A 57,671-nucleotide genomic window follows, 5' to 3' on the forward strand; every position below is an offset into this window, starting at 1 on the left:
GTATCGCGGCATGACAAGAATGGGCTGGCGCTACTTCAGACCGCTAAAGTGTTACGAACTAACGACAGTGAGCGTTTTGGAGCGCCGACATCTGTGCCGGCAAGGTCGGGGATTCGCCGCAGGCGAAATGCCAGCGCCCCAACACGCGCCCTTTTTAACATTGAAAGCGGCTCATGTGGCGCTCGGATCGAGTTGGAAGTTTAAATGCGATTGCCCTGATTTCCGGGCGGGGGCTGGATGTAGCCAGTGATGGGATAGTTTGCGCACCGAACGCCATGGCGTTACGATAGTCGCCTGGTTGAGGCAGCACGGAGACCATCCCGCCATGAAATCTCATACGATGAACCGCCGTACTTTTCTTGCCGCCGCGGGCGCCGCCGGATTGGCCGCGGCCGCTTCACCATCGGACGGCGCGGCGCAATCCGCGCCCGTTCGCGCGGACTGGCCTCATTTCCTCGGGCCCGCGCGGACCGGGGTTTCGGCGGAGACGGGGCTGCTGAAGACCTGGCCGGAGGAAGGGCCGCCGGTGGTATGGCAGCGGGATATTGGCGAAGGCTATGGCGCGCCGGTGGTGGCGGAGGGGCGGCTGGTGAACTTCCACCGGATCGGCGACGAGGAAATCGTCGAGTGCGTGGATGCGCTGGATGGGGCCAAGTCGCTTTGGCAATACGGCTACCCGACGCGGTACGTGGATCAGTACGGTTACAACGGCGGGCCGCGTTCCTCCCCCGCGATCGCGGGCGGGCGCGTGTACACGTATGGCGCGGAGGGGGTTCTGACGTGCGTGGATTTTGCGACGGGCGCGCTGCGCTGGCAGCGCCCGGTGAACCGCGAGTTTAACGCGCCCCAGGGCTTCTTCGGCGCGGGCAGCGCGCCGGTGGTCGACGGCGGCCTGGTGTTCCTGAATACCGGCGGCCCCGACGGCGCGGGCGTGGCGGCGTTTGACGCGGATACGGGGGAGACGGCGTGGACAGCGAGCAACGACACCGCGAGCTACTCCACGCCCATTGTGGCGGCGCTCCACGGCGAGCGGCTGGCCATTTTCCACACGGGCGACGGCCTGCTGGTCGTGGAGGCGAAAACGGGGATGGAGCGCTACCGCTATCCGTTCCGCTCCGAACTGTACGAGTCGGCGATCGCGGCGACGCCGGTGCTCGTGGGCGATGTGGTGTTTCTCTCGGGCGCGTACCATATCGGGGCGGTGGCCCTGAAGCTTGCGCCGGGCGGCCTGGAGGTGGTCTGGCGCGACGAATTCGCGATGCAGAATCACTGGGCGACGAGCATTTACCACGAGGGGTATCTCTACGGCATGGACGGGCGCCACGAGCGGGGATCGAACCTGCGCTGCATTGAGTTTGCGACGGGAAAGGTGGTTTGGACGGCGGAAAAGGGGCTGGGCCGCGCGTCGTTCATCATGGTGGAGGGGCATCTGATTGCGGTGGGCGAGCGGGGCGATATCGCGCTGATCGAGGCGAGTCCGGAGGGCTACCGGGAGAAGGCGCGGGTGAAGGTGCTGTATTACCCGGTGTGGACGCCGCCTATACTGGCGCGGGGGCGGCTCTATGTGCGGAACGAGCGGAGCAAGCGGGCGATCAAGTGTCTCGACCTGCGGGCGGAGGCGTAGCGCGGGCCTGAATTCCGCCGATTTCGATTCCCCGGAAAGCGCCCGCCAATACTACCTCGGATAGAACGTGACAGAGGTCCATGAGGCGCCGGAGGCGGGCGTCTCGTCTGTCTCGCGATTCCATCTTCCGATCGGGCGCAAGCCCGCCAGGCGTACAACCACGCCACGGCGCCAGCATCTTACTACACAACGAAAAAACCGGGCCGCCGCGCCTATGTCCGCGGCGGCCCGGTGGCCTTGTCTCGTGGTATCGCCTACTTCTTCTTCGGGCGGTAGATGTGCGTGCTCGTGCCATAGACGGCGCCGGCGGCCTCCATCACCGTTTCGCTGAGTGTCGGGTGCGGGTGGATCGTCAGGTCGAGATCGCTCGCGAGCGCGCCCATCTCGATCGCCAGCGCGCCTTCCGCGATCATTTCACCCGCGCCCACGCCGACGATGCCCACGCCGAGCACCTGCTGCGTCTCGGGATCCGTGATGAGCTTGGTCAGGCCCTCGGTCCGGCCCACGGTCGTCGCCCGGCCCGACGCGGCCCACGGGAAGCGGGAGACGTGCACGGCGCGGCCCTGTTTCTTCGCGTCATCCTCGGTCAGGCCGCACCACGCGATTTCGGGATCGGTGAAGACCACCGCCGGAATCGCCTGGGGCTCGAAGGCCGCGTTGTGGCCCGCGATGACCTCCGCCGCCACGCGCCCCTCGGCGGAGGCCTTGTGCGCGAGCATCGCCCCGCCCACGATATCGCCGATCGCGAAGATGTTCGGCTCGGCGGTGCGCATCTGCGCGTCGACCTCGATGTAGCCCTGTTCGTTCACGACAACACCGGTGCTCTTGAGGCCCAGGCCGCTGGAATTCGGCTTGCGCCCGATGCTCACCAGCACCTTGTCATACACCCGGTTCGGTTTCTTGATGCCCTCGCCTTCGAGCACGACCTTGATGCCCGCCTTCTGCTCCTTCATCTCCGCGATCTTGGTGTTGAGCAGGATTTCCTTGAACTGCTTCTCCAGGCGATCGTGAAGCGGCTTCACCAGGTCGCGGTCCGCGCCCGGCAGCAGCCCGGGCATCATCTCCACGCACGTGACTTCCGAACCCAGCGCGGTGTACACCGTGCCGAGCTCCAGCCCGATGTAACCGCCGCCCACGAGGAGCAGGCTCTCCGGGATATCCTTCATCTTAAGGGCGCCCGTCGAATTCATGATCCGGTCGGACTCGATGAGCGGGCCGAAACGCGCCGGGCGCGATCCCGCCGCGATGATCGTGTATTCCGCGGCCAGCTTGACTTGCTTTCCGTCCTGCAGGGTGACGATGATTTCCCGCGGCCCGGCAAAGGTGCCCCGGCCGCGGATGTAGTTAATCTTGCGCGCTTTGCAGAGCTGCCCCAGGCCGCTGGTCATCTGGTGCACCACGCCCTCGGTCGCGGCGCGGACGCGGTCGAGGTCGATTTCGGGCTCGGCGAACTTCAGGCCGAAATGCGCCGATTCGCGGGCCTCGTTAATCACGCGTGCGACGTGCAGGAGCGCCTTCGACGGAATGCAACCGCGGTACAGGCAGGTGCCGCCCGGGTTTTCCTCGACGTCGATCAGGGTGACTTCCAGCCCCAGGTCTGCCGCCATGAACGCGGCCGCGTACCCGCCCGGGCCGCCGCCCAGCACGGCCACCTGTGTGCTCTGATTGCTGCTCATACGCTATCCTTCTCCCCGTGCGGGGCCATTTTCGTGTTGGTCCGCCGGCGCGCCCCCGATGCGGCGCACCCGGCGCGGGTTCCCGTCGTCTCAGGACTCGAGAATCAGTTTCCAGGGGTTTTCCAGCGCCTCGGCCACCCAGCGCATGAAGCGCGCGGCGTCCGCGCCGTCGATCAGGCGGTGGTCGTAGGAAAGGCTCAGCGGCAGCATGGTGCGCGGCACGAGCTGGCCATTCTGGAAGACGCCCTCGATCGAGGAGCGAGACACCCCGAGAATCGCCACTTCCGGCGCGTTGATGATCGGCGTGAATCCCGTGCCGCCGATGCCGCCGAGATTGCTGATGGTGAACGTCGTGCCGGACATGTCCTCCAGCGTGAGCTTCCGGTCGCGCGCCTTCTTGGCAAGCACCGGCAGCTCCAGCGCGAGTTCCTGGAGGCTCTTCCGGTCGACATCGCGCACCGCCGGCACCAGCAGGCCCGCCGGCGTATCCACCGCGATTCCGATGTGGTAGTACTGCTTCAGCACCACCTCTTCGCTTTCAAAATCCAGACTTGCATTGAACTTCGGAAAGCGGCGCAGCGCCTCGGTGATCACCTTCATCAGGAACACCGTCACCGTGAGGCTGCCTCCCTCCGCCTTGATGGCCGGCGCGTACTGCTGGCGGACCTGCTCCAGCGCCGTGATGTCCGCCTTCTCAAAATGCGTCACGTGCGGGATCGTGGTCCAGCAGTGTTCCATGTGCTCGGCGGTCTTCTTCCGGATCCCGCTCATCGCCTCGCGAACCACCGCGCCCCAGCGATCGTCCGAGCGCGCGCCGGAAAGCGCCGGCGGGCCCGTGCGAACCGGCACGGGCGCCCGGGACGCGTCGCCCGGCTCGGATTTTGCCGCCGGGGCTTCGGCGGAAGGCGCCCCGCCCGCCGCATAGGCTTCCACGTCCTGCGCGCTTACGCGGCCCGACGGATCCGAGGTCGGAACATCATCCAGTTGGACGCCGAGTTCGCGGGCGAGCTTGCGCACCGAGGGGGAGGCGAGCACCTTGCCCGAGGAGCGCTTCGCCGCGGGCGTCGCCGCCGGGGCGGCTTTGCGCGCGGCCGGCGCGGGCTTCGATTCTTCCTTTGGAGCGGGCTTGGATTCGGCCTTCGGCGCTTCCTTCTTTTCCGCCGCCGGAGCCTTCGCCGCCGCACCCTCGGTCCGGTCGGCGATCAGGATCACCTGGCCGACGGACACCTTGTCGCCCGGCTTGACCTTGATTTCCTTGATTGTGCCGCTGAAGGGAAGCGGGATCTCCGCGACGGCCTTGTCGGTCTCGATCTCGATGATGGGGCTGTTGGCCGACACCGATTCCCCCACGGAAGCCAGCACGCTGGCCACGGTGCCGGAGGTGACGCCCTCGCCAAGCTCGGGAAGTTTGAACTCTGTTGCCATGGATAGTTGTCCCTGAGTCGTGTTTCACGCCCGGCGGCGGCCCGTTCCGCGGCGCGGCCGGCGGCGTGGAAGAATCGTTCGCGGGCCCGATTCGCAACCCGCTCTCTCATTTTGTGCTGGATATGCCTCGCGCGGCCCGGTGGCGGCTACGCCCCGGAATCGCCTACGACGTCGCCGGATCGGGCTTCGTCGCGGATATCTTCAGTTCGGCCATCGCCTTCTTCACCACGTCGATCTTAATCTTGCCGTCGCGCGCGAGCGCCGAAAGCGTCGCCAGCACAATGTGGCGCGCGTCCACCTCAAAGTGGTCGCGCAGCGCGGCGCGCGATTCGCTGCGACCGAAACCATCCGTGCCCAGGCTCTCGATGCCCTGCGGCACCCACTTGGCCACGCCGTCCGGCAGGATTTTCATATAGTCGGACGCCGCCACGATCACGCCCGGCTCATTCGCGAGACACTTGGCGATGTGGGGCACGCGCGGTCGCGATCCGGGGTGCAGCCGGTTCCAACGCTCCGCCGCGAGACCGTCGCGCCGCAACTCGGTGTAGCTCGTGACGCTCCAGACATCCGCCGAAACCTTGTACTTCTCCAGCAGCTTCTGCGCCTTGAGCACTTCGTTCATGATCGCGCCGCTGCCGAGCAACTGCGCGTGGAGTTTGGTCTTATCCTTGAGATCGGAGGGCTTGAACTTGTACAGGCCCTTGAGAATGCCCTCGCGCACGCCCTTGCCTTTGGGCATCGCCGGCATCGGATACGGCTCATTCTCCACCGTCAGGTAGTAGAACACGCTTTCCTGCTTCTCGTACATCCGCCGGATGCCGTCCTGAACGATAATCGCCAGTTCGAACGCGAAGGCCGGATCGTAGCTGATCATGTTGGGCACCGTGCTGCCCAGGACGAGGCTGTGCCCGTCCTGGTGCTGGAGCCCCTCGCCGTTCAGCGTTGTGCGGCCCGCCGTACCGCCCACCAGGAAGCCCTTGGCGCGGATGTCGCCGGCGAGCCACACGAGGTCGCCGATGCGCTGCATGCCGAACATCGAGTAGTAGATGAAGAAGGGGATCGTGTTGATCGCGTGGGTGGCGTACGCCGTGCCCGCCGCGAGCAGCGAGCACATGGACCCCGCTTCGTTGATGCCCTCCTGCAGGATCTGGCCGTCCTTCGCCTCGCGGTAGTACAGCAGGTTGTCGGCGTCGACGGGCTCGTACAGCTGCCCCTTGGAGGAGTAAATGCCGACCTGGCGGAAGAGGCCGTCCATACCGAAGGTGCGCGCCTCGTCCGGGACGATCGGCACGATCAGCTTGCCCAGCGTCTTGTCGCGCAGGAGCTGGGAGAGAATGCGCACGAACACCATCGTCGTGGAGACCGCGCGATCGTTGCCCGAGAAGAATTCCTTGATCAGGTCGTCCGAGGGGGCCTTCAGCGGCTTTACCGTCACGTCCCGCCGGGGCAGGTAGCCGCCAAGCGCGCGGCGGCGCTCCTGGAGATACTGCATCTCGGGGCTGTCTTCGGCCGGCTTGTAAAACGGCGCGTAGGCGATTTCCTCGTCCGTGATCGGGATGCCGAAGTTGCCCCGGAACTCGCGGAGTTCATCCTCGTTGAGCTTTTTCTGCTGGTGGGTGATGTTCTTGCCTTCACCCGCTTCGCCCAGGCCGTAGCCCTTCACGGTCTTTGCCAGGATTACCGTCGGGCGGCCTTCGGTCTCCACCGCCTTCTTGTACGCGGCGTACACCTTAATCGGATCGTGTCCCCCGCGCTTGATCCGGCGGAGCTGTTCATCGGTCAGCGTGTCGAGCAGCGGCTCAAGCTCGGGATCGCGCTCGAGGAACCAGGTGCGAATATAATCGCCGGTCTCGACGGTAAATTTCTGGTAGGATCCGTCGACCGCGTTCTCCAGCACCTGGATCAGCCGCCCCCCGAGATCCGACGCAAAAATCGGGTCCCACTCGCTGCCCCAGATCACCTTGATCACGTTCCAGCCCGCGCCGCGGAAAATGCGCTCCAGCTCCTGGATGATCTTCCCGTTGCCGCGCACCGGCCCGTCGAGCCGCTGGAGGTTGCAGTTGATCACGAAAATCAGGTTATCGAGCTGCTCGCGCACCGCCAGCCCGATGGCCCCGAGCGTCTCGGGCTCGTCGCACTCGCCGTCGCCCAGGAACGCCCACACGTGCCCGCCGTTGTCCGGCTTCAGGCCGCGGTGCTCGAGGTAGCGGTTAAAACGCGCCTGGTAGATGGCCATGATCGGGCCCAGCCCCATCGACACGGTCGGAAACTGCCAGAAATCCGGCATGAGCCACGGGTGCGGGTAGGAGGAAAGGCCGCCGCCCTTGGCCAGTTCGCGGCGGAAGTTGTTCAGATGCTTCTCGGAAAGGCGCCCCTCCACGTAGGCGCGGGCGTACATCCCGGGAGAGGCGTGTCCCTGAAAATAGATTTGGTCGCCCCCGTGGTCTTCCGTGCGCCCGTGGAAAAAGTGATTGAATCCCACTTCATACAGCGACGCGGAGGAGGCATACGTCGAAATGTGCCCCCCGATGCCGTCGCTCTCGCGGTTCGCGCGAACAACCATGGACATGGCGTTCCACCGGATGGTGGATTTGATAAGCCGTTCGAGTTCCCGATCCCCCGGGTACTCGGGCTCCTCGTCGGCCGGAATCGTGTTTATATACGGCGTATTTGCGGTAAAGGGCAGGCGAACGCCCCGCTCGTATGCCCGGTCCGAAAGCTTGTCGAGCAATTCCCGACCGACATGCACGTCGGTCTCGTCCAACAGCGCGTCCAGGGCGTCCAGCCACTCCTGGGCTACTTGTTCATCCAGAGATCCGTGTTCCATACTCACTGGCGCCGGCTATCCTTTCCGCTTCGATGCGCCCGCGCCCGCGCGGGCACACTACGGCCCGCGTCGCCAGGCAGGGAAGCGCATCATGCTGCTGGCCCGGCACGATCCAGGCCAACGCGTATTGTATGCCACGCACGCGCCGGGCTTCAAGGCCACTGCGCGCGCCCGAGGCTCCGGCTACGCGCCCGACGCGCCCGATTCCCGCTGCCGCGAGAGGAATTGGCGCACAAAATCCGTGGCGGGCGCCTCCAGAATCTCGCGGGGCGACCCGATCTGGTGGCAGACGCCATCCTTCATCACCGCGATGCGGTCCGCCAGCTCGATCGCTTCTTCCTGGTCGTGTGTAACATAGATAGCCGTGATGCCAAGCTTTTTCTGGATTTCCGCAAGTTGCGCGCGCGTGGCGTAGCGCAGTTCCGCGTCCAGATTGCTCAGCGGCTCGTCGAGCAGCAGGATTTCCGGGTGGACCGCGAGCGCCCGCGCAAGCGCCACGCGCTGCTGTTGGCCGCCGCTTAACTCCGTGACCCAGCGGCGCTCCAAACGCTCCAGCTGCACCAGCGCGAGGGACGCGCGCACGCGCTCGGGGATCAGGGTCTTGTCCATGCGCTGCGCGCGAAGCCCGAACGCGACGTTCTCAAACACGTTCATGTGGGGAAAAAGCGCGTAACTCTGGAAGACCATCGCGGCCTTCCGGCGCTCGGGCGGCTCGTGGGTGACGTCACGCCCGCCGAAGTAAATCGCGCCGGAATCCAGCTCTTCGAGCCCCGCGATGCTCCGCAGGGTCGTCGTTTTCCCGCATCCCGAAGGCCCGAGCAACGCGAAGAACTCGCCCTGCGCGATCTCGCAGGAAAAATCCCGCACGCCGCCGCCCTCGGCGAAGACCCGCGTGACCCTTTCGAGGCGAACGCTGCTCATGGGGCCTCAAAGATCTCCCTCTTCCACCGCTCGCACCAGGCGTTTTCTTTTTCCGCGAACGCGGCCCAGTCGATCTCCATGGCGCCGATCCGCTGCGCCACGAGCTTCGGCGGCAGCGCCGCGGCGTCTATATCGTTCCGGGCCGGGAGCTTGGCGTATTCCGCGGCCTGATGCACGAGCGCTTCCTTCGTGGTCACGAAGTCATAGAACTTCCGCGCCCACTCGGGATTCGGGCCACCCTTGACCAGCGCGATGCCGTCCGTCAGCACGGGCGTGTCCGGCGGGATGTAATAATCGAAGGGAAACCCGTTTCGCACCGCCTGCATCACGATATCCGGCATCAGCCAGATGCTGATCTGGCCCGGATTCTTCTTGATATGGTCGAAGAGCAGCGCGGGGTTGCCCAGGTATTGCCCCGTCTGCCCGTGAAAGTCGCGCAGCCATTCAATCCCGGCGTCTTCCGCGCCCGCGCGGTGGATCATCGCGCAGATAAAGGTGCGCATCGTGCCCGATTCAAGCGGGCGGCGCAAACTGATCTTGCCCCGCCACGCTTCGTCGAGCAGCCCGTCCCACGTGCGCGGCATGTCCGCCGCCGTGTAGTGGCGATCGTTAAAGAGGATCGCGAGTGGGGACAGGTACGTGGCGTGCCACCGTCCCTCGGAATCCTTGTATTCCGGCGACAGCGCATCCGCCCATTCCGGCGTGTATGGCGCAAGCAGGCCCTCGTCCGCGGCCTGCATGAACATGGTCGAGGGCGCGCCCCACCAGATGTCGCACTGCGGGCGGTTGCGCTCGGCCAGGAGCCGGCTGTGCACCTCCTTGGCGCCCATATCGACCATGTGGACATCAACGCCGGGGTGCGCCGCCTCGAACAGGACCTCGTAATCCCCCAGCATTTCGGCGCCGTGGGGGCTGTAGACGACGATGACATTGGAGGGCCCGCATCCCGCCAGGAGCAGGACGCCCATCCAGATCGCGTGTTTCATTGAAATGACTCCCAGCAGGGTAAGGTGGCGCGGGATCAGGCCGGGATCGGGAGGCCGGGAACGGACGCAAGCGCCTCCGGGGTCGCGGGGATCCTGGGGACATCGTCCGCGCTGGCCGCCAGGCCGCCCAACTCCTTCAGGCCGCTGCCCGACACTATACAACAGACACGCGTGTTCTTGTCCAACCCCGGCAGCGCGCCAGGCGCCGCTATCGCGCTTGCGGAGGCGATTTCGCAGAATAGTCCCTCCGTCTGCGCGAGTTGGGTCTGGGCGGCGCCCATTGCCGCGTCGGTCACGGCAATCGCCGCGCCGCCGGTCTCCCGGATCGCCGGCAGGGCCGTGTGGCCATCGAAAAGGATGTCGTCCGCGATGGCCCCGGCGATGGTGTCCGGATGCGGCCACGGGTGCGCCAGGTGGGTATTGAAGTCCCATCCGGCGTCGATCGCCTGCACCAGCGGCTGGCAACCCGCCGCCTGAACCCCGGCCAGGCGCGGCAGCTCGCGCACGAGCCCCATGGCCCGCAGGTCAAGCAGGCCGCGCCATATCCCGCCCAGCAGCCCGCCGCCGCCGACCGGCGCGACGATCCAGTCGGGCAGATCGCCGCGATACTGCTGGTATAGTTCGTAGGCGATGGTCTTGGCGCCCTCCACGTTCCACGGTTCGTAGATCCCGGCGGTGGACAGGTGATACCACCCGTACCGCTGGCAGGCCCCGATGCAAAGCTGGAAGACCGCCGCCGGAGAAGGGTCCTCGACCGCGATCACGGTGGCCCCGTAACACCGCGCCTGGGCCATCTTGGCCGGCGCCGCCTGCCCGTGCATAAACAGCACCGCGCGCATCCCCGCCCGGGCCGCATAGGCCGCCGCAGCGGCCGCAACGTTTCCGGACGATACCGCCGCGACCGTCTGAATTCCCTTGCTGCGCGCCCAGTTCAACCCGACCGCGACCTGCCGGTCCTTGAAGGATCCGGCGGGATTCGCCATCTCGTTCTTCAACCCGATCTCCCCCGCGCCAATCGCCGCCGCGAGGGCCGTTGCGCCCACGAGCGGCGTCGCGCCCTCGCCCAGGCTGACGGCCGCGTGGTCCCGGGGCAGCGGAAGCAACTCCCGGAAGTCCCAGAGGCCGCGGGCGGGCCGTTCGAGGTAGCCTGGGCGCAGGTACACCCGCGGGCGCAACGCCAGCGGCGACGCGCATGCCGGGCAGCGCGCGGGGCCATCTATGGGGGCGGTCCGGCCACAGGTGTAACAGGCGAACTCGAAGCGGTCACATAGTTCTTGCAAGGCGAGGGCGTGTCCCGAAAACAGGGAACGGGCGCCCCGGCTCCAGACCGGGGCGCCCGCTCGCGACGAAAGACTGTACGTCTTGATCGGTCCGGACTAGAAGAGCCAGCCGAAGAAGAAACCGAAAATGTTGATTACGAGCTCAAAAACCCACCGGAACACGTTTCCAATAAACTCAAAAATGAACATTGTCTTCTCCTTTAACTGTTTCGTCAGACGAATACGGCGCGGGTACACGCCAATGGCCCGCGCTCACTACTACAAAACCTGTATCTGTATGTTACATCTTTGAACCCCCCTGTTCAACCTCGATCAGGCGTGTATCCGCACACCCCTTGCGCGGTTGCCCCGCCATTCTCCACTCTGTTTGCGCGCCAACCCGTGGCGGTGGCCCGCGTGATCCCCGCAGCCGGCGCGAGAGCGCGAAAACTGGACTGCCTCCCGCCGAATTTGAAACAATAGGGTTCCGCTCCCGGCCCCGCATCGTCCCGCCCGGCGCCCTTGCGCGCCGCGGCCCTGCCGGGCCAATCCAGAACACTCCGCCGCGGCGCGGCCCGCGGCATGCCCCACAGGAGAGCAGCGCCCATGGCCACCAAAGAATTTCCCCTGACGCCCGAGCAGGTCCCCCACGTCGATACCGCCCACCGCAAGATCGTCACGCCGCTGCCGGCGCCGGATTCGGTCCCCACGCTGGAGCGCCTGCGCGCCATCGAGCCGCGCAGCATGGGCGGCCAGCCGCCCATACTCTGGGATCACGGCCACGGCGAGTATATCTGCGACGCCTACGGCAACCAGTGGATTGACTTTTCCAGCGGCGTGCTCGTCACCAACAGTGGCCACGGTCGGCCCGAGATCGGCGAGGCGATCGCCGCCATGGCGAAAAAGGGCCTCTATTTCGCCTACGCATTCCCGACCGAAGTGCGCGCGCGGCTTATCGAAGAAATCCAGTCGTACCTGCCCGCGCCCCTCAAGCGCGTCTTCCTCTTGACCACCGGCGCGGAGGCGACCGAATGCTGCATTAAGCTCGCCCGCACGAAGGGCATGCAGGCCGGCGGGAAGGAAAAGTCCGTCCTCGTATCCTTCACCCACGCTTTCCACGGCCGCACCATGGGCTCCCAGCTCGCGGGCGGCATTCCCGGCCTCAAGGCCTGGATGGGCGATCTCGACCCCCGCTTCGTGAATGTGCCCTTCCCCGACGGCTACCGCCAGCGGGACGTGGGCTTTCACGTCTTCGAGGAGTCCCTCGCCGCGCAGGGCGTCAAGCCGGAGAACGTCTGCGGCGTGATGAGCGAGACCTTCCAGGGCTGCAACGCCACGCTTATGCCCCCAGCCTACGCCCAGGCCCTGCGCGCGTGGTGCGATAAACACCAGGCCGTGCTCATTTTCGACGAGGTCCAGGCCGGCTTCGGGCGCGCGGGCAAGGCCTTCGGCTTCCAGCACCTCGGCGTGGTGCCCGACCTGGCGGCCTGCGGCAAGGGCATTTCCGGCGGCACGGCCCTTTCCGCGGTCGTCGGCACGGAAGAGCTCATGACCATGTACGGCCCGGGCGAAATGACCAGCACGCACTCGGCCAACGCGATCTCCGCGGCCGGCGCCCTGGCGAACCTCCAAGTCCTCCGGAAAGAAAAGCTCATCGAGCACACCGCGGCCATGGAGCCCGTCCTCAAGGAGGGCGCCGCCGCGATCGCCACCGCCTCCAACGGGCGCATCGGCGCGCACGACGCCGTCGGCCTGGTGTGCTCCCTGCAATTCCGCCAGGGAACGGAAGGAACCGACCCCGATCCCGACCTCGCCTGGCGGGTCGTCTACAACAGCTACAAGCGCGGCGTCATGCTCTTCGCCCCCGTCGGTGTCGGCGGCGGCGCCGTGAAGATCTGCCCCCCGCTCGTCATCAAGGAAGACGCGCTCCGGGAAGGGCTGGGGGTTGTGGAAGAGGTGGTGAAGGAACTGGTGTAAAACCTTCGAAGCGCCAAGATGCCTGTGCGCGCAATCCGGGACTTTGATGCATCCAAATCTGCACGATTTCCGCGTGAAGAACGACCCTCGCCTTTTCCAGGCGATCCGGCGTCACAACGGATATGCCGACAAATGGGAGCGCAGGCGGCCCGCCTGCACCGCACCAAAGGCGCGTCTTTACCGGGCGGTCGGCCCAGGTTCGCCGGCGGAATGTTTGAGTATGGGCGAAAAGCCCGTTTCACGTGGACTCCGCCGAGCGAAGACTAAATATGGCTCATCCGGTTTGAAGGTGCATCAGCAACGATGACCGAAAATTTGAGTTGATTGCTCGGTTCTCTTTTCCAGGCGACGATGCTAAGAGCGGATACGAGATTCCTTGAACCTTGTCTGTGGTACAGACGGTGTGTTCGGCAGCAGAACTGGATGCCAACGCACTCTTTCGGCCCGAAGGGCCAACGCAGTTTTCAGCCCTGGGCAACGCCCAGGGATTGAGCGGTGGGCTTCTTGTACGCCCTGAAAGGGCAGCGCAGTTGAACTTCAGGTAACACTTTAGCCGTATGAAGCACCCCCGGTGGGAGAGCATGTCTCGATCAAGAGAGCGTGAATCGAAGGATCGCGGACACTCCTGTCTGCGGCAGGAGGTGCGCAAGACTTCAGGTGATTGCTGCGCTTGTGTATAGACGCCGGTCCCGATTGGATTCCGGTTTTGGGGACGCCGGGAATCTATTCCAGGCCAGCCATGCCCGTTGAAAGCCGACGCAGGCGTTGCCGCAGGCAAGAATGCCCGCGATCCTTTAGCCGTGCTTCCTCGCAGAATTACCGGAGCGCTTGGAATTATACCTGCTCACTGCTTCATACGGCTAACGTATTACAACTTCAGAAACGCTGGACTGGCCTACCACTGCGCTGCCCTTTCAGGGCGGGGAAGGCGATGTCCCGGTATTCCCCGGGCGTTGCCCGGGGCTGGAAGCTGCACTGGCCCTTCGGGCCGAAAGACCAGTCGATACGATTTCAACAACAGAGGCCCCAACCGGCACACATTGGCGGTTTCGGACAATTCGGGCACGGAGAAACGCCGATGAATAATCCCGTACGCTCAAACCGGATGAACCCTAAGTGTCATCGGTCAACCAATAAAACGAACTGAACGGCTCCGCTATTTATATTCTTGCTTACCTCCTCGTGGCGGCAGGTCTGCACTCTGCAATCTCCCCTCTACTTTGGCAAGTAGCTCCACAACGCCTTCCCGCAAACTATCTTTATTTGGGAGAACCATTGCGGAAATGTTTGTGTGCGCATATCGAAGCAGATGAGACTCGTTGTTAAGCTCACTAAGACGAACTAACCAGTACGGAGGGGAGGGGTCCAATGCCAGGCCACTATCATTCGCCTTTTCCCAGGCCTTTACCAAATCGTGCCCGACGCACTTGGGACTCTTGATGTCCTTTTCCTTGTACTTCCCGGTCCACAATAAATAAGCCTTTAGCCCGATTTCCACCGCGAGCGCGGCAATATAAGCGATAGGTATTGAATTGTCCGGCTGCTTATCATGTAGGGTAATCAGTGCGCGTTCGAACATTTTTGCCCGGTGAAACATCGGCGCCGCCATACTTAATTCCGGGTCACCCGGGCCATCCCGGCGGTTGATTGAGATACCCCCGAGGGTTATGTTACCTGAACCAGATATCGGGGCTGCTTCTTCGCATCTCTTGCTGTGCTCGTCCAATGTATAAACCCTTTATCGTACACATTTTCATCGGTTAATTGTTTTCCCATGAGGATTATACGAAAGCGTCTTAGGTCAATTCGCCCCACAATGTGCTGGCCTCAAACAACTCTTGGGAATGGCCACTCTGTTGGGACCAAATACCAACCACCCGGCTACTCCCGCATCAGGAGCGGATCCAGCGGGCGCCGCCCACCCATTCTGGGAAACCATTACAGTCGCCGTTCCCGCCAGCACAATCGCTACGAACGTAGCGACCCGAAAGTATGCTCAATAAGCAAAGATCATTTTATGTGGACCGGGATTCTCCATCTGTATGCTATAGTTGCTGAAAAAGTGAGGGCCGCTATGAGCACGGAAGATCTTATCGACGAAGTCACCATGTTACCCGTCGAGGAGCGCCTGCGTATTGTCGACGCCTTGTTGAAGTCCATGAACACCCCGGATCCCGAGGTAGACAAGGCGTGGGCCAATGCTGCACAGCGCCGTTTAGAGGAATTGGACTCGGGGAAGGTGGAAGCTATCCCGGGGGAGGTTGTTATCGAGCAAGTTCGAACGCGATTCAATCACCCATGAACTTCAGCCGGTGCCCGGAAGCGGAAGTAGCGTTGGCCGCTACCCTGGCGTTCTACGCTGCTGCAGCCGGCCTCATCCCACCACCGGCTGCCCGCGCTTCAGGAGGGGCTCCAGCGGGCACCCGGCGCATTTGGGGTGGCTGTTGCAGAAATCCTTGCCCGTCCACACAATCAGCCCGTGGTATTCCTTGAAATACGCGACGTCGGCTTTCAGGTGCTCCTCAAACAGCCGCCGCAACGGCTCGTACCGGATGTCTCCCGGCGCCAGCCCGTGGCGGCTCAGGATCCGCCGGGTATACGCGTCCACCACGAACACGGGCTTTTCGCAGGCGTACAGCAGGATGTCGTCCGCCGTTTCCGGGCCGATGCCGTGCAGGGCGAGCAGTTCGGGGCGGAGCTCCGCAAGCGGGCGCTTCGCCATCCGCGCCACGCTCCCGCCGTAGTGCTCCACGAGATGCCGCGCAAAGCCGCGAACGCGCGCCGCCTTCTGCCGGAAATAGCCCGAAGGGCGCAACGCGGCCTCCAGCGCGTCCGGTTCCGCCGCGAGGATGGCGCGCGGCGTCAGTAGCCGCTCCCGCTTCAGGTTGGCGATGGCCTTCTCCACGTTGGTCCAGGCCGTGTTCTGCGTGAGTATGGCCCCGATGCAGATTTCGAAGGGCGTGTCCCCCGGCCACCAGTGTGTGGGCCCGTAATGGGCCGCCATCCGGTCGTAAAACAACCGCAGCGTATCGGAAGTTTTCTTCGCCATTGCGCCTGCTACCGCCTTTCGACACTGGACCTGCCCGCCGCCGGATGGTATCGTAGCGCGGTACGCAATTCAAACCGTTCCCGGGAGATGACCCATGCCTTCGAATCCTGTCCGCGCCCTGCTGCTTCTGCTGTCGCTTTGCCTGATTGCGCCCGCCGCACACGCCGCCGCACTGCACGCCGGCGCCTTTACAACCAGCATCACGCCGGATCAGCCGGTCGCGCTGGACGGCCAGATGACCACGCGCATCGCGCGCACGGTGGAGAGCGAGCTTCAGGCCAACGCGCTGGCGCTGGAATCGCGCGAGGGCGACGCTGTGATCGCGCAGGCCATCTTCGTAGCCTGCGACCTGGTCGCCATCCGCCAGGGCGTGCGCGAAGGCGTGCAGGCGCTCCTGGCCGATCGCATTCCCGATTTCGACAACACCCGCCTCATCCTCAGCGCCACCCACACGCACACCGGCCCGGTCACCGAGGAGGGCAAGTACGCGGTGGACGATCCCGAGGTCATGACGCCGACCGCCTATGTGGCCTTCCTGGTCGAGCGCGTGGCCGACGCCGCCGAGGCCGCGTGGAAGGCGCGCAGGCCCGCGCGGGCCGCCTGGGGCCAGGGCCACGCCGTGGTGGGCTACAACCGCCGTTCCTACTTTGCCGATGGCCACGCGCAGATGTATGGCGACCTGAGTGTCGATGGCTTTCGCGGCATCGAGGGCCCGGAGGACCACGCCGTGGAGGTGCTGTTCTTCTGGGACGACAACGACGCGCTTTTAGCCACCGCGGTGAACGTGGTGTGCCCCGCGCAGGAAGTGGAGAGCCGCAGCGCGGTCAATGCCGACTTCTGGCATCCCGTCCGCGAAGGCCTCAAGGAAAAACACGGACAGGAGCTCGTGGTCCTCGGCTGGACCGGCGCGGCGGGCGATATTTCCCCGCACATCCGCTACCGGCAGGCCGCCGAAGACCGCATGCGGAAGCTGCGCGGCCTCGACCGGCTCGACGAAATCGCGCGCCGCATCCTGATCGCGTGGGACGAGGCCCTGGCGGGCGCGGCGGGAGAAAAACAGGCCGATCTCGCCCTGGCGCACGACGTGAAGACCCTCGAACTCCCCGAGCGCATCGTGACTGCGGACGAGGTTGCGGAAGCAAAGGCCGAAATCGAGAAATGGTCGCAGGATCCGAAGTTCTCCCGCCGCGTGAAGTGGCATGAAAAGGTGCTGGAACGCTACGCGCGCCAGCAGGCCGGAAACATCCAGCCGTACATCACCCAGGTGCACACCCTGCGCCTCGGCGACGTCGCCATCGCCACCAACACCTTCGAGCTCTTCGCGCAATTCGGGATCCAGATGAAAGCCAAGAGTCCGGCGATGCACACCTTCCTCATCCAGCTCTGCGGCCCCGGAACCTACGTGCCCACGCCCCAGGCCGCCGCCGGCGGCGGCTACAGCGCGGTGGTCCAGAGCAACGCGGTCGGCCCGGAAGGCGGCCAGGTGCTCGTCGACGAGACCGTCGCCGCCCTCAAGGCCCTCTGGCCCCGGGAATAAGGGACACAGACATTCTTGTCTGTGAAACCTGGCCCTGAGCCCGCCGAAGGGCCCCCTTCACCCCGCCCCGAACATGCGCGCGGCGTTGTCGTAAAAGATGGCGCGCCGCTCCGTCTCGTCCAGCCCCAGAAAGCGCATAGCGAAACAAAGCGCCGCCAGGTTCTCGCAGGCCGCGAAGGTCGTCCGGTGCGCCGTGCCGCCCTGCCGCCGCACCATCTCGTCGGTGCACACGTGCCAGCTCATGCCCATGCGAATGTAGTTGCCGCGAAACGCCACCGCCGTGACCAGATCGGTTCCGAAGAGGATCTTCGCCCGGTCATAGTGCTTCAGTACGGTCAGGAACACGCCCGCGTCGCACACCGCCGAGGTGTCCATCCAGACATTATCGGCGCGCACCAGTGTGTCGACCATGCGCTGCGCGTTCGGCGGGATGAAGCAGCGCCCGCAATGGGCCAGAATGAACTGGCATCGGGGCCAGGCCACCGCGAGGCGCGCGATCTCCGATAGGTTCTCCGCATCGCCCATGCCGCGCGGCTTCGCCACGTGCAGCATCACCGCCAGTCCATAGCGATCCGCAAGCGCGAGCTGGGCTTCGGGGATCAGGTCGGTCACGCCGGCGTCGTTCATCGGCTTGCCCTCAACGAAGCACATGTACGGCTTAAGCACAGCCGGCCGGTATTGCTGGATATCGGCTTCCAGGCGTCCCGGGTCGTCCGATGGCCGCACAAGCCAGGCGAAGGGGTAGCCGGCGGGCGCGCACTGTGCCGCCACGGCGCGGTTCTCCTCGGCCATCCGCACGTCGATCGTGGGAAAGCCCATGACCATGCCGCGGACTTCAGCATCTGGGAGCAGCGTTTTCCACCACTGCTGGAGCCAGGGCAAATCGACGTTCCCGAGCAGGGGATCCAAGGCCAGCGGCATCGTCTCGGCAAGCCGCGGATGGCAGTCGTTCACGAGCAGGTGCGTATGCGCGTCGAAAATGCGCGCGGGAAGCCAGGGGCGAATCTCTTCTTCGTAGATCAGGCGGTCGTCATCGGTGAGCTGGACTTCGCGCATGGTCGCCTACTTCTCCACGCCGTCCGGCTTTACGACGGTCATACGGCAGCGCCCCTTTTCGCAGCTGATGATGTCGTAGTCGACCTCGTAGCCGTACTCGCGGATGAGCGGCGGATACAGCACCTGGCAGTGCTCGCAATACTTTTTGTACGGCTCAATGCGCCCCGACTGGTGCACCAGCTTCGCCGAGGGGCAGTCCTGCATGTCGATGATGAACATGTCGTCATACAGGGAAAGCTGATGCCGCCCCCCTTCCTCCGTGAGCGTGTGCGTCCAGTACCGGTGCATGCCCTTCAGGCCGTCCTGCTCGATGTATTCGCGCAGATTGCCCAGGAAATTGTCCGAGATGCCCTTCCAGAATTCATGCACCTTCGCCTCGCCGTCCTTCTCCTCCAGAAAGCGAAACAGCTCGCTGTAACACCAGATAAACTCGGTACACGAGACCATGGTCTTCCCTTTCTCCGGAACGCGGGCCGCATCGGGCCGGCGCAATCGCAATCATTATCACGCCTTCCAGAACCGCTGCACACACCGCCCGGCGGCCTGGTCGTACTCCACGGCGCTGCGGTAGCCCGCGCGCGAACAGATCGCCTCGTTCAGGATCCGTGTATGCTCGCAGAAATGCGGGTCAATCGCGTAGCCCTGCTGTTTCATGTGCGCGATCGCCGGGCACTCGCGCACCTCCAGCACCAGCGTCTCCCCCTCCTCTCGCAGCGTGTACTTCCCACCTTCCACGGTGAATACCCGGTCCCAGTGATCGCGCAGCGCGACCAGCCCCTCCACATCCAGGGCCTTCACCAGCGGCGCATAAACCGTGTCCGCCAGGCGCTCCAGGTACGCGCGGAGCCCGTCCAGGCCATAGTTCTCGACGACGAACTGGATGCCGTAGCTGAACGCGCCGTGAAAATCCTTGTGCACATTGGCCATGGAATTCGTTTTCCTCGTTTCCGGCCCGGCGGATCAGCCCGCCAGGGCGTAGTTGGCGCGCAGCGATTCGTCCACGGCGCAGTGCGCGCCCTTGAACACCATCAGCAGGCCGAGGCGAGGGTGCTCGCTCGTATTGGGCGCGCTGAAGTGGATCGTGTTGCAGTGGTGCGCCAGCGCGTCGCCCGGACGAAGCAACCCGGCCCACGCCCCCGCGGGATCCACCGGTTCGGCCAGGCCCATCGAGTTGCCCGCCACGCCCGAAGCCGCATGCGGCCGCGCGCCATCCAAATGGCTCCCGCGCAGGTAGGACACGGGCCCGTTCTCCGGCGTCACGGCGTCCACAGCGATCCAGACGGTCAGCGCGTCGGGGGGCGCCAGGCAGAAATAGGCGTTGTCCTGGTGCGGCGGCACGGCGGAGCCCACGCGCGCGGGTTTGTTGAACGATTCCACCGCCATGAGCACGGGATCGCCGTTCACCAGCCGCGCCACCAGCGCGAGGATCGATTCGCGCCGGGCGAGATCCGCAAACCAGGGATCATGCGCCTCCATGCGCCAGCAATTGCGCACGGAAACACCGTCGGCTTCGAAAACAACATCGTTCGGCGGCAGGCCGGGCACAAGCTCCGCCGCATAGCGCCGGATCTGGGTACGTATTTCCTCGATATCGGCCGCGTCGAACAGGCTTTCCACCTTGATCACACCGTCGGACGCGTATTCGGTCGCCAGGGCGTCAATGTTCATGATCCGCTGTCTCCAATGTCCTGCCAGGTCCCGGTCTCCAGGGAGCGCAGCGCCGCCAGGTTCACCCGGAGCGTCTGCGCGCCCTCGGCCAGCGTGCACAGCGGCGCCCCCGTCCCGTCGAGGGCGTCCAGAAACACGTTGGCGTTCGTAATATACCACGCGTCGCGGTCCGGCAGTTCATGCAGGGATTCCTCCCAGGGCCCCTCCACCTCGGTCATGATCCGGAGGCGCTTCTCGTGCAGTTCGAAGCGGACCGTGCCCTTCTCGCAGACCACGGTGATGCAGCTTTCGTTCGGGTGCTGGTACATGTTCATCGCGTAGCTCGCCATCACGTCGCCGTGCCGCGCCATCACGTGCACCGTGTCCTCCACCGTCACCCCGTCCAGGTGCTGGTGCTGCGCGTCCGCCGTCAGGCGCGTAATCGGGCCCAACAGCCACTCCGCCAGGTTCAGCGTGTGCGTAATCGAATCCTGGATCGCCCCGCCGCCCTGCTTTCGATCGGCGAAGTAGATATCGCGGTAGGCTGGCCGGTACGTCGGAAAGTGCTGTCCGCTCGTCATGTAAAGCTGAAGCGGCTTCCCGAAGCGCCCGCCGCTCAGGGCCGCTTTCATCGCCCGCGCGCCCGGGTGCGCCCGGTGGTTGTAGCTGACGGCGGCGATCAGTTTCTTCTCCGCCACCAGCCGTTCCAGCGCCGCGACGCCGTCCAGGGATGTCGAAAGCGGCTTTTCGATGAGGAGGTGGATGCCCGCCTCCGCCACCTGCGTTGCTATCGGTATGTGCGTGTGCGCCGGCGTCGCAATCAGCACGGCGTCCCAGGGGCGCGCCAGGGCGCTCGCAAGCTCCCCGAAGACTTCGGTGAGGTTGTAACGTTTGGCGATGGTCTGCCGGAGGTCGGGGTTGAGTTCGCAGATGCCTATTTCCGCGCGATCGGTGGCGAGAAAGCACCGCACGTGGCGCTCCCCAATGGATCCAACCCCGACCACGAGTATGCGGCGTTTTAAATCAAACATGGGACTTCAGTGCTCCATCTAACGCGAAAAGTGAATGCGAAATACGATCAATCGACACGCTCATCCCGGAACCGCTCACAATACCTGCCACTCCCCGGTCGCGGCGGATTTATAGGCCGCATCGAGGTGACGCTGGAGTTCCGCCGCGCCCCGGATCGTCAGGTGCGCCTCGGCCTTGCCGCCGATCGCCGCCAGAAAATTGTGGAGGCAGGCCACATGCGCGCGGAGCCAGCCGATGTTGCACGCCGGCGAGGGGAAGGCGCCGCCGGGATCGGGGTAACGGCTGACGGTTTCGATCTTCTTGAAGCCGCGGTCTCCGCCAAGGTCCCCGCCCTTGTCCCGCGCGTCGAAGACCTCCAGCCAGTTGGGGTCCATGAGGTTGAAGCGCATCGCGCCCTTCTCGCCGTGGATCTCCACGCGGAGCTCGTCGTTTGTGCCGGTCGCGATCTTCGTCGCCTCCACGCTGCCGAGCGCGCCATTCTTCGCGCGGACCAGCAGCAGCGCCAGGTCGTCCGTCTCCACCCGCGTCACTTCGCCCGTCTCCGGGTGGACGCGGCGCTCCACGGCGATGTGTGTCTCGCAGAAGACCTTCGCCGGCTCGCCCACGAGGTAATTCACCAGGTCCAGCACGTGGCTTCCGAGGTCATACAGCACGCCGCCACCGCCCATTTCCTTGTCCAGCTTCCATTTCAGCGGCTTGTCCGGGTCGGCCGAGCTTGCGTGCAGATAGACCGCCCGGAAGCTGTAGATCTTACCGAGAAAGTCCTCTTCCACCAGCTGTTTCGCCCGCATCGTGCAGGGGTAGAACCGGTATTGCAGCGCGACCTGCGTCACGATGTCCGGGCGGGAATTCACCAGCGCCGCCACCATGTCCTGGCAGTCTTCGTAGCTGCTACCGAGCGGCTTGTCGCAGTAGATGTGCTTTCCGGCTTCCGCCGCCTTGATCACCTGATCGCGGTGCAGGTTGTTCGGCGTGCACACGTGGATGATGTGAATATCGTCGCGGGAGAGCAGTTCATCGTAGCTGGTCGTCCCGAACTCGAAGCGCCCTTCCTTCACCGCCGCGTCCAGCGTCTCCGGACGCCGTACGCACACGCCCTTCAGCGCGTAGTTGATGGGCAGTTCACGGTAGAAGAAGGGAATCGTGTGATAGCCGAAGGTATGGGTCCTCCCCATGAACCCGTAGCCCACCACGCCAACGCCATAGGTCTTTTCCGTCATCCCATCAGTTCCTTCTGGGTCTCGCCGATGGCCTCGTCGATGATGTCGAGGCCCTTGAGCAGCGTGTCTTCATTCATGACGATCGGCGGGCTCATGCGGAGGATGTGTCCCGCCGGGATCCACGCCAGACCCTTCGCGAAGGCTTTCTGGTAGACCAGTTCGCCGGCCTTGTTGAAGGGCTCTTTTGTGCCGCGGTCCTTCACCAGCTCGATGCCCATGAGGCAGCCCTTCGCGCGGACGTCACCCACGATTTTGTGCTCTTCCTTCATCTTCGCCATGCGCTTGTTGGCGACGTCGCCGAGGTGCTGCGCGTGTTCGAGCAGGTTCTCTTCTTCGATGACCTCGGTGGAGGCGAGGGCGGCCGCGCAGGCCATCGGGTTGCCGCCGTAGCTGCTGGAGGCGGAGATCGCCTCGAAGGCCTCCTTGTAGGGCTCGCGCACGGCCACGCAGGTCACCGGGAAGCCGTTGCCGAAGCCCTTGCCCAGGGTGACGACGTCGGGCAGGGTGTCGTAGTGCTCCATGCAGAGCCACTTGCCGGTGCGGCCCCAGCTCGTGAGCACTTCGTCGGCCATGAGGAGAATGCCGAGTTCATCGCAGAGCTTGCGCACCTTGGGGAAAAAGTCGCCCGGCGGCATGATGGTGCCGCCCCAGCCCTGGATGGGTTCGAGCACGAAGCCCGCCACGTCGCCCACTGTGGCCTTGTCGAGGTATTCGCGGTAGAAGGTGATGTAGGCGTCCGTGTCGACGGTTCCGTCCGGTTTGGTCCACATCGGGCGGTAGAGGTCGGGGCGCGGCACCATGTGGGAACCCGGCGCGCGCACCGCGCCATACACGTGGGAGCGGATGTGGCCCAGCGAAACGGCGCCGTAGGTCTTGCCGTGGTAGTCGTAGAAGCAGGAGATGGTCTCGTTCTTCTTCGTGCCCGCGCGGAGCACGCGGATGCCCGCTTCGACCGCCGTCGTGCCGGAGTCGTAGAACTGGAAGCCGTTGAGGTCGCCCGGCAGGATCTCCGCGAGCTTCTCGACCAGCATGGTCTTGATGGGCGTGGTGAAGTCGTGCGCGTTCATCAGCTGCCCCGCGTACTTCGCGATGGCCTCGCTGATTTTGGGGTGGCAGTGGCCGAGCGTGGTGACGTAGATGCCCGACGAGAAGTCGATGTACTCGTTGCCGTCCACGTCGGTCATCATGCAGCCCTCGCCCGACTCAAACGCAACGGGGAAGAGCTTCACCTGGCCGCTGAGGCCCTTGAAGTACTTGCAGCAGCGCGCGTGGCAGTCCTTCGACACCGGGCCCGGCGGGGGCACGCTGATGTTGGGAAGATCCGCACAACGGGCATTCGCCCATTCGAGGGAAGTCTGGGTGGCTAACATTTTGCATTCTCCTTCAAAGTAGGACAGCCGTTCCGGCTGTCTTCGCGGCAACGCCAATGTAGGATAGCCGTCCCGGCTGTCCATGGACAGGCGGGACGCCTATCCTACTTTGACAGACCGGAAGCCTATCCTACATCAATACCCTTTGTCCCAGCGGGGACGGATGTCTTCGGCGATGCTTTCGGTCATCCACACGTCGGTCCGGAGCAGTTGGTGGATGGAAGTCGGCAGCTTCGGCGTCACGGGGCCGTGCAGGCACAGCCGCGACATCGTCCGCTGCCACGAGGCCTGGGAACCGTCGACGGTGATGCCGTGCAGATCGATGCGGTTCTTCGCGCCGATGACTTCGGCCGGTCCGATGGTCGCGGCCTTCGGCGGCACCGCGGTGAGATCGCCGCTCAGCCCGAAGCTGCCGTGGAGCGAGTTCTGGGCGATGGTGAACGGACTCAGCGTGCAGATGCGCGGGCCCATCTGCTTCCACTCCTCCAGGGGGGCGTCGAATTCCGGACAGTCCGGCTCCACAAAGGCGAGGTGCCCGGTCCAACCGGGCCCGCTGTAGCAATAATCCGCGCCGCCCATGTCGGCGATCATCTTACCGTAGTCGTTGATGTTCTTCGAGGTCGGGCCCTGGATTTGTTCGATGGGGGGGCGCAGTTTCGGATCGATGTTCGCATAGAAATGCGTCATCATCGAGTACATGAAGCCATATTCCCACGACGCGGGCGGGGTCTCGTCGTGTTCGTTGGCGTATTCGTCCATGTTGAACGTGTGCAGGTGGCTGCAATCGAGGCGGTTGATGTTGATCATCTCCGCCACCCACCGGTAGCCCGGCCACGGCTGCGGCGTAATAAGCACGCAGGTCCGGTTCTCGTCCCGCGCCTGTTTGATCTGCGCGTAGATGTGGAGCAGCCACCGGAGCTGCAACTCCGCATCGGGGATGACCTCGATTTTCAGATCGGGGTTCGGATGTTTCGTAATGTTCTCGCGCGTAATAGCGCGCACCCGCGCCACGGCCTCCTTGTCCCGGAAGGGCACGCAATCGGCGGGGCTGAATTCAAATGTGGACATGGCGTCCCTCTCCTAATCTATCTGTTCTCGTTACCACGGTCCTCCGTGGTAACGGGAGCAAGCTGTTTGCCTTCTGCCGTGCCCGTTGGTCACAGGGACAGCAGGGACTACAGTGACTTCAGGGACCTGTTGTCGCTGCTGTCGCTGAAGTCCCTGCACCCCCCCTCAGCGAGCGGCGGCCTGTTCAAAGTATCTTTTCCCCCCACCCAAACGGCCGCGGGGGTCAATGCCTCATCGTCGTTCCACAGCACAAGGTCGGCGCGCATGCCAGGCTCCAGGCGTCCGCGATCGGTCAAGCCCAGCACGTGCGCGGGGCTTGAGGTTCCCATCGCCCACACCTCCGCCTCGGGCTTCTCCACCCAGGCCAGCAGGTTCCGCATACCCTGGTTCATGGTGAGCGCGCTGCCCGCCAGCGCCCCGTAATACGGATGCGCGGGGTCCGCGATGCGCGGCGCATTGCCGGGTTTCACTTCCACCGGATAGCCCCAGGGCGTGTCGTACACGCCCGGGCCGAGCCCGGCGCCGAAGGAGGCGTCGGTGATCAGCGAGACGCGGGCGCAGCCCTTCGCGGCCAGCGCGGCCCGCACGGCCACCGGGTGGACGTGGATGCCGTCGCAGATGAAGTCGCACGTCGCATCCGGGTGGCCGAGTATCGCCTCCACCGCGCCCACGGGGCGTACGCCGGGGTCGGTCTCTTCCGGTACGGGAAACACATCATAGAAGTGCGTGGCGTGCCGCGCGCCGGCGTCGATTGCGGCCAGGGTCTGTTCCGCGCTTGCCCGCGTGTGTGTAATGAAGGGAACGATGCCCTCCGCGCGCAGGTGCTCGATCACGGGCAGAATACCGGGCACTTCCGGCGCCACCGACATCACCGAAACGCGGCCGCCGCACGCGGCGATCAATTCCTTCAACAGGCCCAGGTCGCCATCGCGCGTTTCGCAGGCCGCGCCCGTGATTGCGACGAAGGGGCCTTCCAGGTGCAGGCCGGGAATCGATACACAGTCCATGCCGGGCAGCGCGTCCGACAACTCCGGAAGCAGCGCCCACATCCGGCCGCCCAGGTTGGGCACGAGCGTCGGGATCACCGTCGTCGTGCCGTACCGACCGAGCAGGGCCGCCGCTTCGCGCAGTTCGCCGGCGCCCCGGTCGTAATTGAACCGGTGCATGCCGTGCGTGTGCATGTCGATCAGGCCCGGCGTCAGGCGGCGGCCTTCCGCGTCGAGCCGGTTGCCATTCAGGCTGTCGGGCGCGTCGTCGTCGCCAATTTCCGCGATGACGCCATCGGAAATCAGCAGCCAGCCGTGGAAAACCCGGTCTCCGGGGCAGATCAGCCGCGCGTTGTCAATCAGAAAGTCAGCCATGGCGCCTCGCGATCGTCCCGCGGGACTTGAGGTCTATCGTGCATTCAAACCGGAACACGTCGTGCCGGTAGTGTGTGATGAAGAGCCCCGCCGGATCGCCGCCCGACACGGTCACCACGTTCGTTTCCTTCAGAACAATCTCGTTCGCCTTGATGCGCAGCAGCCCGGCGACCGCCTTGTCCGCGCGCGCCGCCTCGATGGTCTGCGTGCAGTAGTCCAACTCGATGCGCTGCCGCCGCGCCCAGACCGCCAGAAAATCCATCGCTTCAAAATGCGATCGATCCAGGCGGTCCGCGTGGGCCGCCGCGATCAACACCCGGTCCGTCGCTATCGGCTCCCCGCGCAGACGGTCCACGCGCACCGCCTCACGAAGCGCCGTGCCCGGCTCGGCCCGGAGCGCGCGCGCCGCTTCCTCGCCCAGGGCCGTGTCGCGGAGCGATTCGAGGCGCCGCGAAATGTCGGGCGCGTGGGTCTGGATGCTCCCGAAGTAGTCCGTGGTCAACAGCGGGATCTTGCGCTCGGGATTCGACTTGATGAACGTGCCCACGCCCTGGTGGCGCTCCACGAGCTGTTCGTCTTCGAGGATTTCAAGGGCGCGACGTATCGTGATGCGCGACGTATCGAAGCGCGCGCACAACTCCCGCTCGGTGGGCAACTGGAGCCGCCCCTCCCAGGATCCCGAGAGAATCTGGTCGCGCAGGGTGGCGGCGACCCGGTTATAGGCGGTGTTGGACATGGTGTTTGGCGCGGGTCCCGGGGGTGGGCGTGATTGCACGTTGCTTACGGGAAAAGTATAATTGGTTATAACAACATATTCAAGCGCGGGTTGGGCCGATCGAGGCGGCTGGCCCGGCGCCCCACCGTTGTGAAAGGAATTCCGTGAGCCAGCCCCTGCACGCCGGCGCGGCGCAAATCGACATCACGCCCGCGAAGTCGCTCCATCTCTTTGGCTACCCCCACGTAAAGCGCAACAGCACCGGAACCCACGATCCCCTGCTCAGTTCCGCGATCTACCTGCGCAGCGGCGAAGAGCAACAGCTTTACATCGGGAACGACGTGATCTTTGTTCCGAAGGACCTCGCGGCGCGCGCGCGCCAGCGCCTGGAAGCCGGCACGGGGATACCCGCAAGCGCTATTTGCGTAACGGCGACCCACACCCATTCCGGCCCGGATACGGTGGCCTACGCCAGCAACGCGGACGACGAGACCGTGCCCCCGCCGGACCCGGAGTACCTCCGGCAGCTGGAGGATGGCATTGTCGCGGCGGGAGAGGCCGCGGTGGGGAACGCCGCCGAGGCGGAAATCGCGTTCGCCGAGGCCGATGGATCGTGTGTGGGTGGAAACCGGCGCGATCCCGATGGCCCGAGCATACCGGAGACGCCGGTCTGGCTTGTCCGCAACGCGGCGACCCAGGCCCCCATCGGGCTGATGCTGATCGTGTCCATGCACCCCACGGTGCTGCACGAGGACTCGACCGTCTACAGCGGCGATTTCCCCGGACTCGCGCGCAAGCGCCTCCAGGACGCGTGGCTGGGCGCGGACGTACCGGTCATCTACCACACCGGGGCCTGCGGCAACCAGAGCCCGCGCCACGTTGTGAAGGGGAACACACTGGCGGAGGCCGAACGCCTGGGGAACGCGCTTGCTGATAGCGTCATCGGCGCGATGGCTTCGCCCCGGTTCAGCACCGAACTCGCGCTGGGCCACGCGACCGCCGCCACCCGCCTGCCCTTGCGCGGCTTCCCGAGCGAGGCCCTCGCCGCAACCGCCCTGGACACCGCCGAGGCGCGTTACGCGGCGCTGAAAAAGTCCAAGCCGGGCAGCCCGGAAACGCGCACCGCGGAAGTAGACCTGTTTGGCGCGCAGGAAACCCTGACGCTGGCGAAGGCCGCGCACCGGGGGACCCTGACGCCCTTTGTGGAGTCCTGCATGCCCGCCGAGGTGCAATGCTTCCGCCTGGGGAAGCAGCGCATGGCGGCGTTTCCCGGCGAAATATTCGTGGAGTTTGTCCTGGGCCTGATGGGGGAATTCCCGGGGCTCTACGCCATCACCATGGCCAACGGCGAATTCCAGGGCTACCTCGTCACGGAGGAGGCGCTGGCGGAAGGCGGCTACGAAGCGAACAACGCCCTGTTCAAGAGCCCCGACGGCGGAAATCTCCTCATGGACCACGCCGCCGAATTGTTGTGTGAGCCCGCGCTGGAATTGTGATGGAAAACACCACACACACCACCTTGTGCCACGCGATCCGGCTACGCCGGTTCGTGTGCCTGGAGCACCAGGAGCCACGCGCCACCATCGGGACGCTCCCCACGAGCGATTTGATCCCGGGCTTGGAGAGCCACTTCCCATGACCCCCGATGGCGCGATCCTCGTCTTCGATCTTGGCACGACCAATTTCAAGGCTACACTCTTCGGCTTCGACGGGACGCTTCGCGCCCTGGCGCGCACGCCAACCCCGTTCCGGCACGCCCGCGCCCCGCACAGCGAAGTGCCGGTCGACGCCTTTGACGCCGCGCTGCTCGGTCTTGCCCGCGACCTCCGGCGGCAGGCCCCCGACGCCTGGGCCGCCGTACGCGCGGTCACCTGGTCCAGCCAGACGAACACCTTCGCGCTGCTGGACGCGGAAAACGCGCCGTTGACGCCCCTGGTGGTCTGGAATGATCGCCGCGCGGCCGACCACACCGCGCCCGTGGAGCAGCTTCAGGCGCTGCCGCGCTTCTACGAGACCACGGGCGTGCCCGGGATGTCCGCGGAGTTCATGGCCGCCAAGCTTCGGTGGTTTCAGGACCAGACCCCGGAACTCTGGGAGCGCGCCGCCCGAATTGCGCTGATCAGCGACTACTTCACCTGGCGCTTCACCGGCGAATTCATCACCGAGGCGGGCGCGGCGGGCCTCACCGGACTGTTCGATATCCACACGCTCGCGTGGTGGAAGCCGGCCCTGGATATCGTGGCCATCGACGCGGACATGCTCCCCCGGATCGCCCGCACGGGCGACCGCATCGGCGCCATCACACCCGAAGCGGCGGCCGCGTTCGACCTCCCGCATGACTGCGTTTTCGTCACCGGCTGCCTGGACCAGTACGCCGGAGCGATTGGCGCGGGCAACGTGGCCACCGGGGGCTTTTCGGAAACCACCGGCACGGTGCTGGCCACGGTTCGGTGCGCGGACGACTTCACCCCCGCGCCGGGGAGCGGCATATTCTGGGGGCCCGCCGCCGATGCTGGCCGTTACTACCAGATGCTTTTCGGCGACGTGTCCGGGAATCTGCTCGAAGCCTTCCGGAACGCGTTGCCGGATCGCCCGGATTTCGACGCGTTAACGGAAGCCGCCGCCGGAGCCGCCGACAGCCGCCTTGCGCTGCCGCACGGCCTGGATACCCCCGCGCTGCTTGCGTGTGTGCGCGGCTGGGCGGATAGCGAGTCCCGAGGCGATGCCGTCCGCGCCATTCTCCAGGGCGTCGCCGAGGCCCTGGCGGCACAGCTCGACGCCCTTTGCGGCGCGAATCGCCCGGCGGAGCTCCACAGCGTGGGCGGCGCTGCCCGCAGCCGCGTCTGGATGCAAATCAAGGCCATCACGCTCGGCATCCCCGTGCGCGCGGTGGCCTGCCCCGAACCGACCAGCCTCGGCGCGGCGCTGCTGGCCATGCGCGGCATTGACGGAACGCCGCTGGATGAATTGGCCGCGCGGTGCGTCGCGCTGGAATCTCCCGTGCAACCGGGCGGATAATGCCCCCGCCGCCATGCCCCCTTACCCCGCAGGAAACCCGACATGAGCCTCGTACCCGACCCGAACAACATCCGCCTCGCCATGCTCGGCATGGTCGAGGGCAACGGGCACCCCTTCAGCTGGTCCGCCATCGTCAACGGGCGCTACGACGCCGAGGCCATGGCGGAATGCGGCTACCCCGTGATCCCGCAATACCTCGGCGCGCAGCCGAAGGAGGCGCTCGGCATTCCCGGCGTCCAGGTCACGCACGTCTGGTGCGACGATCCCGACGACGCGCCGCGTGTCGGTCGCGCCTCCTGCATCCCCTTCATCCTGGAGCGCCCCGAAGACGCGATCGGCGTGGTCGACGCGGTCGTGGTGGCCACGGATATCGGACACGAGCATGTGGACCGCTGCCGCCCCTTCATCGAGGCGGGCATACCGATCTTCATTGACAAGCCCATGACCGACAACACGCCGGATCTACGCCAGTTCATCGCGTGGCGCGACGCCGGCTGCCCGTTCATGTCCACGAGCGCCATGCGCTACGGTAGGGAGTTTCGCGCGCTCGACAGCCGCCTCGGCGAAGTGGGGGACTGCCGCCTGATCACGGTGAGCATGGCCAAGTCGTGGGAGCGCTACGGCATTCACGCGCTGGAGGCCGTCTACCCCATGCTGCCCGCCGGCGGCTACCGCAGCGTGTCGCACCAGGGCGACGAAAACGCCAACTTCATGCTCATCGAACATGAATCGGGCGTGAAGGTTCTGCTCAACGTCATCAGCGACCTCTACGGCGCCTTTGGCCATGTGCAGGTGCTTGGCACGAAAGGCGCCCTGAGCACGAAATTCGAAGACACCTTCCACGCCTTCAAGACCCAGCTCGAAGCCTTCGTCCACTACCTCCGCACCGGCGCTTCCCCCGTGCCCTTCGAGCAAACCGTCGAGCAGATGAAGATCATCATCGCCGGCATCGAAAGCCGCGAGCGCGGCGGCGAGACCGTCCGTCTCGATCAGGCGCCGTAGCATGTTCGCCACCGCCGTCCCTGCTGACTCTGCCGTCTCTGTGACCCCCGACGCCACTCCCCGCACCTCCCCAACCACAAAGGACCCCGAATGACCACCCCGCACATGCGGCCCAGCCGCCTCCTGCGCAAGCTCCGCGCCGGCCAGATCGCCCACAGCCTCAAACTCAACCTGACCGACGGGCGCGCGGCGGAGATCGCCGGCCAGTGCGGCGCCGACGCGGTCTGGCTCGACCTGGAGCACGTCCCCAACAGCATCCACCACGTGGAAGAGCAGATCCGCGCCGCGAAAATCTACGACTGCGACGCGATCGTGCGCGTCGAGCGCGGGAGCTACAGCGATCTGATCCGCCCCTTCGAGATGGATGCCACCGCCATCATGGTCCCGCATGTCATGAGCGCGGAAGACGCCCGCGACATCGCCTGGCGCACGCGCTTCCACCCGATCGGGCGCCGCCCGCTCGATGGCGGCAACGCGGACGGCGCGTATTGCGCAATTCCGGTGGCGGAGTACATCGCGCAGGCGAACCGCGAGCGCATGGTCATCGTTCAGATCGAGGATCCCGAGGCCATGGATGAATTGGAGGGCATTTCGGCGGTCGAGGGCATCGACATGATCTTCTTCGGTCCCGGCGACTACAGCCACGCGATCGGCGACCCCGGCAACCTGAACCACCCGGAAGTGCAGGCCGGCTACCGGCGCGTGGCCGAGGTCGCGCTGAAGCACGGCAAGTTCGCCGGCACCGTCGGCCCCGCCGCGATGCTGCCCGACTTCGTCGCGATGGGCTATCGCTTTTTCAACACCGGCGCCGACGTCACGGCGCTGCGCCAGGGCTTCCTGAGCGCGGTCGCCCTGGCCGAAGGCCTGACGGTGTAAGCAGGACAATTTGATCCAGAATTCGTGTACGAGCCAGTCGCCATATGAACCGGTGGAAATCTGGAAGAGGAGGCGCTCCAGGACGCTCCCTTTCCTTGAATCGAGGTTCCAAAATCGACACGTGTTTATGCCCATCTGTCATGATCGGATTTAAATGCGATTGTCGTGAAAGTGTATGCGAAATCCCTGTCCTCTTGAGTTTAATGTGTTCTCCACGGTTCCAAACGAATTTCCAACCCCCACGCAACCACCAGGCAAGCCCATGAACACCCCGAAAACCCAGGCGCTTTACGCACACGCGAAAACCCGGATCCCCGGCGGCGTGCAACTCCTCAGCAAACGCCCGGAAAACTTCGCCCCGGGACAGTGGCCCGCCTATTTCGCCCGCGCGAAGGGCTGCGAAGTCTGGGATCTGGACGGCAACCGCTACGCCGATATGTGCTTCAACGGCATCGGCGCGTGCCTGCTTGGTTTCGCGCACCCCCGCGTCACCGAGGCCGTCACACGCCGGATCGCGGACGGCGGCATGTGCACGCTCAACGCCCCGGAGGAAGTCGCGCTGGCGGACCGGCTTTGCGGACTTCACCCCTGGGCGGAGCAGGCGCGCTTTGCGCGAACGGGCGGCGAGGCCTGCGCCATGGCGGTGCGCATCGCCCGCGCGACCACCCGCCGCGACATGGTGGCCATCTGCGGCTACCACGGCTGGCAGGACTGGTATCTCGCGGCGAACCTGGGCGAGACCGACGCCCTCAAGGGCCACCTGCTCCCGGGCCTCGATCCGGGCGGCGTGCCGTCGGGCCTGCGCGGCACGGCGCTCGCCTTCGCGGCCAATGATCTGGACGCATTTCAACGCATCCTCGATGCCTGCGGCGACCGCCTCGCCGCCGTGGTGATGGAGCCGTGCCGCTTCCACGATCCCGCGCCGGGCTTCCTGGAGGCCGTGCGCGCCGGGTGCGCGCAACACGGCGCCCTCCTCGTCTTCGACGAAATCACCATCGGCTGGCGGCTGTGCCGGGGCGGGGCCCACCTGGCGCTTGGCGTTCAGCCCGATCTCGCCAACTTCGCCAAGGCCCTCGGCAACGGCCACCCCATCAGCGCCGTAATCGGAACGCGCGCGGCGATGGAAGGCGCCCACGAATCCTTCATCAGCAGCACGTACTGGACCGAGGCTGTGGGGCCCGCCGCCGCGCTCGCCGTGCTCGACGTCATGGCGGAAGAAGACGTGCCGGCCCACGTGGCCCGCATCGGCACGGCAATGCAGCGGTGCTGGCGCGACGCCGCCGCGCGCCACGGCCTGCCCGTGTCGGTTCCCGAGGGCTACCCCTGCCTGGCGCACTTCGCCTTCGATCATCCCCGCGCCAATGCCCTCAAGACGCTCTATACCCAGGAAATGCTGAAAGAAGGCTACCTCGCCAGCACGGTGATCTACCCCACGCTCGCGCACACCGACGCCATCGTCGAAGAGCACGCGCACGCCGTCGATCGCGTCTTCGAAATCATCAAGGGCTGCGTGGAGCGGGACCAGATCGACGCCGCGCTCGAAGGTCCCGAAGCCCTCACTGGCTTCCGCCGCCTGCTCTGAAAATTTGCGACGCAGCATCACCACAACCGCCTCACACAAAACAGATTACAGCGTCCCCAAACAAGGAAGCGGCAAAGGCTGGGAGCGCAGGCGTCCCCGCCTGCCAGGCGGCGAAGCCGCCGTCCATTTTCACCCTTAACGGGTGACGCAACGCGTCATGAACGGCTGCTCTGATATGGCGGAATGAAGTTGGCTTTACTACACAACCGCACAAAACCGCGCCACCCGCACCGCGCCGAAGGCGCGAAACTGATGTGTGCTGGCGGCCCAGGCCCGATCTTGTCCCCAATCAAATGTGCCGATATTTCAATAATTCCATGCACCTCCGGTGCATGGCAGGCGGGGACGCCTGCGCTCCCAGCCTTGCACGCTCTCGTTGTAGTATCGCGGCAAGACGATAAAGAGCAGGCGCCACTTCGTATAGCTCACGTATTAGATATGTGGCGCACTGAGTCATGAACGACAGCCCTGATCCTACCGGCCTTCCGCCACCGCGTCGAGGCGTATGCACGCCGCCGCGCGACCCTCGGCAAACGGCGCCAGCGGCGGAACCTCCGCGCGGCATGCATCCGTCGCCCAGGGGCACCGCGGGTGAAACGCGCAGCCGGGCGGCGGGTTCACGGGGGACGGCGGGTCGCCCTGCAACCGCAGCGACTCCAGCTGCGCCGGGGCATCGGCCGACGGCTTCAGGATGGCGGCCAGCAGCGCCCGCGCATAGGGATGCCGCGGGTCGCTGAACACGGACTCCGCCGGCCCTTCCTCCACGATGCGCCCCAGGTACATCACCGCAATCCGGTGCGCCATGTGATGCACTACCGCCAGGTCGTGCGATATGAGCATCATCGCCAGGCGCTCCTCGGCGCACAGCGCGCGCAACAAATTGAGGATTTGCGCCTGCACCGAGACGTCCAGCGCCGACACCGGCTCATCCGCAATGATCACCCGCGGCCGCAGCGCCAGCGCGCGCGCAATCGCAATGCGCTGCCGCTGCCCGCCGGAGAATTCGTGCGGGTACTTCCGCACGAAACGCCGGGCCAGCCCCACCTTCTCCATAAGCGTGCTCACCGCCGCCGGCAGTTCCGCGCGCGGCACGATCCCGTGCGCGATCATGGGCTCCGCCAGCGCGTCATACACGGTCTTCCGCGGATTCAGCGACGCGTAGGGATCCTGAAAGATCATCTGGATTGCCGGGCGGATCCCGCGCAGTTCGCGCGCCTTCAACCCCGCCAGGTCGCGGCCGTCAAAATGGATCGAACCGCCCGCCGCCGGCACAAGCCGCAGAATGGTCCGCGCGAGGGTCGACTTGCCGCACCCCGATTCGCCGACCAGGCCGAGAATCTCCCCTTCGCGCAAGGTCAGGCTCACCCCCGCCACCGCGCGCAGTGTGCCGTGCGACCGCCGGAAAAAGGGCCCCGTGCTCACCCGAAAATGCGTGCTGGCGTTCTCGACGCGCAAGAGCGGTTCGCTCATGGGTCCACCTCCCCGTCCAGCACCCGGATGCAGGCGGTATGGCGGTTGGTTTCCTTCTCGCGCAGGGCCATCTCGCCCGCGCGGCAGCGATCCGCGGCGTGTTCGCACCGTGGCGCGAACGCGCAGCCCGCGACGGGGCGGCTCAGGTCGGGAGGCAGGCCCGGAATGGTGTACAGCGGCTCGCCGGCCCGGTGCATCGCCGGCATCGACGCCATCAGCGCCTTCGTGTACGGGTGAAGCGGCTTCCGGAACAGATCCGCCCGCGGCGCGGCCTCCACGATCCGCCCGGCGTACATCACGAGCACCCGATCGCAGGTTGCGGCGATCACGCCCAGATCGTGGGTAATGATCGTCACCGCCATGCCCAGATCCTGCTGGCGCCGCTTGATCAGCGCGAGGATCTGCGCCTGCACCGTCACGTCCAGCGCGGTCGTCGGTTCATCGGCGATCAGCAGGGCCGGCCGCGTGATCAGCGCCATCGCTATCATGATCCGCTGGCGCATCCCGCCCGAAAACGCGTGCGGGTAGCGCTCGAGCGCGCCCGCCGCGTCCTGGATGCCCACCTCGCCCAGCGCTTCGATTGCCCGGTCGCGCGCTTCGCCCTTCGATACGTCCGCGTGAAGCCGGAGGGGCTCCATCAGCTGTTTTCCGATGCGCATATACGGGTTCAGGGCGGTCATCGGGTCCTGAAAGATCATCCCGATGCGCCCGCCCCGCACGCGCCGCTGCACCTCGCCGCCCGCGCGCAGAAGATCGGTTCCATCGAAGATCGCCGCGCCCGATTCCACGCGCGCCGGCGGGACGGGCAGCAGCCCCAAGAGCGAATATTGCGACACCGACTTGCCGGACCCCGACTCGCCCACGATCCCCAGCGTCTCGCCGGGCGCCATCGTGTACGACACCCCGTTCACCGCGCGAACAATTCCGTCGCGGGTGTGGAAAGCGGTGTGCAGGTTCTGAACTTCGAGTAGACTCATACCATATCCATATGTTAACGCGAACAGATCAGATCAGGCGTCGGGAGCAACCCGGAAAGTGGGAACCACGAATAAACGCGAATTCACACGAATGAAGAGACCATAGCCTCGTCCCGGGATTCGAAGGCGGTGTTTATGGAGCCAGTGGGCCAGAATGGCAACCTCGGAGTCCCAGGGATATTGAATCACTTCTTCCTTCGTACAACTATCCGTCACTTTCTTTTTATTTTTGCATGTCTATTGGAAAGTCACGCAGCAGTTCATTCATACAGATCAGGTTACGTAGATGAGACGCGGGTTCGACATTCAGCCTCATCTATCGGCACTGTTTTGAGAAAACGCCCCGAAGGGGCACGGCAGCTTCGAGCCCCGGGCAACGCCCGGGGTTAACGGAATAGGTATCCTGTGAGCCCTGAAAGGGCGGCGGAGTTCTGGCTCGTACATTGAACTGCGTTGCCCTTTCAGGGCGAATGAAAACTACACCACGCTTCCCCTGGGCGTTGCCCAGGGCTCGAAGCTGCATTGGCCCTTCGGGCCGGAAGTGCGGGAATCCCGAGTCCACTACATTCATCATCGACGCGCCTTGAAGCACCATACAATTCGCGTTCATTCGTGTGCATTCGCGGTTCAAATCGATTCGGTTGCGGCCAGAGGCTGCCCTGTGTGAGTTCGTGTCCATTCGTGGTTCAATCTATATTGCTTTAAGCCGGTGCCCGGCCCGCTAATCCTTTGACGCCTTGGGGTCGAGCGCGTCCCGCAGCCCGTCCCCGAGGAAATTGAGCGCGAAGAGCGTCGCCGATAGCGCCAGGCTCGGGAAAATCAACAGCCAGGGGTATTCCTCCATGACCTCGACGCCCTCCTGGATCAGCAGGCCCCAGCTGCTCATCGGCGGCTGCACGCCGAGGCCGAGAAAGCTCAGGAAGGCCTCCAGCAGCATCACCTGCGGCACCGTCAGCGTCACGTACACGATGACCGGCCCGAGCGTGTTGGGTATCACGTGCTGAAACACGACCCGCGCGCCGGAAAAGCCCATCACGCGCGTCGCTTCTATAAACTCCTTCTCCCGCAGCGAGATCACCTGGCTGCGGACAATGCGGGCCATCGTCAGCCATTCCACCGCGCCGATCGCCAGGAATAGCAGGACGATATTCCGCCCGAACAGGACCATCAGGATAATCACGAAGATCGTGAACGGCAGCGCGTAAAGCACATCGACGATCCGCATCATGATCTGGTCGGTGCGCCCGCCGGCGAACCCCGCGATCGCGCCCCACGTCACGCCGATCGTCATCGACACCAGCGTCGCCACGATGCCCACCAGCAGCGAGATCCGGCCCCCGTACAGCACGCGCACCAGCAGGTCGCGCCCCAGCGGATCCGTGCCGAACCAGTGGGCCGCGGAGGGCGCGGACGCCCCCACGCTGGTGTCCTGCTGGTCGTAGGCGTAGGGCGAGAGCCACGGGCCGCACACCGCCAGCAGCACGACGGCCGCCAGCAGCCCGGTGCTGACCACCGCCAGGTGGTTCTTGCGCAGGCGGCGCCAGGCGTCCTTCCACAGGGATACGCCCGCTTCCGCGTCCCCCGCCAGGACCGGCGTGCTCATTTCGCCCCCGCGCGCACGCGCGGATCGAGCCAGGCCTGGGCCAGATCCGCGACAAGGTTGAGGGCCAGCACGAGCGTGGCGTAGACCAGCACCGTACCCATGATCATCGTGTAATCCCGGTGAAACGCCGCCTCGACAAACTCGCGGCCAAGCCCCGGTATCTGAAAGATCTTCTCCACCACGAAGGAGCCCGTCAGCAGACCCGCCGTCGCGGGCCCCAGAAAGGCCACGACCGGCAGGATCCCGCCCCGCAGCCCGTGCTTGAGCACCACGGCCGGTTCCCGCAACCCCTTCGCGCGCGCCGTGCGGATGTAGTCCTGCCCGAGCACCTCCAGCAGCCCGCCGCGCGTCAGTCGCGCGATGTAGGCGGCGTACACGGCGCCGAGCGTGAGCGACGGGAGCACCTTCTCCGCCGGCGTGTCCCAGCCCGCCACCGGCATCCACCCCAGCCAGAGTGAAAACACGAGCACGAGCAGGGGGCCCAGCACAAAATTCGGCAGGCAGATCCCCGCCATCGCGAACGACATGGGGACGTAGTCCTGGGCGGTGTTGGGCCGGGACGCCGCGAGGATGCCGGCGGGCAGGCCAATGCACAGCGCCACCAGCAGCGCGTAGGCCCCCAATTCCAGTGAGACGGGGAGCCGCAACAGGATCCATTCGCGCACGGTGCGGCTGGGCTTGCGGAAGGAGGGGCCGAGATCCCCCTGGATCACCCCCGCGACATAGTCCAGGTACTGCCGGTACAGCGGTGCATCCAGGTTGTAGGCCGCTTCCAGCTGGCGCAGGGTTTCCTCCGGCACGCGGCGATCCTGGTCGAAGGGCCCACCCGGCGCCAGGCGGACCATGAAGAACGTGAGCGTGATGATCGCGAGCAGCACCGGCGCGAAGGTCGCCAGCCGTTTAATCAAGTACAGTATCATGAATAGGTTACATTTCCAGCCCGCTTCAGACTCCAGTGGCGGAGAAATCGCGCCCCTACTATGCCATTCCGCCCGGCCCCGGTTCCAGATACGGGGCGCGCGGGCGGCATTTCGGATATTTTGTGGCGCCCTTCTCGAAATGCCCTGACCAACCACAACATATATTGCCTCCCCGGAAGGCCTGTGCTACAATGGCCGCTCGGAGGTGCTCACGGTGCGATTTGGAAAAAAATCCCGGAATCTGGCGGCGGCCGGACGCCGCCTCTTTGGGGAGCGCCCGCAGCAGGACCGGCAGGCGGCGGGCCTCGCGGTGCAGACGCTTGAACCAATTGTCGATGAGGAGACTATGATGACCCCACCGTCCCCGGAAGAGCCCAGGGTTGCGGGCGATCCCACCCAGCGGCTTCTAACCGCGCTGGGCCGCTTCCAGCGTCAGGTGACCCGCGCCGAAGAGGGCGCGCCCCAGGAAGCCTGGTGCGACGAGTGCATGAACCAGCTCATCACGGGCATCGAAATCGCCCTCGGCGAGGACTGGGACGACGTCAAGGAAGCGCTGACCGACACCGCGCGCATTCTCCAGACCTTCGAGGACGCGGGCCAGGCCGGACAGTGCGTCGGCTTTCTCAAGGAAAGCTACGAAATCCTATGCCTGATGGTGGGCGACCTTATCGTTGGCAATGTGCGCTCCGGCGTCATGAAAAAGTGGGAAAACCGCTACGAACGCGCCTTGGACGACCTTGCCACCGCCGGCTTGACCCTGATCGACGACGACGGCCCGGTCGAGCGGGAATCCGCCCACGCGCCCGCCCGGACCGAACCGGACGACTTCGATAACATCCTCGATGATGGCTCCGGGATACCGGGCTCGGTCTTTGATGATGCCCACGCGCCATCCGCGACCGCCCGCGCCTTCGCCAGCGATCCCGGTGACCCCTTCGCCCCGGTGGATCCTGGCGTGGAAGGCGGCGACGACGACTCGCCCTTCGATTCCCCCGCCCACAGGAACCGGAGCCAGGAAGAGGACCATCCCGCGCCATCGCTGGACGAACTCCTCGGCCGCCCCGTTTCCTCCGGGGATGACCTGGAGGACGAGCTTACGCCGGATGCCGGTACGCAGCCGGAATTGACCGACGATTTCACGGCGGAGACAGAACCCTCCTTCAATGCGCATGCCGGCGCGGACGCGCCGGAATCCGCGGTCGATTCCGGAGACGCCGCCGCGTTCTGGGACGGCCAGGCGGTTGATTCGCCCGTGGAACCCGAGGACTCCGGCCTTGACGAAGGGCCCGAGGCGCCAATCGAAGACGCCGCCCCGCAAGTGGACGAAGTCGCGCCCCCGGAAGAGCCGGCGGTTGCGCCCGCGCCCGAACCCGCCCCGGCAAAACCCGCCCCGGCGCCCGCTGCGGTGCAGCCGGAACCCGAACCGGAACCGGGAACCCCGGAGGCGCTCCTCCGCACCGCGCAGCGCGCCATGGCCGCCGGCAACGTCTCCGACGCCAAGTTGTTCGCCCTGCAGCTCGCCGTGAACATGGCGCGCCTGGAGGCCAACCAGGTCGCGGAGCGGATCGCGCTAATCGAAAGTGATATCGCGCGCAATCGCGACGCCGTGGCCTCGGGTGAGCTTGCGGTCCACGAAGCGGAAGAGCGCGTGAGACGTCTCGAAGAGGACGTCGCCCGGTGCCGCCAGGAATTCGAGGAAAAACAGCGGCGCATCGAAGAGCTGCGCGGCGAAGTGGCCGCGGCCGAGGGCGCCGTCGAGGATCTCAATCGCCAGATCGCCGAACTCGAAGCCCGCCGCGACGCGGAAGCCGAGCGCCTGGCGGGAATCCAATCGAACCTGAGCGATTCCATCGGCGAAGAGCAGCGCATGCAGGCCGAACTCGAGAGCCTGGAGGAAGAGGAATCCGGTTCCCGCGAGAATCTGGACGGCGCGCGCGATCACGTCCGCGCGCTTCAGGAAAGCGGCGCGGCGCACGAGTCGCGGCTCGCCGAAACCCAGACGGAATTCGCCCGCCGGGAAAAGGCCGTCGATGATATTGAGAACACGCTCCGGCACGTAACCGGCGAGCCGGAACCCGCCGCGGAGCCGCCAGCCCCCGAGGATTCCGCGCCGGAATCGGACGCGTCCGCCGCCGGCAACGGCGCCGCCGATCACGGGGAGGCCCACGAGCCGCAGCAGGCCGAACTTCTCCCGGCCGACGAGGGGAATGGCGACGGTGGGGATGGCGCGGGGAACGGCGCGCCCCAGGAACACGCCAGTTAGCGGCGGATCTGGTAATCAGCGCCGGACCGGGGCGTCCGCACGCACACACCAACAGGAAGGAAGACTCCCATCGTGGCCAGGAAAGGTGAAATTGTCGGCGCCGTCGACTTCGGCTCCCGCGAGGTGCGCGTAGTCGTCGCGATGGAAGGGCGGGACGGCTCGGTACAGATCCTCGGCCACGGCGTCGCCCAGGGGAAGGGCTGCGTATCCCAGGGCCTCATCCAGGACCTCACCGCCGCCCAGCGCGCCCTGAAACAGGCCATCCACGCCGCCGAAAAAGAGGCCGGCGTCAAGATCGCCTCGCTGTTCTGTGGCCTGAGCGGCACCAACGTCGAGAGCTGCGTCCGGGAAGGCACCGTAAAGCTCGACAGCGATGTCGTGGAGATGCACCACCTCGACGAGTCCATCGATTTGGCCTCCCGCGAGATCCTGGCGCCCGGAAAACAGGTCATTTCCTCCATCACCTCGCAGGAATGGTATGTCGACGACCTCCGCGTGAGCGATCCCGTCGGCATCCGGGGAAGCATCCTCAAGGTCCGCGTGCATTTCGCGCAGATTCCGTCCGTCATCGAGGACAATATCGTGACCTGCATCGAATCGCAGGGGCGTGAACTGGAGGATCTCGTGTTCCTCCCCATCGCCTCCGCGCTTGGCTGCCTCACCCTGGAAGACAAGGAGCTCGGCGTCGCCGTCCTCGACATGGGCCGGAGCACGACCAGCCTCGCCGTGTACCGGGACCGGCGCATTCTGGCGACCCAGTGCTTCGACTGGGGCGGATTCCACATCACCCGCGATGTCGCCGCCGGCCTCCAGGTCTCCTTTGAGGAGGCGGACGAGCTGGTGCTGGAGTACGGGCTTTCCGACGCCCTGATCCAGCGTGAACTCAAGACGGGCAAGCCCGGAAACGACGCCGAGGAACTGGCCAAGGGCCGCTCCGCGCAGATAAAGCTCAAAAGCGCCGTGCACGGCGCCCCCACGATCGTGGACCGCGAGGAGCTCGAAATGATTATCTTCGAGCGGTCGCGCGAACTTCTCAACAAGGTGCAGCAGCACATCAACTCCCGCGGCATGGCCAAGCACCTCGTTCGCGGCATCATCCTCACCGGCGGCGCCGCGTCCATACGCAATATGGTCTCCCTCGCCGAAGCCGTCTTCGAAGTCCCCGCGCGCCAGGGCCTGCCCGAAGGCATCGACGTCACCCCGCAGCCCGTTCAGTCCACCGCCTTCACCCCGGTCGTCGGCGTCGCCCGCCACGGCTTCGAATACCGCGCCGCCCTCCACAACGGCCGCATCAAGGTCCAGCGCGGCCCCGTCGGCGCCTTCTTCAGCGGCATCGGCGGCTTCTTCGCGCGCTATTTCTTTTAGATCTTGCCGTGCCGTTCACGTACGCACACCCGGCCGCGTTCGCCCTGATTGCGTCGGTATGAACGTCCTGTTTGTCGCACTATTCGCCGCTGCGGTATCAGCCCGCATTGGGCAACGTGCGCGCGCGGCCTTTTGAAGGCTTGCTGTATCGCCCCACACTTGCTATGCTACGCATCGCGCGAATCCTGCACCGTCGGGGAGGCAGGTTCGCGGCTGGTTTCGCCGGGCCCGCGCCCGGCAGCGCTGGCCCCCGAATTCAGGCCTGGCTTCCATCACTCCGCGGTATGCGTGGCCCCCGAACGCGGGGCCGGCTGGCGGACGCCGCACACCCCGAACCCAAAAGGAAATGTACACAATGCCAATGGTATCAAAATATACGGTGGTGCCCCGGGTCCCGGAGCGTCTCAAGCCCCTGCTCGAAATCGCGGGCAATCTCTGGTGGTGCTGGAACCATGACGCAATCGACATGTTCCACCGCATTGACCGCGACCTCTGGACGCGCGTCAACCAGAACGCCTCCGCGATGCTGGGCCAGATCAGCCAGCTGCGGCTCGACGAACTCGCGAAGGACGACAGCTTCCTCGCGCACATGGACCGCGTTCAGGAGAAGCTCCGTGACTACATGGAAACCAACACCTGGGCCGATCGCAACCCCGACGCCTCGCCGGACTTCTGCGTGGCCTATATGTCCGCCGAGTTCGGGCTTCACGAATCCCTCCGTATCTACTCCGGCGGCCTGGGCGTGCTCGCCGGCGACCACCTGAAGGCCGCCAGCGACCTGGGCCTGCCCCTCGTCGGCATTGGCATGCTCTACCGCGAGGGCTATTTCAGCCAGTACCTCAGCGCGGACGGCTGGCAGCAGGAAACCTACCCGCACAACGATTTCTACAACATCCCCATCGCGCACGAACGGGACAAATCGGGCGCGCCCCTGACCATCGAAATCCCCTATCCCGAGGGTATGATAAAGGCCTATGTCTGGCGTTGCCAGGTCGGGCGCGTACCGCTCTTCCTGCTCGATTGCGACCACGAGGACAATTCCCCGGCGGCCCGCGCGATCACCGCGCAGCTCTACGGCGGCGATCGCGAGACCCGCGTGCGCCAGGAAATACTCCTGGGCATGGGCGGCGTTATCGCCATGCACGCGCTCGGCATCCAGCCCACCACCTACCACATGAACGAGGGCCACGCGGCCTTCATGACGCTCCAGCGCATCAAGGACCTGGTGCTTAACGACGGCATGGTCTTTGAGGATGCTATCGAGACCGTCAAGGCCGGCAGCTTCTTCACCACCCATACCCCCGTGCCCGCCGGCAATGACATGTTCGAACCCGCCCTGGTCGAGCGCTACTTCCACACCTATTGCGCCGAGGTCGGCATCCCCTTCGATCGCCTGCTCCGCCTCGGACGCCAGAATCCCGACGACAGCCACGAACCCTTCTGCATGACCGTGCTCGCGCTGCGGCTTTCCTCGGGCGCGAACGGCGTCAGCAAGCTCCACGGCGAGGTCGCCAGAAACATGTGGAACCTCACGTGGACAGGCGTGCCCGAGGAGGAGGTGCCCATCACCTCCATCACCAACGGCATCCACACGCGCAGCGTAATCTCCCGCGACCTGTCGGACCTTTACGACCGCTATCTCGGTCCGGGCTGGGTCAACAGCCCCGACGACCACAGCATCTGGCAGCGCATCGACAGCGTGCCCGATACCGAGCTCTGGCGCACGCACGAGCGGCGCCGCGAGCGCCTCGTGAATTTCGCGCGGCGCCGGCTTGCCGCGCAATACGAAAAGCGGGGCGCCACGGACACCGAGCTCCGCATCTGCCATGAAGTGCTTAACCCCGATACCCTCACCATCGGTTTCGCGCGGCGATTCGCCACCTACAAGCGCGCCGCCCTCATCCTCCGCGATCGAGAGCGCCTGATGCGTATCCTGACCAACCCGGAGCACCCCGTACAGTTTATCATCGCCGGCAAGGCGCACCCCGCGGATACCGCGGGCAAGCAGCTTATTCGCGATTTGCAGCAGTTCGCCCGCGAACCCGCCGTGCGCCGCAACTTCATCTTCCTGGAGGACTACGACATCAACGTCGCGCGCTACATGGTCCAGGGCGTCGACTGCTGGCTCAACACCCCCCGCCGGCCCATGGAGGCCAGCGGCACCAGCGGCATGAAAGCCTCGGCCAACGGCGGGCTGAACATCAGCATTCCCGACGGCTGGTGGTGCGAGGCCGAGCACCTCGGCCCCAACGGCTGGAGCATCGGGCGCGGCGAACAGTACGACGACCTCGAGGAACAGGACCGCGTCGAGAGCGAACTGCTCTACGAAATCCTGGAGAAGGAGGTTGTTCCCACCTTCTATGATCGCGGCAGCGACGACCTCCCGCGACAGTGGATTCACCGGATGAAATCCGCCATCCGCACGATCGGGCCGGTATTCAATACCTACCGCATGGTCCAGGAATACACCGATCGCTGCTACATCCCCTCCAGCAACCGCCGCAACGCCCTCAAGGCCGATGGGCGGAAACGCGCGCTGGCGCTCTCCGCCTGGAAGCAGCGCGTGCACAAGCTGTGGCCCAAGGTGCGGATTGCCAGCGTGGAGTCCGGGCCCACCGAGAACCTTCCCGTCGGGACCCATCTGAGCGTCTCCGCCGTCGTGCACCTCGGCGAGCTGACCAGCAAGGACGTCACCGTTGAGGTCTACTACGGCACCCTCGACACGGAAGGCCAGATCGAGCACGGCCACTGGAGTGAAATGAAGGTCGCCGCGGAGCCGGAAAAGGGCGATGTCCGCTTCGAGGGCTCCATCCTCTGCAACCAGACCGGACAGCTCGGCTTCACCGTCCGCGCCATTCCCAGCCACGAGGATCTCGCGCAGAAACACGAGACCACCCTGATCGCCTGGGCCTGAGACCCCGCGTCAATCTGAACCGCCACGGCAGCCCGCCGCGAACACCGCGCGCGGGCTGTCGTTTTTGTCGCGCCGCCGAGCCCGCTCGATTCTCGCTTTCGCGGCCTGCGGCTTCAAACGGCGGATGGGGGCTCCGGTCAGCTTTCGAGGGTGTAGATGGCGTCGAGTTCGCGGTAGCGCTCGTTGTAGTCGAGCCCGTAGCCGACGACGAAGTGATCGGGGATCACGAAGCCGGCCAGGTCCGCGTTGATGGCGCAGGTGCGCCGGGAGGGTTTGTCCAGGAGCGTGGCGAGGCACAGGGAGGCCGGGTGCTGCGCGCGGACGAAGTCGAGGATCGCGGTGGCGGTTTGTCCCGTGTCGAGGATGTCCTCCAGCACCAGCACATGCCGGTCGCGGAGGGGCTCCTCGGGCAGGTGCGAGAAGACCACCTCGCCGCGCGAGGCCGTGCCGTCGTAGCTCTTCGCGCGGATGTACTCCACCGTCAGCGGGGCTTGCATCGCGCGCAGGAGATCGGCGCTGAACGGGACCGCGCCCTTGAGCACCACGAGCGCGAGGGGCTCCCGGCCGGCGTAGCGCGCGTCCAGTTCCGCCGCCATGGCGCCGATGCGATCGCGGATTGCGGCGGCGTCGATGAGGGGATACTGGCTGAGGCGCAGGTGCATGAATCAGGTTACCGTGACTTCGAGCAGGCGCCGGGTGGCGGCGGTGACGGCCACATTGTGGCTGATGGTGTGCCCGGGAATCCAGACGATTTCGCCGTTACTCTCGAACAGGAGCTGGGCGTCGCGTTCCGGTTGGGTCAGTCCGAGGGTGTTGAAGACGTCCTTGAGCTTGCGGGATCCGGCCAGGCCCAGGGGCTGAAAGCGATCCCCGGGGCGGCGCGTCCGGATGATCAGCGCGTCCCCGAGCGCAGCCGCGTCGAAGACCTGTCGTCCGGGGTGGCAGTAGCGCGCGAGGGGCTCCGCCGGGCGCGCTTCGAGGATCCGCGCCTGGAAGCGGCGTCCGAGGCCGTCGGCGACGCCGGGCACAGGCAGGATGAGGCGTAGGGGGTCGCGGGCCTGTTGCGGGAGGGCCATCACGGCATGATCGGCGGCCAGGAAGAGCGAGCGATCGTGGCCCAGGTCGATCTGGATGCCGGCTGGCGCGCTCTGGAGCGCCTCCACCGCCTGCTGGACTCCCTCGAAGGAGGCGTCGCCGCCGATCTCTTGAATACAGGCCGCGATCAGCCGATATTGAAGGGCGGGGTCGGTGTCGCGGAAAGGGGCGCGCAGGAGGCGGCCCGTGGCGTCGAGGCACTGTTCCCGGGCCGCGTCGGTCAGGCGCTCCAGCAGGGCGTCGTCCTGGCGCTGGAGTTGGGCGAGGCGCTGGAGCGCTTCGGCGATGGCGGGGTTGTAGTCCCGGGCGAGCAGCGGCAGCAATTCGTGGCGGATGCGGTTGCGCGTGTACCGCGGATCGGTGTTGCTCGTGTCTTCGCGCCAGGGCAGGCCCTCGGCCCGGAGCCAGGCGAGGATGGTGTCGCGCGGGCATTCGAGCAGGGGGCGGATGAAGCGTACGCCATGCCGGTTGCGGGAGGGCGGAATGCCCGCGAGGCCGGACGGGCTCGCGCCGCGCAGCAATCGCATCAGCACGGTTTCGGCCTGGTCGTCCGCGTGGTGGCCCGTGGCCACGGCGGATAAACCGGCAGTGCGGGCGGCCTCCTCGAAGAAGCCGTAGCGCAGGTCGCGCGCGGCCATTTCGAAGCTGGCGCCCTGCGCGGCGGCGAGTTCGGCCACGGAGCGGGAATCGAAGTGAAAGGGGAGATCCAGCGACGCCGCGAGATCCCGAACGAAGGCCGCGTCCTCCGCGCTGGCGCCGCCGCGGGTCTGGTGGTCGAAATGGAGGACACCTCCGGCCCGGCCCGCGCGGTGCGTCAGGTGCAGCAGGGCTACGGAATCCGCGCCCCCGGAAACGGCCACCAGGGCGCGCTCCCCGGGGGCGAGCAGGGCGTCGAGCGCCTGCTGCGCGGTTTCGGGCAGGGGGTGCGACATACGTTTGGGCCTTCGCGCGGCGGTGCGGGCGGCGCTATTTCAGGGTGACGATCACGCGGTCGTCAACGACCCTGATCTCGTCGATCTTGCTGAAGAATTCCTGCATCTTGGGGTCGTTGGCCAGATCCTGCGCGAGATTCTGGGTGCGCAATTGGGCGATGAAATCCGCCGGCGCGTCCTGGTCCTTGAAGCGGAAGTCTTCCAGAAACACGAAGACTCGCCCGGAATTCGCCGATACGTTGAAGGTGCCCGAGCCGTTCAGGTAGCGCCCCTCGAAGAAGGAAAGCGGCATGATGCGGCTCAGTTCCAGGCTGACTTCGCCCCGGACCTCCCCGTTTGCGATGGTAATGTAGACGGATTCGCCCAGCGCCCGAATATTCTCATCCGAACGCAGGAGCACATTCAGATCGTCGCCGGTGAGGGAGAATTCCCGCTGTTCGCCGCCCTGCTCCAGCGCCGTCTTCAACGCCGCAACTTTTTGCGACGATTCGGCCTGCTCCGCCTCGTTCAGCGCGAGCGGCGGGAGCTCCCGCGGCGCCGTTTCCGTGGTGGCTTCGAGCATGCCGGTGGCCCCCCGGTAGAGGCCGTAGCCGACGAGCGCCGCGCCCACGACGCAGACGAGTGCGACGACCAGGCAGCCGATCAGGCAGCCGTTGACGCCGGAACGGGATTTGGGAAGCGGGGGTACGTGATCGAGATCGTGGGCCATGGTGGAACCTCCGGGCGCGGGCCGCCGGTTGCTGGGTGTCAGGTTGTGGTCACATCGCCCATCAGGGCCTTCACATGGGTCACCTTGTCGCGCATGGACTGGGGCTTGTCCACGCGGGTGCCCAGCTTGATCGTGGTGCTGATGCGCGGCGCGCCCATGGCGTGGATCTTCTCGTGGCAGGCCTTGATCGCCGCCATCACGTCGTCCCACTCGCCCTCGATGTTGGTGCCGAAGGCGTGCAGGTGGACCGCCAGGCCGGCGTCCCGCAGGATCTGCTGGCACGCCGCGATGTAGGGCGACAGGGACACCTCGGCGTTCATGGGGATAATGCAGAGATCGACGATGACTTTCATGTAAATCGGCCTTTCTTCCGTAAAACTGCCGGGCGTCTAGTTTCGATCATTCCGCCCCCGGGATACAATTCGGGCGCGCCGGGTATTCGATGTGGGGTGGTGAGGATGGCGCGGGTTCAATGTCGAGGCGTGGCCGGAAAAAGGCCATGTTCTTGGCATACAGCCTGGAATTTACCCGGCAACACGCGAATAATGGGCGTTGGCAGGTGTACCGGCAAGAGGAGAGCGAGCATGAACGGACGAAACCCCCTTACGGTGTTGATTCAATCTACGACAGCCTTCATCGCGATTGCGGTCCCGGCCATTCTACACGCTGAGACGGCATACAAACCTCGAACGCTCGCCGATTATCCGCCAGCGATCGTCGAATGGGTGGTTGCCGATTTCGAGGCGCGCCTGGAGGCGCTCCGCGCGGATGGCGCGCCGCGATCGGTGGCGGAACTTGCCAAATGGGGCGCGTGTCCAGACGCGGATACGGACGCATACCCGCTGTATGAGAAGGCGCTGCGGCAGACTCCGTACTCGGCGCAGCTGAGCGCGGTTGTCGCCGCGACCAGGCGACCGTGTTATCAGTATCCGGTTTCGGCGCGGGATCTTCGGGACGACGTCAGGAAGCAGTTTCTACCTGAACTCGACTATCTCGGGGAAATGCGAAATATGGCGCGAATGTTCTCCAGCGAAGCGGGGATGCTTGCTGCGTGGGGCGACACGGACGGCGCCGTGGACCTGCTCTGCGCTGGATTCAATTTTCTGGGACACCACGCCCGCGCGCCATTTGGGTTGATGCACCTGACCCGCTACGCCTGCCAATCCCTAATCGTAAACGCCGCGGAAGAAATCCTGAATCGCGTCAACCTTACGGGCGCCCAACTGGAGCGGCTGAACGCGGCCGTGGCCCGCGCGGAGAACCCCGACGCGCTTGCGCAAATCTGGCATTTCAACGTGGAAGCGGGTATTGACGCCAATCCCTTCTCGGCGATGCCCTCCGTACACGTCATTGACGCGGTATACCGTGCGGAGTTGCTCCTTCTGCGGGCGGGCATTGCCATAGAACGATTCCGGCTTGCGGAGGGTGAGGCGCCCGCGTCCCTGGCGGATTTGGTTCCCGCCTACCTTCCGAAATTGCCGCTGGATCCCATGAACGGCGCGCCGCTGCAATACACACGCGGCGAGGGCGAATTCGCGCTGTGCAGTGTTGGCGACACCGGCGCACTCTGCGCGGATCCACTGCAAGAATCTGACGTGCCGAACCAGCCAAAGCTTGTTGTTGCATATCAGAAGACGCCTGCCGCGTTTCACGAGATGGGCATTGCGCTTCCAACGCGGGAACCCCGGCGTCTTTCGCGGGCCGAAAAACGGGCCGTGGAGGTGGTAAGGGTTGAACTGGACTTCGGATCGCTCCATGTGGAGTCCGGCATAGCGCAGTTCTCGGCCGGTGCACTGAACGGTGGTGTCGCGGTTCTGCTGGTATCCGTGTCGGCGGCGCAGCCCGATCCCCGCGAACTGCCCCTGATGGCGGCGTTTTTTGTGAAGGATGGCTCGGCCAGGCGGGTAAATCGGGTCGCCGCCGAACTGGCGCCCCGGCTGGAGGGAGCCCCGGAACACATAACGTTTGATCGGGTGCGCGACGCGGCATATTGAGCGTCGGTTCCGCGATGGCGAGGGATTGAACCGCGCGTGCGGAGTACCTTCCCTGGAGGCGGGCGGCGCCTGCTCCAGGCACACGAATCCGCCTTTGGCGCCATCGCGTGGCACAGCGCGCGGGCCTGTGGTGCGCGTTTTGGGGCTGCTAATCGATCTCGTGAACGGGCCATACGCCATAGGATCCACCGTGAACTCAGAAAAGGGCGCGTGTTGGAGCGCCGGCATCTCTGCCGGCAGGGTCAGGGATTCGCCAAAGGCGAAATGCCGGTGCTCCAACACGCTCACCTTCGTAGATTCGATGCGTTATCAGGCGGCGCCCATCTTTCACAATACCGTCGGCCCTGTTCCGCATCGCCTTCGCGCCGCGCTCCCCGACTTGCGGTTCGCGCGTGGTATACTTCCGCGCATGAACGTGCTGCTGGTGGAAGACGAAAAGCGGATTGCCGGGTTTGTGAAGAAGGGCCTGGCGGAGCAGGGCTTTCAGGTGGACCATGTCGCGGATGGGGACGAGGCGCTGGAGCGGATGCTTTCGCGGCCCTACGACGCGATCGTGCTGGATATCATGCTGCCGGGCCGCGACGGGCTGAGCGTCTTGCGCCAGTTCCGGAAGAAGGGGCACGCGGCGCCCGTTATCCTGCTGACGGCGCGGTCGGCGCTGGATGAGCGGGTGGAGGGCTTGAACGCGGGGGCGGACGACTATCTCACGAAGCCGTTTTACGTGGAGGAGCTGGTGGCGCGGCTGCACGCGGTGATCCGGCGCGCGTCGGACGAACCGATGAGCCTGCTGCGGGCGGGGGAGGTTGCCGTGAACGTGCTGACGCGGGAGGTCACGGTCGGGGGCGAGCCGGTGAAGCTCACGGCGCGGGAGTTCGGCCTGCTGGAGTACATGATGCGAAACCCCGGGCGCGTCTACACGCGGACGCAGCTGCTGGAGCATGTCTGGGGCTACGATTTCGACCCGAGCACGAACCTGGTGGACGTGCACATCCAGCGGTTGCGCAAGAAGGTCTCCCCGGACAAGGACAACCCCCTGATCGAGACGATTCGCGGCGTGGGCTACCGGGTGCGGAAGGGCGGCTGACGATGCGACCGCCCCTCCCGCGCACGTTTCGCATGCGCCTGCTGTTGCTTTCCACCCTGCTCTCGGGCGCGATCGTGCTGGGCTTCGGCTTTGCGGCCTGGCAGCTGCTGCACCGGCATTTCGGGCCGCAGCGGCTGGACGCGGAGTTGCGCGGCCTGGCGCGGGGCCAGCTCGCGCTGCCGCGGCGCCCGGGGGACTGGCCGGCGTTTGAGGAAGTGCTCGATTACTGGGCGGGCCTGGACACGTCGCGGGTCTTCGCGTTTGCCGCGCTCAACCGGGACGGGCGGGTTCGGTACCGCAGCCATGCGTGGCCCGAGGGAATGGCGCCGGGCGACCTGGTCGATGTGGCCGCGCTTCCCCTGCCCCCGCCGCCGCCGGACTGGGGCGAGGGGCCGGATCCGCGCGGTCCGCAGGACGGGCGTCCGCGCTTCGAGGACCGGCCGCGTCCGGAGGATCGCCCGCCGCCCGATCGCCGCCCGGAGATCGGCGGGGCGCCCGGCGGCGAGCCGCGCGGGAACGGGGAGGAACGGCGCAACTTTCGGCGGATGCGCGATCCGAACATCCGCCCGATAGAAGTGGCGATGCTGACCCGCCCGGTCGGGGGCGGGGCCTGGCGGATTGCGGTGATGGCGACGCCTGGCGAGGTGCTGTTGCTTGCCGCGGATCTGACGCCGTACCGCGCGGAGGCGGTGGCGCTGCGCAACGCCTTTCTGGCGGTGCTCGGGCTTACGCTGCTGGCGATCGGCGCGGGCGGGTGGTACCTGGCGGGGCGCGCGGTGCGCCCGGTGCAACGGCTGGCGGCGGCGGCGGAATCGATTACGGCGCAGGCGCTGGACCGGCGCATTCCGGCCTCGGGGTCCGCGACGGAATTCGAGCGGCTGGTGCAGGTGTTCAACCAGATGCTGGAGCGTTTGGAGCGGAGCTTCCGGCAGGCGAACCGGTTCAGCGCGGATGCGGCGCACGAACTGAAGACGCCGCTGACGATTCTTCAGGGGCAGTTGAACCAGGTCTTGCAGGAGGCGCCGCCGGGATCGCCGTTGCAGCAGCGCCTGGGGGAGTTGCTGGAGGAAGTGCAGCGCCTTTCCGTCATCATCCGGAAACTGCTCCTGCTTTCGCAGGCGGACGCGGGCGCGATTCCGCTGAACCGGACGCCGGTCGCGCTGGACGCGTTCCTGGCGTCGATCCGGGAGGACATCGAGGTGCTGGCGCCCGATCTGGCGGTGGAAGAGGACCTGGCCCCGGACATAACGGTGCAGGCGGATGCATCGCTGCTGCAGCAGGCGGTGCAGAATCTCACCAGCAACGCGATCAAGTACAACACACCGTGCGGGCGGATTCGGCTGGCGCTGCGGCGCGAGGCCGGTCGGGTGCGGGTGTCGGTGGCGAATACCAGCCCGGGCATCGCGGAGGCCGACCGGAAGCGGCTGTTCAACCGGTTTTTTCGCGCGGATCCGGCGCACTCGCGCGCGGTGGACGGCGTGGGGCTGGGCCTGAGCCTGGCGCGGGAAATAGCCCGGGCGCACGGGGGCGACCTGTGGCTGGCGGACGCGCCGCCGGGCTGGGTCCAATTCATCCTGGAAATCCCGGACGCGCCGCCGGCGGGCCGCGCGCCTACCTGACGCCGATCCCGGCCGGGTGCGGGGCCATGGCGCCCGGATGCGCGCAGACGTGTGCCGCCAGGCGATTCGCGCGCTCGCTGATGACGCCGAGGGGCCAGCCACGGAGCAGGCCCATGACGGCCATGGCCGTGAAGGAATCGCCCGCGCCCACGGTGTCGGCCAGCTTCTCCACCGGCGTCCCCGGGTGTTCTTCGAATTCGCCGGGCGCCGCCAGAATGCTCCCCTGGCCGCCCCGCGTGAGGACGATGAGATCGAGGGCGAAACGATCCATCATCGCGTTGAGCCGTTCCCGGGTTGAACCGGGAATGCGCAGGAGATCCGAGATGGCCGGCAATTCGTCCTCGTTGAGCTTGAGGACCTCCGCGCGGTCGAGCAAGGCGAGGATGACTTCTTCGCTGTAGTAGTGCTGCCGCAGGTTCACATCGAACACGCGGATACAGCCGGGGACCGCGGCGTCCAGCAGCCGGCGGATGGTCTCGCGGCTGTGCGGGTTGCGGGACGCGAGCGATCCAAAGCAGATCGCGTTGGCCCGGCGCGCCAGCGCCAGGGCGGCGTCGGTGAAGGGAATGTAGTCCCAGGCGACGCCCTCGTGAATGGTGTAGGCCGGCACGCCTGACCCGTCCACCGTAACCGTGACGGTACCCGTTGGGTGTGCGCGGTCCACGTGGATGTAGCTTGTGTCCAATCCCCGGGCATCCAGCGTGGCGAGGATCTCGCGGCCTTCGGGGTCGTCGCCGACCGCGCTTACGGTTACGCCGCGCGCGCCCAGGGCGGCGGCGTGGTAGGCGAAGTTCGCCGGCGCGCCGCCGAGTTGTTTTCCCTCGGGCAGGACGTCCCAGAGAATTTCGCCCAGACCGAGGACGAGAAAGGGTTCATTATTTGGCATGCCGTATCTCCCGGTTCGTGCGGGCCACGCGGGACCCGGAGGTGACCTGGTCGTTGCGCGCGGCTATTGGGGCGGCGCGGCGCCCGCGGCGGGGCCGGGCAGTTCCTCGGAGTCGCCGTAGTGGGCGCGCAGTTCGTCCAGGCGCGTGTGGAGCGCCTCGATCACCTCCGCATACTCCGGGTTGCCGTACTGGTTGTTCATTTCCGAGGGGTCAAGCTTCAGATCGTAGAACTCCCACTCGCCGAGCGTGTAGAAGTACATCAGCTTGTAACGATCCGTGCGTACGCCATAATGGCGGTACACGTTGTGGACCTTACCCTCGCCCTCGTAGTAGTGGTAGTAGATGGCGTCGCGCCAGTTTTCGGGGGTTTCGCCGCGCATCAGCGGCGTCAGGCTTCGGCCCTGCATGTCGGGCGGAAGCGGGGCGCCGGCCAGCTCCAGGAAGGTCTGGGCCATGTCCAGGTTCTGCACCATGGGATCGGTCTGGCTTCCGGCGGGTATGCCCGGGCCCATGGCGACCAGCGGCGTGCGCAGGGATTCCTCGTACATGAAACGCTTGTCGAACCAGCCGTGCTCCCCGAGGTAGAAGCTCTGATCGGAGGAATAAAACACGACGGTGTTCCTGTCGAGCCCCTTTTCCCTCAGGTAATCCAGCACCCGGCCGACATTGTCGTCCACGGAGCGCACGCAGCGCAGGTAGTCTTTCATGTAGCGCTGGTATTTCCAGCGGACGAGGTCCTTGCCGGTCAGGTTGGCGTCGAGAAAGGCCTGATTTTTCGGTCCGTATGCGGCGTTCCAGGCGGCAAGCTGCTTTTCGTCCATGCGGCCGAGGGTGCGGTTCCAGCGGCCCTTGGTTTCGGGGTTTTCCGCCGCGTCCTCCGGCCACACCTTCAGGTCCGAGTGGAGCGTCATGGTTTTCTCGATGCTCATGTCCTGGAGTTTGGCGGCCGATCCCCGGTTCTCGTAGTCGTCGAAGAGATTGTCCGGCTCGGGGATTTCCACGTCATCGAAGGTGTTGAGGTGGTCCGGGCCGGGTTCCCACTCGCGGTGCGGGGCCTTGTGCTGGAGCATCAGCATGAAGGGCTGGTTCGCGTCGCGCCCGTTCTCGAGCCAGTTCAGGGCCTTGTCGGTGATGATGTCCGTCACGTAGCCGTGCTCGCGGGTTTTTCCGTCCGGCGTAATGAAATCCGGATTGTAGTAGTGGCCCTGGCCCGGGAGCACCTCCCAGGCGTCGAAGCCCGTGGGGTCGGACTCGAGGTGCCACTTGCCGAAAAGGGCGGTCTGGTAGCCGTGTTGCTGGAGCAGCTTCGGAAAGGTCTGCTGCGATCCGTCGAATCTGTCGCCATTCTGCCGGAATCCATTCAGGTGGCTGTGTTTGCCGGTAAGGATAACCGCGCGGCAGGGGCCGCAGATCGAGTTGGTGACGAAGCTGTTGTTGAAGCGCACGCCGCCGTTGGCGATGCGGTCGATGTTCGGCGTGGGCGCGACATCGGCGAGGCGGCCTCCGTAGGCGCTGACGGCGTTCTGGGCGTGATCGTCACTGTAGATCCAGACCACATTGGGGCGCTGCGCGTCCTGCGCGCGCGCGTCCCGGCCCGCCAGGCCCGCGAGCGCCAGGGCGCCGGCTCCGGTGCGCCGCAGAAAGGCGCGTCGGTTGTAGGATGGCTGCATGGGATTGGTCCTCCTCGCTCGTTGAAGCACCATAATCGGCCATGGGCGCGGTCCGGGTCAAGAGTAGGCGGGTATGTCCGTTCTTCGGTTGCTTCGCAACCGAACCACAGCCGGGACGGCTGTGCCACGTTCTTTCCCCGGTCATATGGAAGACTTGGGCGCGTTTTTCCGCCCGATGCGCTCCCCGAGGAGTCGCCCGGCGAGGTGGCGGCGTCCGCCGCTACGTGGCGGCGGCGCGGGCGGAGATAATGGCGCGGCGCTTCGCGATGACGCGCTTGACGAGTTCGTCGGCCATGACGCCGGCAAGCAGGACGACGCCTATAATCGCGAATTCGAGCTGGGAGGGGAGCCCGAGGATGTTGATGGCGTTGTAGAGGACGCGGATGACGGCGGTGCCGATGACGACGCCGAGGATCGAGCCCTCGCCGCCGCGAAGGCTGCACCCGCCCAGGACGGCGGCGGCAATCGCGAAGAGCTCGTAGAATTCGCCCATGCCGGCGGGCTGGACGGTGTTGAGGTCGAGGGCGAAGACCATGCCGCTGAATCCGGCGAGGACCGAGCAGGCGACGTAGGCGCCGATGGTGACGCGCGCGGTGTTGATGCCGCTGAAGCGGGCGGCTTCCTCGTTGCGCCCGAGCGCGAGGAGGTAGCGTCCGTAGATCGTGAAATTGAGGAAGAAGCCCGCAATGAGGGCTACGACGATCAGCGAGATGAAGGGGACCGGGAGCGCGAAGCCGCCGATCGGGACCGACCCATTGGCCAGCAGGCCGAGCCCCGGGAAATTGGAGCCGAAGCCGACGCTCTGGTCGCCCGTGGCGTAGCGGGCGAAGCCGCGCAGGTAGAGCAGGCTGCACAGGGTCACCACGAAGGGCTGGAGCTTCATTCTGGTGATCAGGAGGCCGTGCGCGAGCCCGATGAGCGCGGAGCCCGCGAGCAGCCCGGGGACGACGATCCAGGGGGAGTAGCCCTTGCCGAGGAGCATGGCCAGGAGCGCGCCGGTAAGGCCGATCACGGAGCCGATGGAGAGATCGATGCCGCCGGTGATGATGACGAGCGCGGCCCCGACGCCGATCACGCCGAAGAGGCCGGTCCAGCGCACGGTGTTCTGCACGTTGTAGGCCGAGAGGAAATTGTCGCTGTTCATGGCGGTAAAGGCGCACACGGCGACCAGCAAAACAAAGATGCCCAGCGTTTTTTTCATCCGCGAATACTCACTCCAACCCCATGCTGTAACGTGAATGGCGCCCGCCCGGCGGGATCGCCCGCCCGAAATGGACCTCGGGCCACCCCCGCCAAAAGATACTGTATCCCGCGCCCCGAAACAAGCGCGCGGCCCGGCGGCAGGCCTGAACACAGTTGCGCAGCGGAAAAATCCCCATTGACAGCCAGCGCCGTTCGTGGTACGTTTCTGCGCCATCGCGCCGGCGATTGAGGAGATCCGCTGGCATACAAGGGGGGCGGCGATCAGGCAGGGTTCGGGTTCGAAACGGGTTCCGGAGTCGTCTTTTCGTATGTCTGCTCAAGTTATTTCTCTCTGTTTTGTGCGCTTCTTCCTCGTATCGCGGATTCGGGCCGCGGCGACGGCGCTGATCCTGGCCGCGCTCGCCAGTCCGCTGGCCGCGCCCGCCGTCGCGGAGGTTATATTCGAGTCCGGGACAATCGCCTTGGCGTCTGCGGGCACGCCCGGCTGCACCGACAGCGCACCTCCCTTCGGCGAAGAGGCGCTGGGTTACGAAGGTTCGGGCGAATGTTCGATCGATTTCGGGGGCGCCAGCGCCACCGCGCGCGCGACCAATACCTTCGCCATCATCGGCGGGCGGGACAATGTCACCGGTTTTGACGTGAACACGGCCGCGAATTTCAACCTGACCCGGTCCGATGACGCCCCCACGATCGATCCGCGCGCGTCGACCTCCATCTCCGCGCGCTTTACCGTGACGGAGACGATGATATTCGAGGTGACGGGCGACGCGACGGCCACCGCTGCGGATTCCCGCGCGAATCCCAGTGTTCGCCGGACGGATGCGTCCGTGAACATCTTCTTCCGGCCCGTGGGCGCCTCGGGCGGCCTGGGCGGTTCCGCCATCGGGGACGCCACCCAGCCGCCGCAGAACAACAACTTCGACCAGCAGGGCACGCTTCCTCCGGGTGAGTACGAACTGCTTTGCTTCGTGAACGTCAGCGCGAGTGCGTTTGGCGGCATCGGCATCCCGGGACGGACCATGGCGGCCGAAGCCACCGCCACGATGGAAATTCGCTTTATGCCGGTCCCGCCCACGGGCGGTTGCTGCATCGACGGCTTCTGCGACACCCTGACCGAGGCGGAGTGCCGGGATGCGGGCGGCGTCTATGCCGGCGACAACCAGGACTGCGTGGATTGCGTGGTAGAGGAATGCGATCTGCGCTGGATCGACGCGGCGGGCGGGAATCTGGGCACGGCGTCGAACTGGGATCCGGCGCAGGTTCCCCGGGACGACGGCGACGGCTGCAACAACCTCACCTTCAACCTGTCGGGCGAGTACTCCGTGAATTTTGAAACCCGCGCCGCAAACGCCCTGTTCCTGCGCGACGGCAACGTGGAGTTTTCCGGCACGCGACTGGCCCTCTCCGGCCGGCCCGGCGGCGGGGGCGGTGCGGGCCCCCTGCCGCCCGCCCTGGGCGTGGGCAACGGCGCCGTGCTGTTCCTGAGCGGCGGGGAGATTGCGCCCGACACCGCGATCATCGGGGATGTGGGCTCGGGCTCCTCAAGCCGCTTGACGGTCTCGGGCAATGGCGCGCGGCTCAACGTGGCGGATTCCCTGGTCGTCGGCGATGTGATGGATGGTACGCTCACCATCACCGACACCGGGCGCGTGGACAGCGGCGACGCCATTGTAGGCCGCGGTGTAGTCGCGAGCAGCGCGGGATCGGATGTACTGATCAACAGCGGCGGCGAATGGAC

At 65.7% G+C, this 57,671-nt stretch carries 45 protein-coding genes (1 of these 45 running past the window's edge); 16 read left to right on the forward strand and 29 right to left on the reverse strand.

What is annotated here, in order from left to right:
* Nucleotides 1–325: 325 nt before the first annotated feature.
* Nucleotides 326–1,624 carry a PQQ-like beta-propeller repeat protein gene (locus KF886_00005; protein ID MBX3175717.1) on the forward strand — a complete coding sequence of 433 codons (1,299 nt, stop codon included), beginning with the start codon at nt 326–328 and terminating at the stop codon, nt 1,622–1,624.
* A 254-nt stretch (nt 1,625–1,878) separates the two neighbouring features.
* Here the strand turns inward: KF886_00005 and lpdA are convergent, their stop codons facing one another.
* The 6 genes from lpdA to KF886_00035 all read right to left on the reverse strand — a co-directional run bounded on the left by lpdA (nt 1,879) and on the right by KF886_00035 (nt 10,739).
* A complete protein-coding gene (lpdA, locus tag KF886_00010) occupies nt 1,879–3,300 on the reverse strand; it encodes a dihydrolipoyl dehydrogenase (GenBank protein ID MBX3175718.1) in 1,422 nt (473 codons plus the stop codon).
* Nucleotides 3,301–3,390: 90 nt separating this feature from the next.
* Nucleotides 3,391–4,725 (reverse strand): 2-oxo acid dehydrogenase subunit E2, encoded by a 1,335-nt coding sequence (locus KF886_00015; protein ID MBX3175719.1) that lies wholly within the window; start codon nt 4,723–4,725, stop codon nt 3,391–3,393.
* A gap of 163 nt (nt 4,726–4,888) precedes the next feature.
* The gene (gene aceE, locus KF886_00020; protein ID MBX3175720.1) at nt 4,889–7,552 is read right to left on the reverse strand and encodes a pyruvate dehydrogenase (acetyl-transferring), homodimeric type; all 2,664 of its coding nucleotides are present in this window, start codon (nt 7,550–7,552) and stop codon (nt 4,889–4,891) included.
* A gap of 183 nt (nt 7,553–7,735) precedes the next feature.
* A complete protein-coding gene (locus KF886_00025; protein ID MBX3175721.1) occupies nt 7,736–8,473 on the reverse strand; it encodes an ABC transporter ATP-binding protein in 738 nt (245 codons plus the stop codon).
* Nucleotides 8,470–9,459: an extracellular solute-binding protein gene (locus tag KF886_00030; protein MBX3175722.1), complete on the reverse strand. Its 990-nt coding sequence runs from the start codon at nt 9,457–9,459 to the stop codon at nt 8,470–8,472. The genes KF886_00025 and KF886_00030 overlap by 4 nt, the downstream gene beginning before the upstream one ends.
* Nucleotides 9,460–9,494: 35 nt before the next feature.
* Entirely contained in the window at nt 9,495–10,739 is a 1,245-nt protein-coding gene (locus tag KF886_00035; GenBank protein ID MBX3175723.1) for a pyridoxal-phosphate dependent enzyme, read from the reverse strand.
* 585 nt (nt 10,740–11,324) lie between these two features.
* On the opposite strand from KF886_00035, the gene KF886_00040 reads away from it, so the two are divergent.
* Entirely contained in the window at nt 11,325–12,695 is a 1,371-nt protein-coding gene (locus KF886_00040) for an aspartate aminotransferase family protein (protein MBX3175724.1), read from the forward strand.
* 1,156 nt (nt 12,696–13,851) lie between these two features.
* Here the strand turns inward: KF886_00040 and KF886_00045 are convergent.
* Nucleotides 13,852–14,304 carry a hypothetical protein gene (locus KF886_00045; protein MBX3175725.1) on the reverse strand — a complete coding sequence of 151 codons (453 nt, stop codon included), beginning with the start codon at nt 14,302–14,304 and terminating at the stop codon, nt 13,852–13,854.
* 465 nt (nt 14,305–14,769) lie between these two features.
* Here KF886_00045 and KF886_00050 point away from each other — a divergent pair, with 465 nt between their 5' ends.
* Nucleotides 14,770–14,997 carry an addiction module protein gene (locus KF886_00050; GenBank protein ID MBX3175726.1) on the forward strand — a complete coding sequence of 76 codons (228 nt, stop codon included), beginning with the start codon at nt 14,770–14,772 and terminating at the stop codon, nt 14,995–14,997.
* Nucleotides 14,998–15,069: 72 nt separating this feature from the next.
* On the opposite strand, the gene KF886_00055 is transcribed toward KF886_00050, so the two are convergent.
* Nucleotides 15,070–15,744: an endonuclease III domain-containing protein gene (locus KF886_00055; protein MBX3175727.1), complete on the reverse strand. Its 675-nt coding sequence runs from the start codon at nt 15,742–15,744 to the stop codon at nt 15,070–15,072.
* Nucleotides 15,745–15,838: 94 nt separating this feature from the next.
* On the opposite strand from KF886_00055, the gene KF886_00060 reads away from it, so the two are divergent.
* Nucleotides 15,839–17,281, forward strand: coding sequence for a hypothetical protein (locus KF886_00060; GenBank protein MBX3175728.1), 1,443 nt, complete (start codon nt 15,839–15,841; stop codon nt 17,279–17,281).
* A gap of 57 nt (nt 17,282–17,338) precedes the next feature.
* On the opposite strand, the gene KF886_00065 is transcribed toward KF886_00060, so the two are convergent.
* The 10 genes from KF886_00065 to KF886_00110 form a co-directional block, all read right to left on the reverse strand.
* Nucleotides 17,339–18,337 (reverse strand): amidohydrolase family protein, encoded by a 999-nt coding sequence (locus KF886_00065; GenBank protein ID MBX3175729.1) that lies wholly within the window; start codon nt 18,335–18,337, stop codon nt 17,339–17,341.
* A gap of 6 nt (nt 18,338–18,343) precedes the next feature.
* Nucleotides 18,344–18,784 (reverse strand): hypothetical protein, encoded by a 441-nt coding sequence (locus KF886_00070; GenBank protein ID MBX3175730.1) that lies wholly within the window; start codon nt 18,782–18,784, stop codon nt 18,344–18,346.
* A 57-nt stretch (nt 18,785–18,841) separates the two neighbouring features.
* The gene (locus KF886_00075) at nt 18,842–19,264 is read right to left on the reverse strand and encodes a hypothetical protein (protein ID MBX3175731.1); all 423 of its coding nucleotides are present in this window, start codon (nt 19,262–19,264) and stop codon (nt 18,842–18,844) included.
* Nucleotides 19,265–19,297: 33 nt separating this feature from the next.
* Nucleotides 19,298–20,005, reverse strand: a complete 708-nt coding sequence (locus KF886_00080; GenBank protein MBX3175732.1) for a phytanoyl-CoA dioxygenase family protein — start codon at nt 20,003–20,005, stop codon at nt 19,298–19,300.
* Nucleotides 20,002–21,015 (reverse strand): Gfo/Idh/MocA family oxidoreductase, encoded by a 1,014-nt coding sequence (locus tag KF886_00085; GenBank protein ID MBX3175733.1) that lies wholly within the window; start codon nt 21,013–21,015, stop codon nt 20,002–20,004. Before KF886_00085 ends, KF886_00080 begins: the two co-directional genes overlap by 4 nt.
* A gap of 75 nt (nt 21,016–21,090) precedes the next feature.
* A complete protein-coding gene (locus KF886_00090) occupies nt 21,091–22,236 on the reverse strand; it encodes a Gfo/Idh/MocA family oxidoreductase (protein MBX3175734.1) in 1,146 nt (381 codons plus the stop codon).
* Nucleotides 22,233–23,606, reverse strand: coding sequence for an aspartate aminotransferase family protein (locus KF886_00095; GenBank protein MBX3175735.1), 1,374 nt, complete (start codon nt 23,604–23,606; stop codon nt 22,233–22,235). Before KF886_00095 ends, KF886_00090 begins: the two co-directional genes overlap by 4 nt.
* 135 nt (nt 23,607–23,741) lie before the next feature.
* Nucleotides 23,742–24,674, reverse strand: coding sequence for a hypothetical protein (locus KF886_00100; protein MBX3175736.1), 933 nt, complete (start codon nt 24,672–24,674; stop codon nt 23,742–23,744).
* Between the two features lie 107 nt (nt 24,675–24,781).
* A complete protein-coding gene (locus KF886_00105) occupies nt 24,782–26,035 on the reverse strand; it encodes an amidohydrolase family protein (GenBank protein MBX3175737.1) in 1,254 nt (417 codons plus the stop codon).
* Complete coding sequence (locus KF886_00110; GenBank protein MBX3175738.1) at nt 26,028–26,771, reverse strand: GntR family transcriptional regulator; 744 nt, start codon at nt 26,769–26,771, stop codon at nt 26,028–26,030. Before KF886_00110 ends, KF886_00105 begins: the two co-directional genes overlap by 8 nt.
* A gap of 143 nt (nt 26,772–26,914) precedes the next feature.
* Between KF886_00110 and KF886_00115 the strand changes: the two genes are divergently transcribed.
* The 5 genes from KF886_00115 to KF886_00135 all read left to right on the forward strand — a co-directional run bounded on the left by KF886_00115 (nt 26,915) and on the right by KF886_00135 (nt 33,228).
* Entirely contained in the window at nt 26,915–28,246 is a 1,332-nt protein-coding gene (locus KF886_00115) for a hypothetical protein (GenBank protein MBX3175739.1), read from the forward strand.
* A 139-nt stretch (nt 28,247–28,385) separates the two neighbouring features.
* Nucleotides 28,386–29,768: an FGGY-family carbohydrate kinase gene (locus KF886_00120; protein MBX3175740.1), complete on the forward strand. Its 1,383-nt coding sequence runs from the start codon at nt 28,386–28,388 to the stop codon at nt 29,766–29,768.
* Nucleotides 29,769–29,810: 42 nt separating this feature from the next.
* The gene (locus KF886_00125) at nt 29,811–30,770 is read left to right on the forward strand and encodes a Gfo/Idh/MocA family oxidoreductase (GenBank protein MBX3175741.1); all 960 of its coding nucleotides are present in this window, start codon (nt 29,811–29,813) and stop codon (nt 30,768–30,770) included.
* 90 nt (nt 30,771–30,860) lie between these two features.
* Nucleotides 30,861–31,646: an aldolase gene (locus KF886_00130; GenBank protein MBX3175742.1), complete on the forward strand. Its 786-nt coding sequence runs from the start codon at nt 30,861–30,863 to the stop codon at nt 31,644–31,646.
* Nucleotides 31,647–31,908: 262 nt separating this feature from the next.
* Nucleotides 31,909–33,228, forward strand: a complete 1,320-nt coding sequence (locus KF886_00135) for an aminotransferase class III-fold pyridoxal phosphate-dependent enzyme (GenBank protein ID MBX3175743.1) — start codon at nt 31,909–31,911, stop codon at nt 33,226–33,228.
* A 474-nt stretch (nt 33,229–33,702) separates the two neighbouring features.
* On the opposite strand, the gene KF886_00140 is transcribed toward KF886_00135, so the two are convergent.
* The 4 genes from KF886_00140 to KF886_00155 all read right to left on the reverse strand — a co-directional run bounded on the left by KF886_00140 (nt 33,703) and on the right by KF886_00155 (nt 38,198).
* Nucleotides 33,703–34,698, reverse strand: coding sequence for an ABC transporter ATP-binding protein (locus KF886_00140; GenBank protein MBX3175744.1), 996 nt, complete (start codon nt 34,696–34,698; stop codon nt 33,703–33,705).
* The gene (locus KF886_00145) at nt 34,695–35,675 is read right to left on the reverse strand and encodes an ABC transporter ATP-binding protein (GenBank protein MBX3175745.1); all 981 of its coding nucleotides are present in this window, start codon (nt 35,673–35,675) and stop codon (nt 34,695–34,697) included. The genes KF886_00140 and KF886_00145 overlap by 4 nt, the downstream gene beginning before the upstream one ends.
* Nucleotides 35,676–36,396: 721 nt before the next feature.
* Complete coding sequence (locus KF886_00150) at nt 36,397–37,278, reverse strand: ABC transporter permease (GenBank protein ID MBX3175746.1); 882 nt, start codon at nt 37,276–37,278, stop codon at nt 36,397–36,399.
* Entirely contained in the window at nt 37,275–38,198 is a 924-nt protein-coding gene (locus KF886_00155) for an ABC transporter permease (protein MBX3175747.1), read from the reverse strand. Before KF886_00155 ends, KF886_00150 begins: the two co-directional genes overlap by 4 nt.
* Nucleotides 38,199–38,412: 214 nt before the next feature.
* Here KF886_00155 and KF886_00160 point away from each other — a divergent pair, with 214 nt between their 5' ends.
* The 3 genes from KF886_00160 (at nt 38,413) to glgP (ending at nt 44,740) form a co-directional block, all read left to right on the forward strand.
* Entirely contained in the window at nt 38,413–40,461 is a 2,049-nt protein-coding gene (locus KF886_00160; GenBank protein ID MBX3175748.1) for a hypothetical protein, read from the forward strand.
* Between the two features lie 72 nt (nt 40,462–40,533).
* Entirely contained in the window at nt 40,534–41,826 is a 1,293-nt protein-coding gene (ftsA, locus tag KF886_00165) for a cell division protein FtsA (GenBank protein MBX3175749.1), read from the forward strand.
* A 346-nt stretch (nt 41,827–42,172) separates the two neighbouring features.
* Complete coding sequence (glgP, locus tag KF886_00170; protein ID MBX3175750.1) at nt 42,173–44,740, forward strand: alpha-glucan family phosphorylase; 2,568 nt, start codon at nt 42,173–42,175, stop codon at nt 44,738–44,740.
* 137 nt (nt 44,741–44,877) lie between these two features.
* Here glgP and hpt read toward each other — a convergent pair whose 3' ends face one another.
* From hpt to KF886_00190, 4 genes are read right to left on the reverse strand one after another with little or no spacing between them, the layout of a single operon-like run.
* Nucleotides 44,878–45,402: a hypoxanthine phosphoribosyltransferase gene (gene hpt, locus KF886_00175; protein MBX3175751.1), complete on the reverse strand. Its 525-nt coding sequence runs from the start codon at nt 45,400–45,402 to the stop codon at nt 44,878–44,880.
* 3 nt (nt 45,403–45,405) lie between these two features.
* Entirely contained in the window at nt 45,406–46,767 is a 1,362-nt protein-coding gene (gene tilS, locus KF886_00180) for a tRNA lysidine(34) synthetase TilS (protein ID MBX3175752.1), read from the reverse strand.
* A gap of 34 nt (nt 46,768–46,801) precedes the next feature.
* Nucleotides 46,802–47,476 carry a hypothetical protein gene (locus tag KF886_00185; protein ID MBX3175753.1) on the reverse strand — a complete coding sequence of 225 codons (675 nt, stop codon included), beginning with the start codon at nt 47,474–47,476 and terminating at the stop codon, nt 46,802–46,804.
* Between the two features lie 38 nt (nt 47,477–47,514).
* Nucleotides 47,515–47,829, reverse strand: a complete 315-nt coding sequence (locus tag KF886_00190) for an MTH1187 family thiamine-binding protein (GenBank protein ID MBX3175754.1) — start codon at nt 47,827–47,829, stop codon at nt 47,515–47,517.
* Nucleotides 47,830–48,060: 231 nt separating this feature from the next.
* On the opposite strand from KF886_00190, the gene KF886_00195 reads away from it, so the two are divergent.
* The 3 genes from KF886_00195 to KF886_00205 all read left to right on the forward strand — a co-directional run bounded on the left by KF886_00195 (nt 48,061) and on the right by KF886_00205 (nt 52,173).
* Nucleotides 48,061–49,470: a hypothetical protein gene (locus KF886_00195; GenBank protein MBX3175755.1), complete on the forward strand. Its 1,410-nt coding sequence runs from the start codon at nt 48,061–48,063 to the stop codon at nt 49,468–49,470.
* A 409-nt stretch (nt 49,471–49,879) separates the two neighbouring features.
* Nucleotides 49,880–50,554 (forward strand): response regulator transcription factor, encoded by a 675-nt coding sequence (locus KF886_00200; GenBank protein MBX3175756.1) that lies wholly within the window; start codon nt 49,880–49,882, stop codon nt 50,552–50,554.
* A 2-nt stretch (nt 50,555–50,556) separates the two neighbouring features.
* Entirely contained in the window at nt 50,557–52,173 is a 1,617-nt protein-coding gene (locus KF886_00205; protein ID MBX3175757.1) for a HAMP domain-containing protein, read from the forward strand.
* Here the strand turns inward: KF886_00205 and KF886_00210 are convergent.
* The 3 genes from KF886_00210 to KF886_00220 form a co-directional block, all read right to left on the reverse strand.
* Nucleotides 52,166–53,059, reverse strand: a complete 894-nt coding sequence (locus KF886_00210) for a carbohydrate kinase (GenBank protein ID MBX3175758.1) — start codon at nt 53,057–53,059, stop codon at nt 52,166–52,168. The genes KF886_00205 and KF886_00210 overlap by 8 nt on opposite strands.
* A gap of 63 nt (nt 53,060–53,122) precedes the next feature.
* On the reverse strand, nt 53,123–54,730 hold the full coding sequence (locus KF886_00215) for a sulfatase (GenBank protein ID MBX3175759.1): 1,608 nt from the start codon (nt 54,728–54,730) through the stop codon (nt 53,123–53,125).
* 220 nt (nt 54,731–54,950) lie between these two features.
* A complete protein-coding gene (locus tag KF886_00220) occupies nt 54,951–55,931 on the reverse strand; it encodes an ABC transporter permease (GenBank protein MBX3175760.1) in 981 nt (326 codons plus the stop codon).
* A 310-nt stretch (nt 55,932–56,241) separates the two neighbouring features.
* Here KF886_00220 and KF886_00225 point away from each other — a divergent pair, with 310 nt between their 5' ends.
* Nucleotides 56,242–57,671 carry the 5' end (the start) of a hypothetical protein gene (locus KF886_00225; protein ID MBX3175761.1) on the forward strand. 1,711 nt of this gene lie beyond the right edge of the window, so 1,430 of the gene's 3,141 nt are visible here — the first part of the coding sequence; its start codon is at nt 56,242–56,244; its stop codon lies beyond the right edge, outside the window.

This window comes from Candidatus Hydrogenedentota bacterium (assembly GCA_019637335.1).
Taxonomy (GTDB): Bacteria; Hydrogenedentota; Hydrogenedentia; order Hydrogenedentales; family JAEUWI01; genus JAEUWI01.

What these genes read in the sequence shown, in the direction of transcription:
- KF886_00005 (MBX3175717.1), top strand. Translation starts at nt 326, where the DNA reads ATGAAATCTCATACGATGAACCGCCGTACTTTTCTTGCCGCCGCGGGC.
- lpdA (MBX3175718.1), bottom strand. Translation starts at nt 3,300, where the DNA reads ATGAGCAGCAATCAGAGCACACAGGTGGCCGTGCTGGGCGGCGGCCCG.
- KF886_00015 (MBX3175719.1), bottom strand. Translation starts at nt 4,725, where the DNA reads ATGGCAACAGAGTTCAAACTTCCCGAGCTTGGCGAGGGCGTCACCTCC.
- aceE (MBX3175720.1), bottom strand. Translation starts at nt 7,552, where the DNA reads ATGGAACACGGATCTCTGGATGAACAAGTAGCCCAGGAGTGGCTGGAC.
- KF886_00025 (MBX3175721.1), bottom strand. Translation starts at nt 8,473, where the DNA reads ATGAGCAGCGTTCGCCTCGAAAGGGTCACGCGGGTCTTCGCCGAGGGC.
- KF886_00030 (MBX3175722.1), bottom strand. Translation starts at nt 9,459, where the DNA reads ATGAAACACGCGATCTGGATGGGCGTCCTGCTCCTGGCGGGATGCGGG.
- KF886_00040 (MBX3175724.1), top strand. Translation starts at nt 11,325, where the DNA reads ATGGCCACCAAAGAATTTCCCCTGACGCCCGAGCAGGTCCCCCACGTC.
- KF886_00045 (MBX3175725.1), bottom strand. Translation starts at nt 14,304, where the DNA reads ATGGCGGCGCCGATGTTTCACCGGGCAAAAATGTTCGAACGCGCACTG.
- KF886_00050 (MBX3175726.1), top strand. Translation starts at nt 14,770, where the DNA reads ATGAGCACGGAAGATCTTATCGACGAAGTCACCATGTTACCCGTCGAG.
- KF886_00055 (MBX3175727.1), bottom strand. Translation starts at nt 15,744, where the DNA reads ATGGCGAAGAAAACTTCCGATACGCTGCGGTTGTTTTACGACCGGATG.
- KF886_00060 (MBX3175728.1), top strand. Translation starts at nt 15,839, where the DNA reads ATGCCTTCGAATCCTGTCCGCGCCCTGCTGCTTCTGCTGTCGCTTTGC.
- KF886_00065 (MBX3175729.1), bottom strand. Translation starts at nt 18,337, where the DNA reads ATGCGCGAAGTCCAGCTCACCGATGACGACCGCCTGATCTACGAAGAA.
- KF886_00070 (MBX3175730.1), bottom strand. Translation starts at nt 18,784, where the DNA reads ATGGTCTCGTGTACCGAGTTTATCTGGTGTTACAGCGAGCTGTTTCGC.
- KF886_00075 (MBX3175731.1), bottom strand. Translation starts at nt 19,264, where the DNA reads ATGGCCAATGTGCACAAGGATTTTCACGGCGCGTTCAGCTACGGCATC.
- KF886_00080 (MBX3175732.1), bottom strand. Translation starts at nt 20,005, where the DNA reads ATGAACATTGACGCCCTGGCGACCGAATACGCGTCCGACGGTGTGATC.
- KF886_00085 (MBX3175733.1), bottom strand. Translation starts at nt 21,015, where the DNA reads ATGTTTGATTTAAAACGCCGCATACTCGTGGTCGGGGTTGGATCCATT.
- KF886_00090 (MBX3175734.1), bottom strand. Translation starts at nt 22,236, where the DNA reads ATGACGGAAAAGACCTATGGCGTTGGCGTGGTGGGCTACGGGTTCATG.
- KF886_00095 (MBX3175735.1), bottom strand. Translation starts at nt 23,606, where the DNA reads ATGTTAGCCACCCAGACTTCCCTCGAATGGGCGAATGCCCGTTGTGCG.
- KF886_00100 (MBX3175736.1), bottom strand. Translation starts at nt 24,674, where the DNA reads ATGTCCACATTTGAATTCAGCCCCGCCGATTGCGTGCCCTTCCGGGAC.
- KF886_00105 (MBX3175737.1), bottom strand. Translation starts at nt 26,035, where the DNA reads ATGGCTGACTTTCTGATTGACAACGCGCGGCTGATCTGCCCCGGAGAC.
- KF886_00110 (MBX3175738.1), bottom strand. Translation starts at nt 26,771, where the DNA reads ATGTCCAACACCGCCTATAACCGGGTCGCCGCCACCCTGCGCGACCAG.
- KF886_00120 (MBX3175740.1), top strand. Translation starts at nt 28,386, where the DNA reads ATGACCCCCGATGGCGCGATCCTCGTCTTCGATCTTGGCACGACCAAT.
- KF886_00125 (MBX3175741.1), top strand. Translation starts at nt 29,811, where the DNA reads ATGAGCCTCGTACCCGACCCGAACAACATCCGCCTCGCCATGCTCGGC.
- KF886_00130 (MBX3175742.1), top strand. Translation starts at nt 30,861, where the DNA reads ATGACCACCCCGCACATGCGGCCCAGCCGCCTCCTGCGCAAGCTCCGC.
- KF886_00135 (MBX3175743.1), top strand. Translation starts at nt 31,909, where the DNA reads ATGAACACCCCGAAAACCCAGGCGCTTTACGCACACGCGAAAACCCGG.
- KF886_00140 (MBX3175744.1), bottom strand. Translation starts at nt 34,698, where the DNA reads ATGAGCGAACCGCTCTTGCGCGTCGAGAACGCCAGCACGCATTTTCGG.
- KF886_00145 (MBX3175745.1), bottom strand. Translation starts at nt 35,675, where the DNA reads ATGAGTCTACTCGAAGTTCAGAACCTGCACACCGCTTTCCACACCCGC.
- KF886_00150 (MBX3175746.1), bottom strand. Translation starts at nt 37,278, where the DNA reads ATGAGCACGCCGGTCCTGGCGGGGGACGCGGAAGCGGGCGTATCCCTG.
- KF886_00155 (MBX3175747.1), bottom strand. Translation starts at nt 38,198, where the DNA reads ATGATACTGTACTTGATTAAACGGCTGGCGACCTTCGCGCCGGTGCTG.
- glgP (MBX3175750.1), top strand. Translation starts at nt 42,173, where the DNA reads ATGTACACAATGCCAATGGTATCAAAATATACGGTGGTGCCCCGGGTC.
- hpt (MBX3175751.1), bottom strand. Translation starts at nt 45,402, where the DNA reads ATGCACCTGCGCCTCAGCCAGTATCCCCTCATCGACGCCGCCGCAATC.
- tilS (MBX3175752.1), bottom strand. Translation starts at nt 46,767, where the DNA reads ATGTCGCACCCCCTGCCCGAAACCGCGCAGCAGGCGCTCGACGCCCTG.
- KF886_00185 (MBX3175753.1), bottom strand. Translation starts at nt 47,476, where the DNA reads ATGGCCCACGATCTCGATCACGTACCCCCGCTTCCCAAATCCCGTTCC.
- KF886_00190 (MBX3175754.1), bottom strand. Translation starts at nt 47,829, where the DNA reads ATGAAAGTCATCGTCGATCTCTGCATTATCCCCATGAACGCCGAGGTG.
- KF886_00195 (MBX3175755.1), top strand. Translation starts at nt 48,061, where the DNA reads ATGAACGGACGAAACCCCCTTACGGTGTTGATTCAATCTACGACAGCC.
- KF886_00200 (MBX3175756.1), top strand. Translation starts at nt 49,880, where the DNA reads ATGAACGTGCTGCTGGTGGAAGACGAAAAGCGGATTGCCGGGTTTGTG.
- KF886_00205 (MBX3175757.1), top strand. Translation starts at nt 50,557, where the DNA reads ATGCGACCGCCCCTCCCGCGCACGTTTCGCATGCGCCTGCTGTTGCTT.
- KF886_00210 (MBX3175758.1), bottom strand. Translation starts at nt 53,059, where the DNA reads ATGCCAAATAATGAACCCTTTCTCGTCCTCGGTCTGGGCGAAATTCTC.
- KF886_00215 (MBX3175759.1), bottom strand. Translation starts at nt 54,730, where the DNA reads ATGCAGCCATCCTACAACCGACGCGCCTTTCTGCGGCGCACCGGAGCC.
- KF886_00220 (MBX3175760.1), bottom strand. Translation starts at nt 55,931, where the DNA reads ATGAAAAAAACGCTGGGCATCTTTGTTTTGCTGGTCGCCGTGTGCGCC.